The sequence below is a fragment of the Mariprofundus sp. EBB-1 genome, from assembly GCF_003665155.1.
In the GTDB taxonomy this organism is placed as follows: domain Bacteria; phylum Pseudomonadota; class Zetaproteobacteria; order Mariprofundales; family Mariprofundaceae; genus Mariprofundus.
Genome location: NZ_RCFQ01000008.1, coordinates 1 through 56,629 on the forward strand (window position 1 = coordinate 1; position 56,629 = coordinate 56,629).

64 protein-coding genes (1 of these 64 cut by a window edge) are annotated in these 56,629 nt (G+C 48.5%); 44 read left to right on the forward strand and 20 right to left on the reverse strand.

The features are described from left to right. Window positions 1–8: 8 nt before the first annotated feature. The 30 genes from rpsJ (at window position 9) to rplQ (ending at window position 14,210) form a co-directional block, all read left to right on the forward strand. A complete protein-coding gene (gene rpsJ / locus D8Y20_RS04735; RefSeq protein ID WP_121541985.1) occupies window positions 9–317 on the forward strand; it encodes a 30S ribosomal protein S10 in 309 nt (102 codons plus the stop codon). A 13-nt stretch (window positions 318–330) separates the two neighbouring features. Further along, window positions 331–963: a 50S ribosomal protein L3 gene (rplC, locus tag D8Y20_RS04740; RefSeq protein WP_121541898.1), complete on the forward strand. Its 633-nt coding sequence runs from the start codon at window positions 331–333 to the stop codon at window positions 961–963. Window position 964: 1 nt separating this feature from the next. Continuing rightward, window positions 965–1,588 (forward strand): 50S ribosomal protein L4, encoded by a 624-nt coding sequence (gene rplD / locus D8Y20_RS04745; protein WP_121541899.1) that lies wholly within the window; start codon window positions 965–967, stop codon window positions 1,586–1,588. Next, a complete protein-coding gene (gene rplW, locus D8Y20_RS04750) occupies window positions 1,585–1,884 on the forward strand; it encodes a 50S ribosomal protein L23 (protein WP_121541900.1) in 300 nt (99 codons plus the stop codon). Before rplD ends, rplW begins: the two co-directional genes overlap by 4 nt. 3 nt (window positions 1,885–1,887) lie before the next feature. Then, on the forward strand, window positions 1,888–2,718 hold the full coding sequence (gene rplB, locus D8Y20_RS04755; protein WP_121541901.1) for a 50S ribosomal protein L2: 831 nt from the start codon (window positions 1,888–1,890) through the stop codon (window positions 2,716–2,718). Between the two features lie 8 nt (window positions 2,719–2,726). Beyond that, window positions 2,727–3,005, forward strand: a complete 279-nt coding sequence (gene rpsS / locus D8Y20_RS04760; protein ID WP_121541902.1) for a 30S ribosomal protein S19 — start codon at window positions 2,727–2,729, stop codon at window positions 3,003–3,005. A 5-nt stretch (window positions 3,006–3,010) separates the two neighbouring features. Next, entirely contained in the window at window positions 3,011–3,352 is a 342-nt protein-coding gene (rplV, locus tag D8Y20_RS04765; protein WP_121541903.1) for a 50S ribosomal protein L22, read from the forward strand. Between the two features lie 12 nt (window positions 3,353–3,364). Beyond that, entirely contained in the window at window positions 3,365–4,015 is a 651-nt protein-coding gene (gene rpsC / locus D8Y20_RS04770) for a 30S ribosomal protein S3 (protein ID WP_121541904.1), read from the forward strand. Window positions 4,016–4,030: 15 nt separating this feature from the next. Continuing rightward, window positions 4,031–4,453 carry a 50S ribosomal protein L16 gene (gene rplP / locus D8Y20_RS04775; RefSeq protein ID WP_121541905.1) on the forward strand — a complete coding sequence of 141 codons (423 nt, stop codon included), beginning with the start codon at window positions 4,031–4,033 and terminating at the stop codon, window positions 4,451–4,453. Further along, window positions 4,450–4,647, forward strand: a complete 198-nt coding sequence (rpmC, locus tag D8Y20_RS04780; protein WP_121541906.1) for a 50S ribosomal protein L29 — start codon at window positions 4,450–4,452, stop codon at window positions 4,645–4,647. The genes rplP and rpmC overlap by 4 nt, the downstream gene beginning before the upstream one ends. Window positions 4,648–4,660: 13 nt before the next feature. Next, window positions 4,661–4,927: a 30S ribosomal protein S17 gene (rpsQ, locus tag D8Y20_RS04785; RefSeq protein WP_121541907.1), complete on the forward strand. Its 267-nt coding sequence runs from the start codon at window positions 4,661–4,663 to the stop codon at window positions 4,925–4,927. 12 nt (window positions 4,928–4,939) lie between these two features. Further along, entirely contained in the window at window positions 4,940–5,308 is a 369-nt protein-coding gene (gene rplN / locus D8Y20_RS04790) for a 50S ribosomal protein L14 (RefSeq protein ID WP_121541908.1), read from the forward strand. A gap of 24 nt (window positions 5,309–5,332) precedes the next feature. Then, window positions 5,333–5,662, forward strand: coding sequence for a 50S ribosomal protein L24 (gene rplX / locus D8Y20_RS04795; protein ID WP_121541909.1), 330 nt, complete (start codon window positions 5,333–5,335; stop codon window positions 5,660–5,662). A gap of 11 nt (window positions 5,663–5,673) precedes the next feature. After that, a complete protein-coding gene (gene rplE, locus D8Y20_RS04800; protein WP_121541910.1) occupies window positions 5,674–6,213 on the forward strand; it encodes a 50S ribosomal protein L5 in 540 nt (179 codons plus the stop codon). A gap of 13 nt (window positions 6,214–6,226) precedes the next feature. After that, window positions 6,227–6,412, forward strand: coding sequence for a type Z 30S ribosomal protein S14 (locus D8Y20_RS04805; protein ID WP_018288158.1), 186 nt, complete (start codon window positions 6,227–6,229; stop codon window positions 6,410–6,412). Between the two features lie 10 nt (window positions 6,413–6,422). Further along, on the forward strand, window positions 6,423–6,821 hold the full coding sequence (gene rpsH, locus D8Y20_RS04810) for a 30S ribosomal protein S8 (RefSeq protein ID WP_201265539.1): 399 nt from the start codon (window positions 6,423–6,425) through the stop codon (window positions 6,819–6,821). Between the two features lie 8 nt (window positions 6,822–6,829). Further along, window positions 6,830–7,363, forward strand: a complete 534-nt coding sequence (gene rplF / locus D8Y20_RS04815; protein ID WP_121541912.1) for a 50S ribosomal protein L6 — start codon at window positions 6,830–6,832, stop codon at window positions 7,361–7,363. Window positions 7,364–7,430: 67 nt separating this feature from the next. Beyond that, entirely contained in the window at window positions 7,431–7,784 is a 354-nt protein-coding gene (gene rplR, locus D8Y20_RS04820; RefSeq protein WP_121541913.1) for a 50S ribosomal protein L18, read from the forward strand. Window positions 7,785–7,794: 10 nt separating this feature from the next. After that, window positions 7,795–8,274 (forward strand): 30S ribosomal protein S5, encoded by a 480-nt coding sequence (gene rpsE, locus D8Y20_RS04825; protein ID WP_121541914.1) that lies wholly within the window; start codon window positions 7,795–7,797, stop codon window positions 8,272–8,274. Between the two features lie 26 nt (window positions 8,275–8,300). Next, entirely contained in the window at window positions 8,301–8,492 is a 192-nt protein-coding gene (gene rpmD / locus D8Y20_RS04830) for a 50S ribosomal protein L30 (RefSeq protein WP_018284026.1), read from the forward strand. A 2-nt stretch (window positions 8,493–8,494) separates the two neighbouring features. Continuing rightward, window positions 8,495–8,947, forward strand: coding sequence for a 50S ribosomal protein L15 (gene rplO / locus D8Y20_RS04835; RefSeq protein ID WP_121541915.1), 453 nt, complete (start codon window positions 8,495–8,497; stop codon window positions 8,945–8,947). Window positions 8,948–8,950: 3 nt separating this feature from the next. Then, window positions 8,951–10,288 carry a preprotein translocase subunit SecY gene (gene secY, locus D8Y20_RS04840; RefSeq protein ID WP_121541916.1) on the forward strand — a complete coding sequence of 446 codons (1,338 nt, stop codon included), beginning with the start codon at window positions 8,951–8,953 and terminating at the stop codon, window positions 10,286–10,288. Beyond that, window positions 10,288–10,923 (forward strand): adenylate kinase, encoded by a 636-nt coding sequence (locus tag D8Y20_RS04845; RefSeq protein WP_121541917.1) that lies wholly within the window; start codon window positions 10,288–10,290, stop codon window positions 10,921–10,923. The genes secY and D8Y20_RS04845 overlap by 1 nt, the downstream gene beginning before the upstream one ends. A gap of 38 nt (window positions 10,924–10,961) precedes the next feature. Then, a complete protein-coding gene (infA, locus tag D8Y20_RS04850; protein ID WP_121541918.1) occupies window positions 10,962–11,180 on the forward strand; it encodes a translation initiation factor IF-1 in 219 nt (72 codons plus the stop codon). 53 nt (window positions 11,181–11,233) lie between these two features. After that, window positions 11,234–11,347, forward strand: coding sequence for a 50S ribosomal protein L36 (gene rpmJ, locus D8Y20_RS04855; protein ID WP_100266064.1), 114 nt, complete (start codon window positions 11,234–11,236; stop codon window positions 11,345–11,347). A gap of 11 nt (window positions 11,348–11,358) precedes the next feature. Beyond that, on the forward strand, window positions 11,359–11,727 hold the full coding sequence (gene rpsM, locus D8Y20_RS04860; RefSeq protein WP_121541919.1) for a 30S ribosomal protein S13: 369 nt from the start codon (window positions 11,359–11,361) through the stop codon (window positions 11,725–11,727). 11 nt (window positions 11,728–11,738) lie between these two features. After that, on the forward strand, window positions 11,739–12,143 hold the full coding sequence (rpsK, locus tag D8Y20_RS04865) for a 30S ribosomal protein S11 (protein WP_121541920.1): 405 nt from the start codon (window positions 11,739–11,741) through the stop codon (window positions 12,141–12,143). 11 nt (window positions 12,144–12,154) lie between these two features. Beyond that, a complete protein-coding gene (gene rpsD, locus D8Y20_RS04870; RefSeq protein WP_121541921.1) occupies window positions 12,155–12,784 on the forward strand; it encodes a 30S ribosomal protein S4 in 630 nt (209 codons plus the stop codon). A gap of 17 nt (window positions 12,785–12,801) precedes the next feature. After that, the gene (locus D8Y20_RS04875) at window positions 12,802–13,779 is read left to right on the forward strand and encodes a DNA-directed RNA polymerase subunit alpha (RefSeq protein WP_121541922.1); all 978 of its coding nucleotides are present in this window, start codon (window positions 12,802–12,804) and stop codon (window positions 13,777–13,779) included. A 44-nt stretch (window positions 13,780–13,823) separates the two neighbouring features. Beyond that, window positions 13,824–14,210, forward strand: coding sequence for a 50S ribosomal protein L17 (rplQ, locus tag D8Y20_RS04880; protein WP_121541923.1), 387 nt, complete (start codon window positions 13,824–13,826; stop codon window positions 14,208–14,210). A 431-nt stretch (window positions 14,211–14,641) separates the two neighbouring features. Here rplQ and D8Y20_RS04885 read toward each other — a convergent pair whose 3' ends face one another. Both D8Y20_RS04885 and D8Y20_RS04890 read right to left on the reverse strand, forming a co-directional pair. Beyond that, window positions 14,642–15,196, reverse strand: coding sequence for a septation protein A (locus D8Y20_RS04885; protein WP_121541986.1), 555 nt, complete (start codon window positions 15,194–15,196; stop codon window positions 14,642–14,644). A gap of 202 nt (window positions 15,197–15,398) precedes the next feature. After that, window positions 15,399–16,514, reverse strand: coding sequence for a mechanosensitive ion channel family protein (locus tag D8Y20_RS04890; RefSeq protein WP_201265531.1), 1,116 nt, complete (start codon window positions 16,512–16,514; stop codon window positions 15,399–15,401). Between the two features lie 161 nt (window positions 16,515–16,675). Between D8Y20_RS04890 and D8Y20_RS04895 the strand changes: the two genes are divergently transcribed. Further along, entirely contained in the window at window positions 16,676–16,966 is a 291-nt protein-coding gene (locus D8Y20_RS04895) for a hypothetical protein (protein ID WP_121541924.1), read from the forward strand. Window positions 16,967–17,121: 155 nt separating this feature from the next. Here the strand turns inward: D8Y20_RS04895 and rodA are convergent, their stop codons facing one another. The 7 genes from rodA to D8Y20_RS04930 form a co-directional block, all read right to left on the reverse strand. Further along, window positions 17,122–18,228: a rod shape-determining protein RodA gene (gene rodA / locus D8Y20_RS04900; RefSeq protein WP_121541925.1), complete on the reverse strand. Its 1,107-nt coding sequence runs from the start codon at window positions 18,226–18,228 to the stop codon at window positions 17,122–17,124. Next, window positions 18,225–20,081, reverse strand: a complete 1,857-nt coding sequence (gene mrdA, locus D8Y20_RS04905) for a penicillin-binding protein 2 (RefSeq protein WP_121541926.1) — start codon at window positions 20,079–20,081, stop codon at window positions 18,225–18,227. The genes rodA and mrdA overlap by 4 nt, the downstream gene beginning before the upstream one ends. Then, on the reverse strand, window positions 20,062–20,448 hold the full coding sequence (locus D8Y20_RS04910) for a hypothetical protein (RefSeq protein WP_236075257.1): 387 nt from the start codon (window positions 20,446–20,448) through the stop codon (window positions 20,062–20,064). Before D8Y20_RS04910 ends, mrdA begins: the two co-directional genes overlap by 20 nt. A gap of 20 nt (window positions 20,449–20,468) precedes the next feature. Further along, window positions 20,469–21,269 (reverse strand): rod shape-determining protein MreC, encoded by an 801-nt coding sequence (gene mreC, locus D8Y20_RS04915; protein ID WP_121541928.1) that lies wholly within the window; start codon window positions 21,267–21,269, stop codon window positions 20,469–20,471. Window positions 21,270–21,326: 57 nt separating this feature from the next. Continuing rightward, window positions 21,327–22,364, reverse strand: coding sequence for a rod shape-determining protein (locus D8Y20_RS04920; RefSeq protein WP_121541929.1), 1,038 nt, complete (start codon window positions 22,362–22,364; stop codon window positions 21,327–21,329). Between the two features lie 114 nt (window positions 22,365–22,478). Continuing rightward, the gene (gene xth / locus D8Y20_RS04925) at window positions 22,479–23,246 is read right to left on the reverse strand and encodes an exodeoxyribonuclease III (RefSeq protein WP_121541930.1); all 768 of its coding nucleotides are present in this window, start codon (window positions 23,244–23,246) and stop codon (window positions 22,479–22,481) included. A 207-nt stretch (window positions 23,247–23,453) separates the two neighbouring features. Next, the gene (locus tag D8Y20_RS04930; protein ID WP_121541931.1) at window positions 23,454–23,657 is read right to left on the reverse strand and encodes a cold-shock protein; all 204 of its coding nucleotides are present in this window, start codon (window positions 23,655–23,657) and stop codon (window positions 23,454–23,456) included. A 283-nt stretch (window positions 23,658–23,940) separates the two neighbouring features. Between D8Y20_RS04930 and purL the strand changes: the two genes are divergently transcribed. The 8 genes from purL (at window position 23,941) to D8Y20_RS04970 (ending at window position 35,875) form a co-directional block, all read left to right on the forward strand. Further along, window positions 23,941–27,852 (forward strand): phosphoribosylformylglycinamidine synthase, encoded by a 3,912-nt coding sequence (purL, locus tag D8Y20_RS04935; protein ID WP_121541932.1) that lies wholly within the window; start codon window positions 23,941–23,943, stop codon window positions 27,850–27,852. Window positions 27,853–27,899: 47 nt separating this feature from the next. Continuing rightward, a complete protein-coding gene (locus tag D8Y20_RS04940; RefSeq protein WP_121541933.1) occupies window positions 27,900–29,546 on the forward strand; it encodes a CTP synthase in 1,647 nt (548 codons plus the stop codon). After that, window positions 29,543–30,382 carry a 3-deoxy-8-phosphooctulonate synthase gene (gene kdsA, locus D8Y20_RS04945; protein ID WP_201265532.1) on the forward strand — a complete coding sequence of 280 codons (840 nt, stop codon included), beginning with the start codon at window positions 29,543–29,545 and terminating at the stop codon, window positions 30,380–30,382. The genes D8Y20_RS04940 and kdsA overlap by 4 nt, the downstream gene beginning before the upstream one ends. Before the next feature lie 190 nt (window positions 30,383–30,572). Beyond that, window positions 30,573–31,853 (forward strand): phosphopyruvate hydratase, encoded by a 1,281-nt coding sequence (gene eno, locus D8Y20_RS04950; RefSeq protein ID WP_121541934.1) that lies wholly within the window; start codon window positions 30,573–30,575, stop codon window positions 31,851–31,853. A gap of 22 nt (window positions 31,854–31,875) precedes the next feature. Continuing rightward, entirely contained in the window at window positions 31,876–32,190 is a 315-nt protein-coding gene (locus D8Y20_RS04955) for a septum formation initiator family protein (RefSeq protein ID WP_201265533.1), read from the forward strand. 2 nt (window positions 32,191–32,192) lie between these two features. Then, window positions 32,193–33,581, forward strand: coding sequence for a glutamate--tRNA ligase (gltX, locus tag D8Y20_RS04960; RefSeq protein WP_121541935.1), 1,389 nt, complete (start codon window positions 32,193–32,195; stop codon window positions 33,579–33,581). 4 nt (window positions 33,582–33,585) lie between these two features. Next, entirely contained in the window at window positions 33,586–34,971 is a 1,386-nt protein-coding gene (gene cysS, locus D8Y20_RS04965; RefSeq protein WP_121541936.1) for a cysteine--tRNA ligase, read from the forward strand. A 184-nt stretch (window positions 34,972–35,155) separates the two neighbouring features. Continuing rightward, a complete protein-coding gene (locus tag D8Y20_RS04970) occupies window positions 35,156–35,875 on the forward strand; it encodes a phosphoadenylyl-sulfate reductase (protein WP_121541937.1) in 720 nt (239 codons plus the stop codon). Window positions 35,876–35,929: 54 nt separating this feature from the next. Here D8Y20_RS04970 and D8Y20_RS04975 read toward each other — a convergent pair whose 3' ends face one another. From D8Y20_RS04975 to leuS, 5 genes are all read right to left on the reverse strand, one after another. Next, a complete protein-coding gene (locus D8Y20_RS04975) occupies window positions 35,930–36,142 on the reverse strand; it encodes an acetyltransferase (protein ID WP_121541938.1) in 213 nt (70 codons plus the stop codon). A 120-nt stretch (window positions 36,143–36,262) separates the two neighbouring features. After that, entirely contained in the window at window positions 36,263–37,561 is a 1,299-nt protein-coding gene (bioA, locus tag D8Y20_RS04980; RefSeq protein WP_236075258.1) for an adenosylmethionine--8-amino-7-oxononanoate transaminase, read from the reverse strand. Next, complete coding sequence (holA, locus tag D8Y20_RS04985; RefSeq protein WP_121541939.1) at window positions 37,558–38,547, reverse strand: DNA polymerase III subunit delta; 990 nt, start codon at window positions 38,545–38,547, stop codon at window positions 37,558–37,560. The genes bioA and holA overlap by 4 nt, the downstream gene beginning before the upstream one ends. 9 nt (window positions 38,548–38,556) lie before the next feature. After that, window positions 38,557–39,045, reverse strand: a complete 489-nt coding sequence (gene lptE / locus D8Y20_RS04990; RefSeq protein ID WP_121541940.1) for an LPS assembly lipoprotein LptE — start codon at window positions 39,043–39,045, stop codon at window positions 38,557–38,559. 23 nt (window positions 39,046–39,068) lie between these two features. Beyond that, the gene (gene leuS, locus D8Y20_RS04995) at window positions 39,069–41,522 is read right to left on the reverse strand and encodes a leucine--tRNA ligase (RefSeq protein WP_121541991.1); all 2,454 of its coding nucleotides are present in this window, start codon (window positions 41,520–41,522) and stop codon (window positions 39,069–39,071) included. Window positions 41,523–41,678: 156 nt separating this feature from the next. On the opposite strand from leuS, the gene D8Y20_RS05000 reads away from it, so the two are divergent. Both D8Y20_RS05000 and D8Y20_RS05005 read left to right on the forward strand, forming a co-directional pair. Beyond that, window positions 41,679–42,908, forward strand: a complete 1,230-nt coding sequence (locus D8Y20_RS05000; RefSeq protein ID WP_121541941.1) for an OmpP1/FadL family transporter — start codon at window positions 41,679–41,681, stop codon at window positions 42,906–42,908. Beyond that, on the forward strand, window positions 42,905–44,674 hold the full coding sequence (locus D8Y20_RS05005) for a hybrid sensor histidine kinase/response regulator (protein ID WP_121541942.1): 1,770 nt from the start codon (window positions 42,905–42,907) through the stop codon (window positions 44,672–44,674). The genes D8Y20_RS05000 and D8Y20_RS05005 overlap by 4 nt, the downstream gene beginning before the upstream one ends. Window positions 44,675–44,694: 20 nt before the next feature. Here the strand turns inward: D8Y20_RS05005 and D8Y20_RS05010 are convergent, their stop codons facing one another. Beyond that, window positions 44,695–45,318, reverse strand: a complete 624-nt coding sequence (locus D8Y20_RS05010) for a response regulator transcription factor (RefSeq protein WP_121541943.1) — start codon at window positions 45,316–45,318, stop codon at window positions 44,695–44,697. Window positions 45,319–45,486: 168 nt separating this feature from the next. On the opposite strand from D8Y20_RS05010, the gene D8Y20_RS05015 reads away from it, so the two are divergent. The 3 genes from D8Y20_RS05015 (at window position 45,487) to D8Y20_RS05025 (ending at window position 52,183) form a co-directional block, all read left to right on the forward strand. Then, on the forward strand, window positions 45,487–50,949 hold the full coding sequence (locus D8Y20_RS05015) for an Ig-like domain-containing protein (protein WP_161957577.1): 5,463 nt from the start codon (window positions 45,487–45,489) through the stop codon (window positions 50,947–50,949). A 110-nt stretch (window positions 50,950–51,059) separates the two neighbouring features. Continuing rightward, window positions 51,060–51,776 carry a hypothetical protein gene (locus D8Y20_RS13970; RefSeq protein ID WP_121541945.1) on the forward strand — a complete coding sequence of 239 codons (717 nt, stop codon included), beginning with the start codon at window positions 51,060–51,062 and terminating at the stop codon, window positions 51,774–51,776. Between the two features lie 38 nt (window positions 51,777–51,814). Next, entirely contained in the window at window positions 51,815–52,183 is a 369-nt protein-coding gene (locus tag D8Y20_RS05025) for a hypothetical protein (protein WP_121541946.1), read from the forward strand. Between the two features lie 170 nt (window positions 52,184–52,353). Here the strand turns inward: D8Y20_RS05025 and D8Y20_RS05030 are convergent, their stop codons facing one another. The 5 genes from D8Y20_RS05030 to D8Y20_RS05050 form a co-directional block, all read right to left on the reverse strand. Beyond that, complete coding sequence (locus D8Y20_RS05030; RefSeq protein ID WP_201265534.1) at window positions 52,354–53,175, reverse strand: RNA polymerase factor sigma-32; 822 nt, start codon at window positions 53,173–53,175, stop codon at window positions 52,354–52,356. A 478-nt stretch (window positions 53,176–53,653) separates the two neighbouring features. Beyond that, window positions 53,654–55,657 carry an NAD-dependent DNA ligase LigA gene (gene ligA, locus D8Y20_RS05035; protein WP_121541947.1) on the reverse strand — a complete coding sequence of 668 codons (2,004 nt, stop codon included), beginning with the start codon at window positions 55,655–55,657 and terminating at the stop codon, window positions 53,654–53,656. Continuing rightward, the gene (locus D8Y20_RS05040; RefSeq protein WP_236075260.1) at window positions 55,638–56,258 is read right to left on the reverse strand and encodes a peroxiredoxin; all 621 of its coding nucleotides are present in this window, start codon (window positions 56,256–56,258) and stop codon (window positions 55,638–55,640) included. Before D8Y20_RS05040 ends, ligA begins: the two co-directional genes overlap by 20 nt. Continuing rightward, window positions 56,255–56,506 (reverse strand): glutaredoxin family protein, encoded by a 252-nt coding sequence (locus D8Y20_RS05045; protein WP_121541948.1) that lies wholly within the window; start codon window positions 56,504–56,506, stop codon window positions 56,255–56,257. The genes D8Y20_RS05040 and D8Y20_RS05045 overlap by 4 nt, the downstream gene beginning before the upstream one ends. A gap of 21 nt (window positions 56,507–56,527) precedes the next feature. Next, window positions 56,528–56,629, reverse strand: partial view of a DegQ family serine endoprotease gene (locus D8Y20_RS05050; protein WP_121541949.1) — the end only. The gene runs 1,314 nt beyond the window's last position; 102 of the gene's 1,416 nt are visible here — the last part of the coding sequence; its start codon lies off the right edge, out of view; its stop codon occupies window positions 56,528–56,530.

Consider the following 56,629-nt stretch of genomic DNA (forward strand, 5'->3'; position numbering starts at 1 on the left):
CTGTATACGTGTCAACTCAAAGTATTCGTATTCGCCTGAAAGCCTTCGATCACCGCATTCTTGATAAGAGCGCGGCAGATATTGTGGCTACAGCAAAACGCACTGGTGCAGAAGTTCGTGGACCTATTCCGATTCCTACCCGGATTCGTAAGTTCTGCGTAATCAAATCACCACATAAATATAAGGATTCTCGTGAGCAATTTGAGATCCGTACGCATAAACGTCTGTTGGACATTGATAAACCAACGCCACAGACCGTTGACGCACTAATGAAACTTGATTTGCCATCCGGTGTGGATGTCGAGATCAAGCTATAATCGGGAGACAATCATGAGTGTTGGATTAATCGCCCGGAAAGCGGGCATGACTCAGATTTTTACAGAAGACGGTTCTGCTGTCGCTGTAACAGTTCTGAATGTTGAACCGTGTACGGTTATTGCACGTCGCAATGCTGACGTAGATGGTTATAACGCTGTTCAAGTTGGATATGGTAAAGCTAAACGTGTTACTTCACGTGCTTTGCAGGGTCACTTTGCCAAGCAGGGTCAGGAAGTAACTGGCGGACTTAAAGAGTTTCGCGTTGCTGCAGATGCTGATTATGAGTTGGGACAGTCGCTTACTGCTTCAATATTTGCAGTCGGCCAGAAACTTGATATTGCTGGTACCTCTAAAGGTCGTGGTTTCGCCGGTGTTATGAAACGTTATGACTTTGCCGGTGGCCGTGCTACACATGGTGCTGAAAAAGTTCATCGTCAGATGGGTTCTACAGGTCAGTGTCAGTGGCCGGGCCGTGTATTCCCAGGCAAGAAAATGCCGGGTCATTATGGCGACAAGCGCATTACAACTCAGAATATCGAAGTTGTGCGTGTTGATGAAGAGCAGAATCGCATTCTTGTTCGCGGAGCAGTTCCTGGTTCACGTAACGGACTAGTTGAATTGCATCCTGCCGTGAAGGGAGCGTAATATGTCAACTATCTCTGTTGTAGATCAAGCAAATAAAGAAGTAAGTACACGTGATTTGAACCCAGCTGTATTTGGTCTGGAATCTGATGACGGCTTTGTGCATCGTGTATATGCAGCACTGGCATCAGCTCAGCGTGCAGGTACATCTAAAGTAAAAGATTGTTCAGAAGTATCTGGTGGTGGTAAAAAGCCATTCAAGCAGAAAGGTACTGGCCGTGCGCGTCAGGGTACTACCCGTGCTGCACAGATGCGTCATGGTGGTACACATCATGGACCGCAGGCAAACACTTCTTTTGAGTCTCGTATCAATAAGAAAGAACGCCGCCGTGCAATGTGTCTGGTGCTGTCTGATTGTCTTCGTGCAGGCAAAGTTACTGTAGTAAACAAAATCGAATTGGCTGAAACTAAGACCAAGGGTTTTGTCGAAGTGATGACATCACTTGAAGCAAGCACTGCCCTGATTGTATTGGGTGAAGAGAATAATAATCTTGAACTGTCTAGTCGTAACGTGCCAAACACTAAAGTTGTGTTGGATGGCCAGGTTACAATCCACGATCTGTTGAAAAGCAAGCGTGTGATTTTAACTGAAGCTGCGGTAGATAAGCTCGAGGAGCGTCTATCATGAGTGCAAACATTAATAATTTTGACATTCTGCGTGAACCAGTTGTAACTGAGAAAAGCTATGCAGGTACAGGCGATGCTAATCAGTACACGTTCCGTATTGCTCGTGACGCATCCAAGACTCAGGTCAAAGCTGCTGTTGAAGCAATTTTTGAAGTAGAAGTGGATAAAGTTCAGGTAATCAATATGCCAAGCAAACCAAAACGTCGCGGTCAGCATGCTGGCACACGTTCAGGTTATCGTAAGGCTGTAGTTCGTTTGGCTGAAGGGCATTCGCTCGAAATAGCTGAAGAGGTATAAACGATGGCATTGAAGGCATTAAAACCAACAACTAACGGCAATCGTGGTCGTATCGGTGTTGTAACTGAAGAGTTGCACAAAGGTGAACCTGAAAAAAGTTTGACCAAAGGTCTGACCAGTTCGGGTGGACGCAACAATAATGGACGTGTTACATCCTCCCATCGTGGCGGCGGACACAAGCGTCTTTACCGCATGGTTGATTTCAAGCGTGACAATTTCGGTATTGAAGGTAAGGTGTCGCGCGTTGAGTATGATCCGAACCGCACAGCGCACATCGCATTGGTTGTTTTCAGCAATGGTGAAAAGCGTTATATCCTGGCTCCCCAGGGTTTACGTGCTGGTGATATTGTGAGTAGTGGCCCGGATGCGGAAATCCGTCCAGGTAACACGCTTCCTTTGTCCAGCATTCGTGTTGGTACACAGGTTCACAATGTTGAAATGAAGCCTGCTAAGGGCGGCCAAATGGCTCGCAGTGCTGGCGCTTCCATTCAATTGATGGGTAAAGAGAATGGTAAAGCGATTCTCAAAATGCCTTCCGGCGAATTTCGTCGTGTTGATCTACGTTGTCTTGCCACTATTGGTGTGATGGGTAACTCTGATCATTCTAACCGTAAGGTTGGTAAAGCAGGTCGTTCACGCTGGTTGGGTGTACGTCCAAACGTTCGTGGTGTTGCCATGAACCCAGTGGATCATCCACATGGTGGTGGTGAAGGCCGTACATCAGGTGGTCGTCATCCGGTAACACCTTGGGGTGTACCAACCAAGGGTCATAAGACCCGTGCTAAGAACAAGGCGTCGAATCGTGATATTATTCGCCGTCGCAATCAGAAGTGAGGTAGGACATGGCTCGTTCATTAAAAAAAGGTCCTTACATTGAGGCATCCCTGCAAAAGAAGGTTGATGCAGCTCTAGGTGCTGAAAAGAAAAGCGTGATCAAAACATGGTCTCGCCGCTCAACAATTTCCCCTGAATTCGTGGGAATGAACTTTGCGGTTCACAACGGTCACAAGTTTATTCCTGTGTTCGTTAGTGAGAATATGGTTGGTCACAAGTTAGGTGAATTTTCGCCTACCCGTACCTATTATGGTCACGGTGCAGATAAAAAGGCTAGGAAGAGGTAAGAAGCATGTCTGAAGAAGTTCGTGCGCTGCATAAAAACAGCCGCATCAGCCCGCAAAAGGCTCGCTTGATGGCTACTGCCATCCGTGGTCTTAATGTTGAACGTGCTTTGGCCGTATTGGCCTTGTCACCAAAGAAATCGGCACGCCTGTTTGAAAAGGTGTTGAAATCAGCGATCGCCAATGCCGAGCAGAACCATGGCTTGGATGTGGATTCATTGTTTGTATCCACAGCTACAGCTAATGCCGGTATGACATTGAAGCGTTACCGTCCGAAAGGTATGGGCCGTATGCGTCAACGTTTTCACCGTCACTCTCACCTGGCAGTTTCTGTCAGTGAACGCGGTTAAAGGGGATCTGAGATGGGACAAAAAGTAAATCCAATTGGCTTCCGTGTCGGCATTACCCGTGGTTGGGAATCTGTCTGGTACGCAAGTGACAAGAACTTTGGTGAGCAGCTGCGTGAAGATATCAAGTTGCGTCGTTATGTTAAGGCCCGCCTTAAGCATGCCGGTGTTTCTCGTATTATCATCGAGCGCCCTGCTGACAAGATTAAAGTAACAGTTCATACCTCACGCCCTGGTGTTGTGATCGGTAAGAAAGGTGCTGAAATTGATGCAGTACGCCGCGAATTGGTTCAACAGTTCGGTCGTGAAGTTCAAGTGTTTATTGTTGAAGTTCGTCGCCCTGAAGCAGAAGCGCAATTGATTGCAGAAAATGTTGCCTTTCAGCTGGAACGTCGTGTGGCTTTCCGTCGCGCTATGAAGCGTGCAGTCCAAAGCGCTATGCGTATGGGTGTGAAAGGTGTTCGTATCAACTGTGCCGGTCGTTTGGGTGGTGCTGAAATTGCTCGTACTGAATGGTACCGTGAAGGTCGCGTTCCATTGCATACATTGCGTGCAGATGTTGATTATGGTTTTGCTGAAGCCAATACCACCTACGGTATTATTGGTATTAAAGTTTGGGTATTCAATGGCATTAAGCTTGGCAATACTGAAACTGATAACGCATAAAGAGGATTAGTTACCATGTTGCAACCTAAAAAAATCCGCTGGCGTAAGCATCATAAAGAGCTTCAACGCATTCGTGGCAAAAGTCCACGTGGCGCTAGCTTGAACTTCGGCCAGTATGGTCTGAAGGCTATGGAACCAGCTCGTATTACTGCGCGTCAGATTGAAGCGGCACGTATTACTATTAACCGTCACATGAAACGTCAGGGTCGTGTTTGGATTCGTGTGTTTCCAGATCTGCCTGTTTCCAAGAAACCTGCCGAAGTTCGTATGGGTAAAGGTAAAGGAAATCCAGAGTATTGGGTTGCTGCAGTGAAAGCTGGCCGTATCCTTTTTGAAATGGATGGTGTTGACGAAGAAACAGCGCACGGCGCATTGGAACTTGCGGCTTCAAAATTGCCGATTCGTACTAAGATCGTCGAACGCGGAGTAGGACGATGAGCGATACAAAGAATGCAAAAGATCTACGTTCGATGAATGAGTCGGACTTGAAAGAGCGTATGGACGAGTTGGGTGCAGAGCATATGAAACTGCGTTTCCAGAGAGCTACCATGCAGTTAAACAATACGGCCCGTGTTGGCCAGGTACGTCGCGAGATTGCACGTATTAAAACCATTCTGGCTGAGCGCAGCTAAGGAGCTATACGAAATGTCCGAAGCATCAAGTAACAAGCGCACCCTGGAAGGTGTAGTAGTTAGTAATAAAGCTGAGCAGACTGTCATTGTGCAGGTTGAACGTAAGTTTTTACACCCACGTTACCGCAAGACGATCCGTTCACATAAAAAATATATGGCACATGACGCTGAAAACACCTGCAACATCGGTGACACTGTACGCATCATCGAGTCAGCTCCCATTTCACGCCGTAAGCGTTTTGTGTTGGAAACTGTCTTGACTCGTGCTGAACAGCTGTAAGGGGGTTTTGCTATGATTCAAACAGAAACCGTACTGCAGGTTGCAGATAACTCAGGCGCGAAACGCGTTAAATGCATCAAGGTGATTGGCGGCTCTAAGCGTCGTTATGCAAGCGTTGGTGATGTTATTGTAGTGGCTGTAAAAGAAGCCATGCCAAATGGTAAAGTAAAGAAAGGCGAAGTTCAGCGTGCTGTTGTTGTTCGCACTGCTAAAGAGTTTCGTCGTACTGACGGTTCATCGATTCGTTTTGATGAAAACGCAGCAGTATTACTTTCCAAACAGAATGAACCACTTGGTACACGTATTTTTGGCCCAGTGACCCGCGAACTTCGCAGCAAGGGATATATGAAAATTGTCTCCCTGGCTCCAGAAGTATTGTAAGCGGATAAGTGAGGCGATAGAGAGATGACTGATATGGTGAAAACCAGACTACGCAGAGATGATGAAGTGGTAGTGATTGCAGGGCGTGACAAAGGCGCTCGCGGTAAAGTGATTCGTGTAATGAAATCAGACGGTAGCGTTCTGGTATCTAAAGTGAACATGATTAAACGTCACACACGTCAAACCCAGAACAGCAGCGGTGGCATTATTGAAAAAGAAGCTGCATTGGATGTTTCTAATGTGCAGTACTTTTGTTCCAAATGTAAAGCCGGTGTACGTCTTGGCGTGAAAACGCTTGAAGATGGCCGTAAAGTCCGCACCTGCCGCGCTTGCGGTGAAGTGCTGGATAGCTAGGAGATTCAACGATGGCTCGTTTGAAAGAGATATATAAAGACACCATAGCACCAGCTATGAAAGAAGAGTTTGCTTATACCAATCCAATGCAGATTCCAGCAATTACTAAGATTGTTGTGAATATGGGTTGTGGTGAAGCTTCTCAGAACTCTAAGTTGATTGAAGGCGCATTGACTGACATGACCGCAATCACTGGTCAGAAACCAGTGGTTACACGTGCACGCAAGTCTATTGCAAACTTCAAACTACGTGATGGTATGCCTGTAGGTTGTCGTGTTACATTGCGCGGCGATCAGATGTGGGAATTCCTTGACCGTCTGGTGAATGTGGCATTGCCGCGTATCCGTGACTTTAAAGGTGTTTCACCTAAAGCATTCGATGGCCGTGGTAATTACACTATGGGCATTAAGGAACAGATTATCTTTCCTGAAATCGAATATGATAAAGTGGACAAAGTACGCGGTATGGATATCACTATTTGTACCAGTGCCAATACCAATGATGAAGGACGTGCGTTGTTGAAGAAATTCAGCATGCCGTTCCGCACTTAAGAGGGCTATAAGCATGGCTTCGAAAAGAATGATTGCAAAATGCAATCGCAAACCAAAATTCAAAGTTCGCGCTTATACGCGTTGCCAACTGTGTGGTCGCCCACATTCAGTGTATCGTAAGCTTGGCATGTGCCGTATCTGCCTGCGTAAGCACGCCCTTGCCGGAGAAATTCCTGGCATGGTCAAGTCGAGCTGGTGAGAGGAATTATATTATGATGATGGATCGTATAGCCGATATGTTGACGCGTATTCGCAACGCACAACAAGCTGGAATTGAACGCATTGAAATGCCAGCAAGTAATACACTTTTGTCTATGGCAGAAGTATTTAAAGAAGAAGGTTACATTGGCGCAGTAAAGGCCTATAACCATAAAGGTCATCGTTTTCTTCGCATGACGCTTCGTTATGATGATGAAGGCAAGGCAATTATTCAGGAGATCACTCGTGTGTCCAAGTCCGGACGTCGTGTATATGCACCTGCTGATGAAGTTCCTCGTGTTAAGAATGGTTATGGTATTGCATTGATCAGTACATCGAAGGGAATTATGACTGACAAGAACGCTCGTGCTGCACATGTTGGCGGCGAAGTTCTTTGTACGGTCTTTTGAGGTAAGATATGTCACGCGTTGGTAAAGAAACTATTACTATCCCCACAGGTGTTGAAGTATCTGTGCATAGTGACTCCGTCACTGTTAAGGGTGCTAAGGGTGAGCTAAGTTCACCACTGTTCAAAGATATTACTGTTGAGCAGGAAGGCGCTACATTATCTGTACTGTGTGCAGACCTTGAAACCAAAAAAACGAAGTCTTTTTATGGTTTGGCCCGTATGTTGATTGCTAATAATATTATTGGTGTCACTACTGGTTTTGAGAAGAAGCTTGAGTTGCGTGGTGTTGGTTATCGTGCTCAGTCTCAGGGCTCAAGCCTGAACCTGTCGCTTGGTTTTTCTCATCCGGTTGTCTATGCATTACCGGATGGTGTTGCTGCAGCGGTAGATAAAAGCATCATTACTGTAAGCGGTATTGATAAGCAGAAAGTTGGCCAAGTGGCTGCAGAAATTCGTGCTTTCCGTCCGCCAGAGCCTTATAAAGGCAAAGGTGTGCGCTATGTTGGTGAATACGTAGCATCGAAGGAAGGTAAGAAAGCGTAAGCTTTCTTTGCATTACAGATTTATTGTCCTGGTTCTGATGAATTCAGGATCAGCAGGAGATAGGTAAATGGCTCTAAAACGTTATGAAAACAATGGTGCTGTGCGTCGTGCTCGTAAAGTGCGTTCGCGTGTAAAAGCAAGTGGTCGCTTGCGTTTAAGCATTTTTCGCTCAGCGCGCCATGTGTATGCTCAAGTGATTGATGATGCCAATGGCACAACCTTGGCAGCAGCGTCCAGCCTGGATGCAAGTGTTAAGGCTGGTGGTAACAAAACAGGTGCTGAAGCTGTTGGTAAACTGATCGCTGAACGTGCACTTGAAGCTGGTGTAAGTGTTGTTGCGTTTGACCGTGGTCGTTTCGCATATCATGGCCGTGTACAGGCATTAGCTGAAGGCGCTCGCGCTGCCGGCTTGAAGTTCTAGGAGATTATAGATGATCAACGCAGAAGAATTGGATCTGACAGAAAAACTGATCACCATTAACCGTATTGCTAAGACTACCTCTGGTGGTCGTCGTATGAGCTTTTCAGCTTTGATGGTTGTTGGCGATGGTAACGGCCATGTTGGTTTTGGTCATGCCAAAGCAAAAGAAGTACCTGAAGCTATTCGTAAAGCATGTGATATTGCTAAAAAGTCTTTGATTCACGTACCGCGTAAAGGCGATACCATCCATTATCAGGTTACTGGTATTCAGGATGCGAGCCGCATCATGATCAAACCTGCATCTGAAGGTACCGGCGTTATTGCCAACTCTGCAGTACGTGCTGTGCTTGATGCTGCTGGAATCAAAGATATTTTGACTAAATCACAGGGTTCTCGCAATGCTGTGAACACCGTTCGTGCTACATTTAATGGTTTGAAATCGCTGCAAAGCCCGGAGCAGATTGCTGCTCGTCGTGGCAAGTCTGCGTAAGCACCCAACAGAATTAGGAGTTAGAGATGGCTAGCAAAGATACTATTCGTGTCCGTCAGATTAAAAGCGGCATCGGATATGCCAAAGATCAAAGAGCTACATTGGTGGGTTTAGGTTTACGCCGTATGCACCAGGTTGTAGAGCTTGAAGATACCCCTTCAGTACGCGGCATGGTTAATAAAATTAAACACCTCGTACGTATTGAGTCTGGAGAGTAACAATGGATTTGAATGATTTGAAATCAGACGAAGGTTCTCGTTTTACGCGCAAGCGCAAAGGCCAGGGCATTGCTACGGGCAACGGTAAAACCGGTGGTCGTGGTCATAAAGGTCAAAAGTCTCGTTCAGGCGGCAAGGTTGCGCGTGGGTTTGAAGGCGGCCAGATGCCATTGATTCGTCGTGTTCCTAAACGTGGTTTTACTCCGTTGAAAGATAACGATTTTCAGGTTGTTAACCTGGATAAATTAAACGGTTTTGCTGATGGTTCAAATGTTGATGCCGCAGCGTTGTATGAAGCTGGCTATGTACGTAATGCAGTGGACACCATCAAGCTATTGGCTGGTGGCGAGCTTACTGCCAAAAAACTAACTGTTTCAGTTACAGCTGCCTCTGCAAGTGCAGTTGCTAAAGTTGAAGCTGCCGGTGGTAGCGTTAAACAATCGGCTAAGGCGTAAATAATGGCCAATCCGTCATCAGGCGCTATGGGCGGCTTTGGCAATATTGGGAAAATTCCTGAGCTGAAAAGTCGTATTCTGTTCACACTTGGAATGCTGGTTGTATTCCGCATTGGAGCACATATTCCAGTGCCGGGTATTGATGCAGGTATTCTGGCGCAGTTCTTTAGTCAGGCTCAGGGTTCATTACTGGGCATGTTTGATATGTTCTCCGGTGGAGCGCTATCCAGGCTGACTATTTTTGCACTGGGTATCATGCCATATATTTCGGCTTCTATTATCATTCAGTTGATGACTGTTGTTTCGCCTAAGCTTGAGCAGTTAAAGAAAGAAGGTGAATCCGGTCGTCGTAAGATTACCGAGTACACCCGTTACGGCACGCTGTTTTTGGCAACCTTCCAGGCTATCGGTATTTCTATTGGGCTGGAACAGTTTACGGTTGCAGGACAATCGGTTGTGATCGATCCGGGCCTTGCGTTCAGAGCGATGACGGTTGTTACACTTGTATCAGGTACTATGTTCCTGATGTGGGTTGGCGAACAGATCACCGAACGTGGCATTGGTAACGGTATCTCATTGATCATTTTTGCGGGTATTGCCGCTGGTCTTCCTGCTGCTGTTGGTGGCACCCTGGAATTGGCACGTACTGGGGAATATTCACCATTTACTGTGTTATTACTGTTTGCGATGACATTGCTGGTAACTGCCTTGGTGGTTTGGTTTGAACGTGCACAACGTCGCATCCCAATCCAATATGCTAAACGTCAGGTTGGTAATCGTTTGTATGGTGGTAAGTCCTCCTTCCTGCCGCTGAAAGTGAATACTGCAGGCGTAATTCCTCCGATTTTCGCGTCTTCTTTGATTCTGTTGCCTGCTACATTTGCACAGTTTACCAAGAACTCCGAAGGCTTTTCATGGTTGGGTGATCTCTCTGCGATTCTTTCACCAGGCGCATGGTTGTATATGCTGATCTTTACTGCACTTGTGGTGTTCTTCTGCTTCTTCTATACAGCGATCGTATTCAATCCTAAGGATACTGCGGATAACCTGAAGAAAAATGGCGGGTTCATTCCGGGTATTCGTCCCGGGAAGAAGACTGCTGACTATGTGGATAATGTGCTCACGCGTATCACTGTTGTAGGTGCTGCATATGTGAGTCTGGTTTGTCTTCTACCTGAGTGGTTAATTTCAGAGTTGTCTGTGCCGTTCTATTTTGGTGGTACATCACTATTGATTGTTGTGGTTGTGACCATGGATACCATGGGACAGATTCAGTCGCATCTTATGAGCCATCAGTATGAAGGCTTGATGAAAAAAGCACGTCTCAAAACAGGTAAGTGATGAATATTATTCTGTTTGGACCTCCTGGCGTTGGTAAAGGCACACAGGGTGAGAAGGTTGCATCTGAAAAGAATCTGGATCATCTGGCGATGGGTGACATCTTGCGTGCAGCTGTGCGTGAAGAGACTCAGGCCGGCCTGAAAGCCAAAACGTACATGGATGCTGGAAAGTTAGTTCCAGATGATGTTGTGGTTGCCATGATTGAAGACAAAATCGTTGATAGTGATGCTTCAGGTTTTTTACTGGATGGTTTCCCACGCAACGTTGCACAGGCTGAGGCATTGGCTTCAATGCTGGCTAAACACAGTTTGAAAATTGATCGCACTATCTTCATGGATGCACCTGAAGAGAACTTGATTAAACGTCTTTGTGGGCGATTGATTTGTAGGGCTTGCGGTTTTGGATTTCATAGGCAGTATTCGCCGCCCCTAAAATCAGGGTGCTGCGATCGCTGTGGTGGTGAGTTGTATCAACGCGAAGATGATCGCGAAGATGTAATTGCCAATCGCTTGCGTGTGTATCAGGAACAGACCAGACCGTTGCTAGATTATTATCAGCACCAGGAAGGGTTCTTTAAGCTTGATGCCGGTGGCGAAATGGATGCAGTGTATGCTGCATTAAATAAGATTGTTTAAGATTGATTTGTTAAACATATAGGTGGTAGAGACACAGCATGGCAAAAGAAGATATTATTGAAATGTCAGGGGAAGTTGTTGAAAAGCTTCCAAATGCTATGTTTAAAGTTAAGTTGGAAAATGAGCATGAACTATTGTGCACAATTTCCGGAAAAATGCGTAAATATTATATTCGCATATTGCCTGGTGACAAAGTGACGGTGGAAATTTCACCTTACGATTTGTCGCGTGGTCGTATCAGTTACCGCGAGAAATAGTTACCACAAAAATAATCGGTTCCCGATTTAGTTGATTGTAGGAGGTGCCAGGCGTGAAAGTCCGTGCATCAGTTAAAAAAATGTGTAATAAATGTCGTGTAATTCGTCGTAAAGGCGTTGTTCGTATTATCTGCGAAAATGCACGTCATAAACAGCGTCAGGGTTAAGGAGGCTTCAAGTGGCTCGTATTGCCGGTGTAAATATTCCGACTCATAAACGCGTTGAAATTGCGTTGACTTATATCTTTGGTATTGGTTTGACCAGTTCAAAGCAGATTCTAACCAAGGCAGGCATCAGTGCAGAAATGCGCGTGAAAGATCTGACCGATGGTGATGTTGATAAAATTCGTAGCGTTATTGATACGGACTTCAATGTCGAAGGTGACCTTCGTCGTGAAGTAACTATGAATATCAAACGTTTGACCGATCTGGGTTGTTACCGTGGTTTGCGCCATCGTAAAGGTCTACCTGTTCGTGGTCAGCGCAGTAAAACAAATGCTCGCACTGCTAAAGGCCCTCGCCGTACAGTTGCTGGCAAGAAGAAGTAGGGGAATAAAGCATGGCTGCACCTAAAAAATCTGTTAAAGCTGCCAGTAACAAGAAGCGCGTTCGCAAGAACATTGCCAACGCTGTTGTTCATATCAAAGCTAGCTTTAACAATACAATTATTACATTTACTGATGATGCGGGTAACGCAATTTGCTGGGCAACCAGTGGCGCTTCCGGTTTCAAAGGATCACGTAAGAGCACTCCATTTGCAGCGCAGGTTGCGGCTGAAGAAGCTGCTCGCAAAGCAATCGATCATGGTGTGAAGAACTGTTCTGTATTGGTTCGTGGTCCTGGTAGCGGTCGTGAGTCTGCATTGCGTGCAATTGCCGCAGTTGGCCTTAACGTAACTACAATTCGTGATGTTACCCCGATCCCACATAATGGATGCCGGCCGCCTAAGCGCCGCCGCGTTTAGGAGTTTATTAGATGGCACGTTATTTGGAAGCCAAATGTCGCTTATGCCGACGTGAAGGCGAAAAACTTTATATCAAGGGCAGCAAATGTCACTCGGACAAATGTCCGATTGAACGTCGTCCTTACGCACCTGGTATGCACGGCCAAAACCGTCGCACCAAGGTATCAGACTACGGTCTGCAGTTGCGCGAAAAACAGAAAGTAAAACGTATCTACGGTTTGCAGGAAAAACAGTTCCTGAGCTACTTCAAAGAAGCTGACCGTTTGGATGGTATTACTGGTTTGAACTTGTTGCAGTTGATTGAATCTCGCTTGGACAATGTGATTTATCGCATGGGTCTGGCATCTTCACGTACTGAAGCACGTCAAATTGTTCGCCATAAGCTGGTTAAGGTAAATGGTAAAATTGCCAATATCCCTTCACTAAGCGTTAAACCAGGCAACCGTTTGGAGCTTGTTGACGCAGCTAAAGAACATCTGCGCATCAACGCTGCTGCTGAAGCATCAGGTAACCGTGGTACTGCTGAATGGATGGATGTAGATCTTCCAACTCGTCAGGGTACATATCGTGAGCTTCCAGCTCGTGATCAGCTGGATCAGAACATCCGTGAACAGCTGATTGTCGAACTATATTCTAAGTAATCATTGAGGATCCTTTCATGCAATTGATTAATCCGCGTAATATCAGCGTTGAAGAGAAAGTCCCAGGCCGATCTGCAAAGATCGTATTTGAACCACTAGAACGTGGTTATGGAACTACTATTGGTAACAGTCTGCGTCGTATGCTGCTGTCATCACTGCCGGGAGCAGCTGTAACATCTGTTACTTTTGATGGTGTTGCGCATGAATATGATACTATCAAGGGCGTACGTGAAGATGTCATGGACATCCTCCTTACACTGAAAGAACTTGATATTCGCATGGAAGGTGATGACGCTTCTACCATCACTTTAGATGTTAAAGGTACTTCCATTGTTACTGCCGGTGATATTCAGTGTCCGGCTGGTTTGATGATTCTGAACCCTGAGTTGGTTCTGGCGCATCTGAACAATGATGGCGCTCTTAAAGTTGAAGCTACTGTAGAAAAGGGTCGTGGTTATGATGCGGCAAGTGAACGTGAAATTGAAGAACGCGCAGTTGGTTCTCTATTGGTTGATGCGTCATTCTCTCCTATTCGCCGTGTAGCTACCCGTGTTGATTCTGCTCGTGTTGGTCAACGTACCAACTACGACAAACTCATCATGGAAATTGAAACAAATGGTTCATTGACTCCGCAAGAAGCAATCAACGCAGCGGCTGCTATTTTTGAACAGCAGTTAGCAGTATTTGTTGATTTCTCGGCAGTGCATGAAGCTGTTGTTGAAGAAGATACCGATGATGGTCTGGAAACATTGCTTGCGCAGCCTATCGAACACCTTGACCTGTCAGTACGTTCTATGAACTGCCTGAAGTCTGATGATGTGTTCCGTGTTGGTGATCTGGTACAGCGTAACGAGCAGGAAATGTTGCGTACACCGAACTTCGGACGTAAATCATTGAATGAGATCAAAGAAGTGTTGGAAAACATGGGACTTGAGCTCGGCATGGAACTGACCAACTGGCCACCGCAAGATGATGCGGAAGCGCTGGAAGCTTAAGTTTCAACATAAATTGATCTAAGATTTAAAAGAGGAAAAGACAGATGAGACATCGTAAACATCGTGGTTCCCTAGGCCTGGTATCTGGCCATCGTCGCGCACTATTGGCAAACCTTGCAACAGCATTGTTGACCCATGGTCGCATCGAAACAACTGAAACAAAAGCTAAAGTATTGCGTCCATACGTAGAAAAATTGATCACTTTGGGTAAACGTGGTGACTTGCATGCCCGCCGTCAGGCGCTTGCTAAGCTTCGTTATCGTCCAATCGTGGATCACTTGTTCGGTGATGTAGCAACAGCTTGTTCTGATCGTGTTGGTGGATTCACCCGCATCATCAAAACTGGTTACCGTGCCGGTGATGCTGCTCCAATGGCAATCATCGAGTTGGTTGATCAGGTTGGTTCTGTAGCTGAAGAAGAAGCTGCTTAACTAAATATCTAAACATTTAAAGGCTCCGCTTCGGCGGGGCCTTTTTTTTGCTTTAATTTCCCCTCTATAGGAATCACCTAATGAGTAGTATTCATTCTTGTTATATTAAAGTTTTTTCTGCTGTGTTTGACCTTTTCGGTATGTCATGCAGATCAATCGCGTCTGAACCCATTGATTTATTGCGAGCGTAACCGGATCTACTTAGATCGATTTTATGGGGGCACACAGAAGCATTGAAGATAAACCACATCGCGTTGTTTAGGCAATTGTGGATTAGGTGCATAGCGAATTTGCTACCTTGATAAGAGCTTTCAGGTGGTTTGCTCAGTCTCTTTTATGATGTCATGCAGTACAAACAAATGTTGTTTGTTGATGGGATGACAAGACTAGCTTAACGAAACCGTTTATAGATATATCAAGGGCAAGCTTATTTATGATTCTGGCTTGTCCGTATCGCTGGCTTCTTTGAGGTAGGGCATGAGATAAATGCTTTGCATGATGATAAATGCGAAGGTGAGCCCCATCAGACCAAACAGTTTGAAATTCACCCAGGTGTCGGTATCGAATGAGAAGGCGACGTAAATGTTGAGTGCGCCAAGTGCAACGAAGAACAGCGCCCATGCGATATTGAGCTTCGTCCATACCTGTGAAGGCAGGGTAATGGTTGATCCCATCATACGTTCAATAATCGTTTTCTCACCGATAAATTGGGAACCAACGAAAATCACTGCAAATAACCAGTTGATGGCTGTTGGCTTCCACTTGATAAAATTCTCATCTTGCAGATAGAGCGTTAAGCCACCAAAGATGGCGACCAATACCAGTGTAATGACATGCGATTTTTCAAAGCTGCCTTTCATCAATCGATGAGCAATGGTTTGAACAGCGCAGGCTGCGATCAGCACAGCTGTGGCAGCATAAATATCCACCATCTTATAGACGACAAAGAATAGTACTACGGGAAGGAAATCAAACATCATTTTCATAATCAGCATACGACCACAAGTGTTGCCAGTTGCCAAGTTATGATGGGGTTGCGTAATTGCTGCAGGAAATGTTCCGACGCGCCTCTTCGTTGCCTAATTGTTGAATTGTTATCCTCTGTACAACATTGATCTATTACCCTGTTACCTCATGATAGCCAGCTAAAAGATATATTTTCTTCGGGTGCCCAGGTTGGATACCGGCTTATGAGGCGTTAATAGCGCCACTATCGATATGCAGGGTGCGGGTAGGGAATGCAAACTCCAAATTCATCTCTTCAAGCAGATCCATGATTAGTAAATTCACTTCCTGACGCACTTGCAGGTAATCTGCCCACACTTTGCTGCTGGAGAAATAGTAGAGGAAAATAGATAGCGATGATGCATCAAACTCATCAAATTTTACCAGTTTGTAACTTTGATCCACTCCCGGGTGATTGCGCAGAATCTCTTCAATCCCGGCGATGGCAGCCCTCATTTGCGCTGGTGTGGTATCGTAGGTCAAGCCAAGGCGCATGCTGATACGGCGCTCACTACGGCCATCAATGTTATCAATGACCATATTGGCCAGTGCCGAGTTGGGTACATTGACCAACGTACGTTCAAAGGTGCGAATACGGGTGGAACGGAAGCCTACCTCTTGTACAACGCCTTCAAACTCGGCCGTTTTAATCCAGTCGCCAACCATGAAGGGGCGATCAACGAGAATCATGATAGAGCCGAAAATATTAGAGATAGTGTCTTTTGCGGCCATGGCGATGGCGATGCCACCAATGCCAAGTGAAGCAATCAGGCCTGAAATCGAGTAGCCCATGTTTTGTGCAATAACCAGTACAGCGGTCAATACAAGAAATACTTTGAGTGTTTTGGCGATGAAGGGTACGAGTTGGTCATCCAGAGATGATTCGGTTTCTTTGGCCCGTTCAGTAAAATATGCAGACAGTCCTTCGAGTAAGCGCCATAAAAACCATACACCAATAAAGATGCTGACGATGCGACCGGCACTATCGAATAGCTCGATGATAGGAAAAGTTTCGGCAGGTGGATTAAGCAGGTGTACCGAAATCAATGTGCCAATGACAAAGATTAACATGCTTCCGGGCCGTTCAGCGGCTTCAAGCAAGACATTATCGAGCTGAGTTTCTGTGCGGGAAGTGATCTTTTGTGCAATATTATGAAACAGTTTGACGATATAGCGCTGTGCAACAATGGTTATAAACAGCGCTGTGATGGCTAACAGCCAGTGCGCCAGAGTAATATCAAGCCAGGTCATTTCAAACCAGCTCGTTTCAATCAAGTTATTCGGCCAAAGTGTGTTCATCATTTCTCCTACAAACACGCAGGATGATAACGACTACTCCAGCCTGCGCTAGTGTGTACTACAGGCAAGGGGGACTGGCAGGGACTGGCAGTTGTTATTGACGATTGTGAGGAGCCTTTCTATGCTGGTGATGTGTTTCATGGAAGGGAAGGAGTAAGGCTATGGCCGAATCGGCAATGCAGGCAATGATTGAAGACAATGATGCGTTAGCTCGATTGATCGGGCGACGCGTACGTTATTTGGATGAAGAGTACGAAGTCACCGATTTGTTGCCCGAAGAAGGGCTGATGATCCTTTCATCAGATGATGGCTGTGATGTACAGGAAGATAGTTATGGGCGTGCGCACAGGCTGGTTCCAAAACGTCAAAACCTGAAATTTCGGGATGCTGAAGGTAATCCGTCCAGCATCTGGGATGAACTTAGTTTTCTTGATGGGCCGCTACTGCGCTAGTTTTTCATACAAAAGTATCACCACGAAGGCAGAGAGCTAATGCAGCATGGCTATTGCAACCGCAGTATCCTGTTTCTTTCGGTGTTGTATTGAATACCTATTACAGGTTTCTGATTCTTCTTCGATTACCCTTCTAGCTGTGTCTCTGTAGTTAGCTATGCCAGCGGACTGCCGGGGCGCTGCCAGGGAATTTTCTCATATGATTCAATGGCTACACGCATAACAAGGCCGAGAGCTGCAAGCATGGTTACCAGTGCTGAACCGCCATAGCTGATAAAGGGTAGCGGCAAACCAACAACAGGAAAGATGCCGGATACCATGCCGATATTCACGGTGATGTAGAGGGTGAATATTGAGGCAATACCAATGCACAACATCGAGGCAAAGCGACTGTGGGCGCGTTGGGCAATTAACAGAATGCGTGAAATTAAGGTGGCATAGAGACCAAGCAACAGGATGACAGCAATTAGCCCACCCTCCTCAGCCAGTACAGAGAAAATGAAGTCGGTATGTTGCTCGGGGAGAAAGTGTAAACGTGCTTGTGTGCCCTGTAGAAATCCTTTGCCAAACAGGCCACCGGAACCGATCGCAATACTTGATTGAATGACATGGTAACCAGCTCCTAATGGATCTGATTGGGGATCTAGCAGGGTAAGTACGCGTTGCTTCTGATAATCATGCATGAAATGCCAGAGCACGGGCAGTGAAGCTATGCCAAGTACGAGAGCTGCTGCGAATATGCGCCATGGCAGACCTGCGGCAATGAGCAGTGCGACGGTCGCGAATAACAGTACCAGCGTCGTGCCAAGGTCCGGTTGGGAGAGGATCAGTGCTGCTGGTACGGCAACCAGTAGTAAGGGGGTGCCAATATTGACAAATCCTCTGGCTTCGCGCGTAGCAAACCAGCTTGCCAACACAAACATCATCGCCCACTTCATAATTTCTGATGGTTGAAGATTGGTGAATCCGATATCCAGCCAGCGCCGTGCGCCCATGTGCACATCTCCAATGAGTGGAATCAGCATCAGCAGTAAGAGGCCGATGCTATACATTGGCCAGCTCACCAACCCTAAGAACCTCAACGGTACAAAGCAGAGGATAAGAAAGCCTGTCATCCCTGCGCCCCAGAATATCAATTGCTTTTGCCACAGGCCCATATCGCCCTGATATACGGCGGCATAAAGTACGCATAGCCCTAAAGCAGCCAGACTTAACAGGCTTGCAAGCAGAATCCAATCGAGAGAGCAGAGTGCACGTTTCATGAGTCTGATCCTGGTTTACGGATTAGAGGTTTGTTGTTTACCTGTGCATCAGATGCGCGGGCTTGTTTTGTAGCCATGGCCTGAATGACTGCTGCTGCAACAGGGGCTGCATCGCTACCGCCGTGGCCACCATGTTCAACAAATACAGCAATGGCAATTTGAGGATTCTCATAAGGAGCATAGCCCATGAACCAGGCGTGATCTTTATGATGCCGTAGGATATCTTTATCGATTGATTTATTTTTAGAAAGCTTAATGACCTGTGCTGTGCCCGTCTTTCCTGCCGATGTCCAAACTGCTTTGTTGAGGGCCCTGTGGGCGGTTCCTTTATTGCTCAATACTACATCACGCATGGCGGAGCGGATCATCTGAAGATGTTCAGGTTTCACCTTGACCTGATGCAAGACCTCTGCCGGTATGTGTGCCAATACCTGCGGTTTAAGAATAGAGCCTCCATTGGCAATGGCGGCAGCCAGGCGTGCGATCTGCAAAGGTGTGGTTGTTAAGGCGCCCTGCCCGATGCCGGTGATCATGGTTTCACCGCGAAACCATTTCTTGCGCCGGCTCTGGGTGTTTTTGATGGCGGCCATCATATAAGGGCTTTGAGCCGGAATAATGCCACGTGATTCGGGAGCCAGATCAATTTGTGTTTTTTCACCCAGGCCCCACGCTTGAGCTGTATCACTGATGATGCCCATGCCAAGCTGGTCTGCCAGTTGATAAAAATAGACGTCACAAGATTCTACCAGTGCCTTATGTAAGTTGACGCTGTCATGACCACGTCGTTTCCAGCAATGCAATTTGCGGTCTGAGAACTCAATATAACCGGGGCAAAATGATGATCCTTCTGCCAGATGGGAGCCGTGATCAAGACCAGCCAGGCCGGTCACCAATTTGAACGTCGAAGCTGGAGGGTAGGCTGCCTGTGTGGCACGGTTTAGTAGCGGTTTTTCAGGATTATTCAGCCAGGATTGCCATTGCGCTGATTCAAGCCCGGTAATGAACCGGTTGGTGTCGTAACCGGGCTTGCTTAGCAAGGCAATAACGCCGCCGGAGTGAACATCCATAACGACCACGGCACCGGTGCGCTCCCCAAGCGCATCGGAAGCAGCTTGTTGGATATCGGTATCCAGAGCCAGTTGAATGGTTTCTCCCATGATGGGTGGTTTACTGTTGATGACCGCAATGCGGCGTCCAAGGGCATCAACCTCTTCACGCTGGTGACCCAGGTGTCCATGTAACGAGGTCTCAAATGATTTTTCTATGCCGGTGCGTCCAATGAATTCAGATGGTAAGAATCCATCATCCACATCCCCTGCGTTGGCCAGTGAAAGATAGCCAATGATATGTGAGGTGAGTTCTGCAAAGGGATATTGGCGATAACTGCCAGCTTCTACGTTGATGCCGGGGTAGTGGTGTAGTCGGGCTGAGAGAGGTGATACATCCGACCATTTTAGCTTGTCATCCAGTAAAACGGATCGATCCGGACGGGTGTGCTTAATACGTTTGTGTAGCAGACGGACTTTATCATCTGTCCAGTGCAGGGCTTGAGCAAGTGTATGCAGCGTTGCATCAAGGTCTTTGACCCTTTCCGGAATCAATGTAACTCTGTAATCAATGTGATTAATAGCCAGACCTTTGCCCTGGGCATCAATGATTTCACCTCTGACTGGTAAGAGGGGAATGATGTTCAGGCGATTTTGATCTGCCTGCAATTGATATTTTTCATGTTCAAACCATTGCAGTTGCATGATTTGAAACAGCAGCAGGCCCAGGAAAACAGGCGTGGCTGCAAAAAAACAAACCATGCGCACATTAAAGCGCTGACGGGTTTCAAGCTGCTTGTTGAGCATATTGCCTCGTCAATAGATGCCAAACAGGTACGCACAGACATAGCGTTAGCAATGATGCCTGAATATCCCATCCCAGTGCTGGCAAAACTGCTATTGCAGCGAGCATCAGTACGATGCGTTGAGGGAGACCGGCTCCAAGATGGTGGTCCAGGTAAATCATCGCCAATGGAATGATTGCCAAAACAAGTGCCATGGTGCCAAATGACCAATACAGAATTAAATCATGGATCAGGGCGCAGGGTAGTACCCAGAGCCAGTTGTTTCGGTGTGCAAGCAGGCTGGCGAGCAGCAGTGCCAATGCCCAGTCCGGTTGACTCATAGTGGTGGAAAAAGCCAGATTGAAACTGATCCCTATAAGGGCAAGCAAGGGAATGACCGTGATAATGATCATGGTGAGGTAAATGTTTGAATGGAGTGCAGTTGTGATGCAACAGCTAGCCAGCTGTCATGTTGCCAGTGTGCAATGGGTTTGGCAGATACGTTGGCAAACAGTTGGCCTGGAATAGGTTGAACATTGGTAATGACGGCAACGGCAATGCCCGCAGGGAATAGGCCACCGGCACCACTGGTATAAAACACCTGGCCTTTTTGTGGGGCAATATCAAGAGGGATGAAATTAATCGACAAGCTGTCACCCTGGCCGCGAGCGAGCGCTGCAAGCTGGGTACCGGGGATTGTGACAGGTACCGCCAGCGAAGCATCAAAGAGGGTTCTTACGGTGGCGTGATTTGGTGAAATAGTATCAACTACGCCAACTAAACCTTCACTGGACACGATAACATCATCTTTTGAGACGTCGGGGACCTGTAAAATCAAACGCTGGCTCATTGGCTCCGGGCTGCGTCCACGTACTTTGGCCGCATGCCAGCGATAGCCAATAATATCTGAAATCTCCAGGATGCTTCTGAGCTGTCGATTCTCTTCACGCAGGCTATTCACTTCCTGAATGACAGCAGCTTGATCCTGTGCTTTCTTTTCAAGTGTCAGATATTGCTGTTGCAATTTTTGTCGCTCAATGAACCAGAGGTCAACCGATTGCCACCATTGTACCGGTGCATGCAGCACCTCTAAAGCTGGCCACATGCTTAACATCGCTGATGAGCCTGCAAAGAAGCGGGAGATGCCAAAAAGTGCGATCAGTAATACCGCGATGAGCCATAGTTTATGGCTTCGTTCTGTAAAGATCATGCGTGATGGCTGGGGAAATAGACCATGGATGATATATTGATTATGTCATCCATATGTTTACTCCTCGAAAAGAACGCCTCGCATGCGATCCAGCTCTTCCAATACGCGGCCACTACCCAACACTACGCAATCCAGTGGATTCTCAGCAATGGTGACAGGTAGCCCTGTTTCTTCACGCAGCAATTGATCAAGGCCAACCAGCATCGCTCCACCACCGGTTAGCATAATGCCTTTATCGACGATATCTGCAGCCAGTTCAGGCGGAGTTCTTTCCAGACAGACCTTTACGCCTTCAATAATAGCATTCACAGATTCAGTTAATGCCTCAAGAATTTCAGAGTCATCCAGCAGAAGTACTTTGGGCACGCCGTTAATCAGGTCGCGACCTTTGACTTCCATTTCACGACGTGTTTCCTGTGGGAATGCACTGCCTAAATTGATTTTAATTTTTTCTGCCGTAGGAGAGCCCACCAACAGACTGTATTTGCGGCGCAAATGATTGATGATGGCTTCATCCATTTTATCGCCACCGACACGTACCGAGCGGGAATAAACAATACCACCGTAAGAGATGACAGCGATTTCACTGGTGCCTCCACCAATATCCACGACCATGGATCCGGATGCTTCAGTGACCGGTAAATTGGCACCAACAGCCGCAGCCATCGGTTCCTCGATAAGATACACCTCACGTGCGCCAGCGGATAATGCAGATTCACGAATGGCTCTGCGTTCAACCGGGGTGGAGCCATAAGGCACACAAATCACAATACGTGGATGGATGCCCCATGTACGGTCATGCACCTTGCGGATAAATTGTTTGAGCATCTCTTCGGTCACTACAAAGTCAGCGATCACACCGTCTTTAAGCGGGCGGATGGCCTGAATGCTATCGGGTGTACGGCCCAGCATGCGTTTGGCATCTGTGCCTACTGCCAAGACACGGCGATGGTTTCTACCTCCGCCTGTATGGATGGCGACAACAGACGGTTCGTTAAGCACGATGCCTTCTCCGCGCACATAAATCAGCGTATTGGCAGTACCAAGGTCAATGGAAATATCACGGGAAAAAAACCCAAATAAACGTTGCAGCATAAACACTCCGCTACTCAAAAACTAAGTGGCGAGGATAGTGTTAGAAGAGAGATAGGTAAAGGCGCAGTCAAATGCTTGAAAACATTGGGGAATAGTTTTTTTGGAGGCGTTTTTTCAGCGTTCTTGGCTGAAATCGACCCAAACAGGAGCATGGTCACTGGGTCTTTCCAGCGCTCTGTATGTGCTCGCGACACCGGCTTGAGTAGGGATCATGGATGGCGTGGCGAGCAGGTGATCGATGCGAATGCCCCAATGCCTGCGGAATGCGTTCATACGGTAGTCCCACCAGCTATGCATGGGCTGATCAGGATGCAGTTGCCTGACAGTGTCTGTGAGCCCGAGCTTGAGCAGTGACTGAAACCATTCGCGTTCCGCATCAGAGCACATGATTTTTCCAGACCAACGATCAGGATCGTGAATATCCAGGTCTGTTGGTGCAATATTATAATCACCGAGCACTATTAGATGTTGATGTCTGGTCAGTTCTGTTTTGAGGAAGTTCCGGAAAGCAATCAGCCAGTGAAATTTATAGTCGTACTTTTCTGATCCTACCTCCTGACCATTGGGGATATAGATGTTGATGATGCGCACACCATCAATGGTGGCCGCAAGCAAACGGCGTTGGGGGTCAGAAAAGTCCGGGATATCCATAACTTCATCGGAGGCTGGTGATCGGCTTAACAGCGCAACGCCATTATATGTTTTCTGTCCGGAAAAAGTGACGTGATAACCGGCGGCCTCGATAGCCTCATAGGGGAAATTACTGTCCACTGTCTTGGTTTCCTGTAGGGCCAGCACATCAGGTTTCTCTTCTTCAAGAAACATTAGCACATGCGGTAAGCGAACAGTTAATGAATTTACATTCCACGTTACAATTTTCATGCGGGGATCATGACGCAGGCATGGTCATGGCTCAAGAATCAATGTGGTATGTGATTTCACATGGGCATTGACGTGTCGTGTTACCCGGTGATGGATGCTGCTGGTGCGCGTGCGATTTGAATGTGTGGAAGTTGATCTGGAATGCAGGCCAAAAAAAACCCCGCCTGTTACAGGCGAGGCTAGGAATAGGTTCCTGGTTGTGTTGTCTTACAGACCGATTACGTTACGAGCCTGTGGGCCTTTCTGACCATCTTCGATTTCAAATTCAACTTTCTGACCTTCAGCCAAAGACTTGAAGCCTTCGTTCTGAATTGCTGAGAAATGAACGAATACGTCATCTCCGCCGTCATCCTGTGCGATAAATCCAAAACCTTTAGTGTCGTTGAACCATTTAACTGTTCCTGTAGCCATTATACTGGTACCTCATTTTTGTTTTAGCAGCATGTTGAATGAAGATTGTTACTGAGAAAACCGAGAAGAAGCTTCTGGATTGGTCAACAAACACTTACAACAACCATGTCTTGCACGACGCACTGTAGGGGGGCGTTAAACAGAATGCTAGTAAAAACAATTTTGGATATTTGCGGATTATGGTTATTCATGATTTGAAATCATCACAACTGTCAACTTGGGTGTATGGGGCCTTTTCCTATTTTATGCTTGGTTTCCGGCGCCTATATCTTAGAGTGCGGAGATGACTACAATCACCCCCTCCACTCAGATCATTACTTTAAAAGGGCAGGATGCTTTGCCTGGTTTTCGACGTGACAAATTGCTTAAGGCATTTGCGGCAAAGGGCATTGCTGTGATTGATGTGCAAGCGAATTTTATTCATATGGCTGAAGTAACTGAGGACTGGCAAGTAGCGCATACTGAGCAGTTGAGTGTGTTGCTTGGGCATTCCCCTGAGCTGTTTAGTGATCATCAGTCTGATAACTTGACGCTTGTTGTTCCTCGTGTTGGTACGATCAGCCCCTGGTCATCCAAGGCTACTGATATTGCTGGCTTGTGCGGTTTGTCTGAGTTGCTTCGTATTGAGCGTGGCATTGCTTATCATATTACAGGCCTTAACCATGAACAGCATGTGGCTGCGGCAGCTCTATTACATGATCGCATGACAGAATCCGTGTTGAATGATGTGGATGCGTTGGTTCAGTTGTTTGCCCATCATGAAGCAGCACCTTTAGCCACAATCGATATGCTTGGTAGTGGTCGCACAGCTTTAGAAGCCGCTAACCGTGAGTTGGGGCTGGCGTTGGCTGAAGATGAAATCGACTATCTGTTGGAAAATTTCACAGCTCTTAAGCGCAATCCATCAGATGCAGAACTGATGATGTTTGCTCAGGCCAACTCTGAACATTGCAGGCATAAAATTTTTAATGCTGATTGGGTGATTGATGGAGAAGAACAGGATCGTTCCCTGTTTGCGATGATCCGCAATACGCATAAATTGAATCCGGAAGGCACGCTGGTGGCGTATAGTGATAACTCATCGGTCATTGAGGGCGGTGCATCGCAACGCTTTTATCCGGATGACGATGCGCACTATCGCGCTCATGATGATCAGATGCATATTCTGATGAAGGTTGAAACGCATAATCATCCAACAGCTATTTCTCCCTTTGCAGGTGCGGCGACAGGTTCCGGTGGTGAAATTCGCGATGAGGGTGCAACAGGCATTGGCTCCAAACCAAAGGCTGGTTTGTGTGGCTTTTCCGTTTCCAATTTGCGTATTCCTGAGTTTGAACAGCCATGGGAAATCGATTATGGCAAGCCTGATCGCATAGTATCCGCGCTCGATATTATGATGGATGGGCCTATCGGAGCTGCGGCATTCAATAATGAATTTGGCCGTCCGAACCTGTGCGGTTATTTCCGTACGTATGAACAGGATATATCTAAGGATGCAGATGCCTCAGAGCTACGCGGTTATCACAAGCCGATTATGATAGCCGGTGGCGTAGGCAATATCGATGCGCGTCATGTGCATAAAAACGACGTGCCTGAAGGCAGTTTAATTATTCAACTCGGTGGCCCGGCCATGCTGATCGGCCTTGGTGGCGGTGCTGCTTCAAGCATGGATACCGGTTCTAATGCAGAGTCGCTTGATTTTGATTCAGTGCAGCGTGGCAACCCGGAGATGGAACGCCGTTGCCAGGAAGTATTGGACCGCTGTTGGCAGATGGGCGATGCCAATCCGATTCTGTTTATTCATGATATTGGAGCCGGTGGCCTATCCAACGCAGTGCCCGAATTGGTCGATGATGCAGGGCGCGGTGGCTGGATTGATTTGCGTGCAGTTCACAATATGGAGCCGGGCATGAGCCCGATGCAGATCTGGTGTAATGAAGCTCAAGAGCGATATATGCTGGCGATTGCGCCGGAATCACGCGCGCTGTTTACCGCGCTTTGTGAGCGCGAACGTTGCCTGTTTGCGGTGCTTGGGCATGCCACAGAAAAACGTGACCTGGTGGTGAATGATCCACAGCTTAATGATCAGCCGGTAAATCTCTCTCTCGACATGCTGCTTGGTAAAGCGCCGAAGCTGACGCGTGATGTAACGCATAAGGCAGCAACATCTGTAGCGCTTAATGTGGCTGCGATTGATCTGAAAGAAGCTGCTGAGCGTGTGTTGCGACTGCCTGCCGTAGCCAGTAAAGAGTTCCTGATCACGATTGGTGACCGCTCTATCACAGGTATGGTGGCACGTGATCAAATGGTTGGCCCCTGGCAGGTGCCGGTTGCCGATGTGGCAGTGACCACACGTGATTATAGCGGTTATGCAGGCGAAGCGATGAGTATGGGAGAACGTACGCCGATTGCTGTGCTGGATGCTGCGGCATCAGGGCGCATGGCGGTGGGTGAAGCGCTGACCAATGTGGCGGCGGCTCCGATTGCAAAAATCGGTGATATCAAACTCTCTGCCAACTGGATGGCGGCTTGTGGTCACGAAGGTGAAGATGCGCGTCTGTATGATACGGTGAAAGCTGTGGGTATGGAGCTGTGCCCGGCACTGGGCATCTCTATTCCGGTTGGTAAAGATTCGTTGTCGATGAAATCGGTTTGGCAGATTGAAGATGACAATGGCGACAGCCAAACACGCGAAATGATTTCACCACTCTCCTTGATTGTATCTGCCTTTGCGCCCGTGACGGATGTGCGCCAGACCCTGACGCCTGAATTGCAACTGGGGCAGGGTGATAGCGATCTGATCCTGCTGGATCTGGGCGATGGTAAAAACCGTTTGGGTGGTTCTGCCCTTGCTCAGGTGTATGGCAAGACTGCACAGGATGTACCTGATGTGGATGATGCCGCTTTATTGAAAGCATTCTTTTCAACGATCCAGCAGTTGAACAATGAAGGGCTGCTTTTGGCGTACCATGACCGTTCTGATGGAGGTCTGTTTGCCACGCTGGCTGAAATGAGTTTTGCAGCGCGATGTGGTCTGAAAGTACATCTGGAAGCGCTGGGTAAGGATGTGATTTCAGCCCTGTTTAATGAAGAACTTGGTGCCGTGATTCAAATCAGACGATCTGAGCGCGAAACGGTGTTGTCCAGGTTGAGCAATGCTGGTCTGGCTCATGTTGCCCATATTATTGCCCACCCGGAAGCAAGCACTTCATTTGTGTTGAAACATGAACAACAGACGCTGTTTGAAGCCGACGTACAGTCGCTGCAGCAGATTTGGGCAGAAACCAGTTTCAGAATGCAGTCCTTACGCGATAACCCAGACTGTGCCAAAGAGGCTTTTGAAGCCATTGCCGACAAACAGCATAGCGGTTTGTTCGTTGATCTCTCTTTTGATCCGGCTGAAGATATTTGCGCAGATTTCGCCAATAATCCACGGCCAAAAGTGGCTGTATTGCGTGAGCAGGGCGTGAATGGGCAGGTTGAGATGGCTGCTGCATTTGATCGTGCCGGTTTTGATTGTACCGACGTGCATATGTCCGATGTGATTGCAGGGCGCATCAACCTGGAAGATTTTCAGGGTCTTGTGGCTTGTGGCGGCTTCTCCTTCGGTGATGTGTTGGGAGCCGGTCGCGGTTGGGCAAATTCAGTACTTTATAATGAAAGAGCCCGTGATCAGTTTAATCATTTCTTCCATCGTTCCGATACATTCGCCTTGGGTGTCTGCAACGGATGTCAGATGATGTCCGGTTTGAAGTCCATGATTCCGGGGGCAGAGCACTGGCCGAATTTTGAACGTAACCGTTCTGAACAATTCGAAGCACGATTGTTGCAGGTTGAAGTGCTGGAGTCGCCATCGATTTTCCTTGCTGGCATGGCCGGTTCCAAGTTGCCGCTGGTTGTGGCGCATGGTGAAGGGCGTGTCTCGTTCGACAGTGATGAGCAGGCTGGCCAGGCAGTTAGTGCATTGCGTTATCTTGGCGCTGATGGGGACGCTGCCACAAGCTATCCGCATAACCCTAACGGCTCGCCGGATGGTTTGACCGGATTCACTACAGCGGATGGCCGTTTTACGATCATGATGCCGCATCCGGAACGCCTGTTCCGTAGCAGTCAGTTCTCCTGGAGTCCTGAAGCGTGGGGCGAGAATGGCCCGTGGCTGCGCATGTTCCGCAACGCACGCAAGTGGGTTGGGTGAAATATGGTGGCTACTGAAGAGCGCTTCTGATAACTTGCGACCCCGTTATGGATACTAATTCTAGTAAGAAAACACGATTTATTTTTGTTACCGGCGGGGTGGTCTCTTCGCTCGGAAAAGGCATTGCTGCGGCAAGCCTTGCGGCGCTATTTGAAGCGCGTGGTCTGCGTGTCACCATGCAGAAACTCGATCCCTATATTAATGTGGATCCCGGTACGATGAGCCCGTTCCAGCATGGTGAAGTGTATGTCACCGATGACGGGGCGGAAACCGACCTGGATCTGGGCCACTATGAGCGTTTTACGCATGCGACTATGTCCAAGCGTTCCAATTTCACGACAGGCCGTATTTATGAATCGGTGATTCGTCGTGAGCGCCGTGGCGATTATCTGGGCGCAACCGTGCAGGTGATTCCACATATTACAGACGCGATCAAAAGTGCGATCCTGTCGCTGAGATCAGATGACGTGGATATTGCGCTGGTTGAGATTGGCGGCACGGTTGGTGACATTGAGTCACAGCCATTTTTGGAAGCGATTCGTCAGCTGCGTTTTGATTTGGGCCGGAAGAACACCGCCTATATTCATCTGACGCTATTGCCTTACATCGCTTCAGCGGGTGAAATTAAGTCCAAGCCTACACAGCATTCGGTTAAACAGCTGCGTGAAATCGGCATTCAGCCTGATGTGTTGCTGTGCCGTTCTGAGCATTCGATTCCCAAGGGTCAGAAAGATAAAATTGCCCTGTTCTGTAATGTGGATAGGGGTGCTGTGATTGATGCACTGGATATGGATACCATTTATGGTGTACCACTGGGTTTGCACGAGCGTGGTTTAGGTTCGGCAGTATTAAAACATTTCGACATGGAAGATAAGGAACCGGATCTATCGGTATGGGAAGATATTTGCCGTAGAATTCGTGAACCGAAACAGGAAGTGCGTATTGCCATGGTTGGCAAATATGTCGAGCTGGCGGATGCCTATAAATCTGTGAATGAGTCGTTGATTCATGGTGGTATGGCGCATGAAGTGCGTGTGAATATTGAATATATTGATGCCGAGTCACTTGAAAAAAACGGTGTTGACTGTCTGGCTGATATGGATGGTATTTTGGTGCCTGGTGGTTTTGGTCAGCGTGGTACCGAAGGTAAAATTGCCGCTATTCGTTACGCCCGTGAAAACAAAGTACCATTTTTGGGGATCTGTCTGGGTATGCAGCTGGCTGTTGTTGAATTTGCGCGCAATGTTGCAGGCCTTGAAGGTGCGGTCAGTAGTGAATTCGATGAACGTGCCAAACATCCGGTGATTGCTCTGATGACAGAATGGGAGCAGGAAGGAGCGCGTGTTCAGCGTAGTTCTGATAGTGATCTGGGTGGCACGATGAGGCTCGGTGGCTATGCTTGTAGTGTGATTGAAGGCACGCATACCTTTGATGCCTATCAGCAGGAAGAGATCCGTGAACGTCATCGTCACCGTTATGAGTTTAACAACACCTACCGTGAGCAGTTAGAAGCAGCCGGATTGGTGGTGGCGGGTACTTTGCCGGATAATTCATTGGTGGAAGTGGTTGAAGTGAAAGACCATCCGTGGTTTGTGGCCTGTCAGTTTCATCCTGAGTTTTTATCACGCCCGTATGCGCCGCACCCGCTATTTGCTGCGTTTGTTGGTGCTAGCAAGGCTGCGTCAGATCAATGACGCGATCTGACGTGATACAAGCAACTGCAACGGTTGGAGATCTGCGCATCTCCAATGACCTGCCTTTGGTACTGTTGGCTGGACCATGTGTGATTGAAGGTGAAGATTTTACGCTGAAAACAGCAGAGCGCATTGCCGCGATTGCTGATGCTTGTGGCGTGCCGTTGGTATTTAAATCAAGCTTTGATAAAGCCAACCGCACCAGTAAAGATGGCTTTCGTGGCCCGGGCCTTGATGAAGGTTTGCGTATCCTGCAACGGGTGAAAGATGAGTTGGGTTTGCCTGTGGTTACCGATGTGCATGAAACGTATCAGGTGAAAGCGGTATCTGAAGTCGCTGATATTTTGCAAACGCCGGCGTTTTTGTGTCGGCAAACTGATTTTATTGAAGCGGTGGCATCTGCCGGTAAACCTGTAAATATCAAAAAGGGACAGTTTCTTGCGCCCTGGGATATGAAGCATGTGCTGGAAAAAGCGCAAGCCACTGGCAATGCAAATATTATGTTATGCGAGCGCGGTGCAAGTTTCGGTTATAATAATCTGGTGTCAGATATGCGGTCTTTACTGGTGATGCGCGAATTTGGAGCGCCGCTGGTGTATGACGCAACTCACTCTGTGCAGCAACCGGGTGGTTTGGGTGGCGCAACAGGAGGCAATCGTGAATTTGTACCGGGATTGTCACGGGCAGCCGTAGCAACGGGTGTGGCCGCACTGTTTATGGAAGTACATCCTGATCCGGATCAGGCCAAGTCGGATGGGCCGAATTCGTTGGCGCTGGCTGATCTGGCTGAAGTGCTGACAAGCTTGAAACAGATTGATGATGTTGTGAAGTCGTAACTTTTGATTTGAGTGGTTTGATGTTAAAAAGTAAATAAACTGAATAAAAAAACTGGTTTTCGTGACGCTTTCCCACATTTAATAGACGTGTAATGTTCCTTTGCGTACATTTCGCGCCGTTTGTGAACATTTGATCCATAAATATTAGAACGTATCATCGTCGACAATGGGGTCGACCAGGAGAAACACATTGAGTGAAATTGTAAATGTACATGCTAGAGAAATTTTTGATTCGCGCGGCAACCCGACTGTAGAAGTTGATGTAAAACTATCCAGCGGAGCATTTGCCCGTGCCGCAGTTCCAAGCGGAGCATCCACAGGTTCCCGTGAAGCGGTTGAGTTGCGTGATGGCGACTCCCGTTTGGGTGGTAAAGGTGTAAGAAAGGCCGTTGCCTTCGTAAATAGTGAGATTGATAGCGCTGTAAAGGGTATGGATGCTGCAGATCAACAGAGTCTTGATGATAAGCTGATCGCACTGGACGGTACGCCGAACAAGGCGCGTTTGGGCGCTAATGCGATTCTTGGTGCTTCTCTGGCAGTGGCCAAAGCACAAGCGGCTGAACAGAACCAATCACTATTCCGTTATTTGGGTGGTGCAGATGCAAACCTGCTGCCAGTACCATGCATGAACGTCATCAACGGTGGTTCGCATGCAGACAATAGCATTGATTTTCAGGAGTATATGATTGCGCCAGCCGGTGCATCGAGCTTTGCTGAATCGCTGGATATGGGTGCGGAAGTATTTCATGCGCTGAAATCTGTATTGAAAGCCGCTGGTCATGTGACTGCTGTCGGTGATGAAGGTGGTTTTGCGCCAAATTTGGGTTCCAATGAAGAAGGTATTACTGTCATTCTGGAAGCGATTGAAAAAACCGGTCTTAAAGCTGGTTCTGATGTTGTGATCTGTTCCGATATGGCTGCTTCTGAATTTTATCATGATGGTCAGTATGTATTAGCCGGTGAAGGTAATCGCAAGCTGGACTCAGCTGGTCTGGTTGATCTGATCGCTTCATTGTGTCGTCAGTATCCATTGGTCTCCGTGGAAGATGGTCTGGATGAAAATGATTGGGATGGCTGGAAGCTGCTCACTGAAAAGCTAGGTGATCGCGTGCAGTTGGTTGGTGATGATCTGTTTGTAACCAACCCTGCTATTCTGAAAGAAGGCATTGATAAAAACATTGCTAATGCGCTCTTGGTGAAAGTGAATCAAATAGGCACCTTGTCTGAAACTATTGCCGCTGTGAATATGGCGCATGATGCTGGTTACCGTTGTATGATGAGTCATCGAAGCGGTGAAACTGAAGATGCTACGATTGCTGATTTGGCTGTCTCCATGGCAACCGGTCAGATTAAATCCGGCTCAGCTTCCCGTTCAGATCGTATGGCCAAATATAATCAGTTGCTGCGTATTGAAGAAGAACTTGGCAGTGCTGCACGTTTCGCTGGTCTTGCTACGTTTTCCAGAGGCTGATACCCACTGAGTGAGCATTAACGTGGGAAAACGTTTAGGCCAATGGTTGTTTTGGATTGCTGGCGTGATCGGGCTAAGTTATATGCTCTGGAATCTAATTTTTTCCGATCATGGTTATCTGGTATATCAGAAGGAATCTGTTCAATTAGAACAACTAAAGGCCGAACTGTCGGCCCTGAAGCTTGAACGTGAACGCTTAGCCAAAGAGGTGCTACGCTTCAGAGATGATCCGCGCGCACTTGAAGAGCTGGTGCATCGGGAGCTTGGTTATGTTCATCCGGATGAATATATGGTGATTATGAAGGATAAACCGGCGGTTAAAGGAAGGGGTAAATAGTCATGAGTAAGGTAATCACCCGGTTTGCACCATCTCCGACAGGACTATTGCATTTGGGGAATGTGCGCACTGCATTGCTCAACTGGTTATACGCGAGAAAACACGGTGGTCGTTTTTTGCTGCGTTTTGAGGATACCGATCAGGATCGTTCTCAGCAGCAATATATTGATGCCATTCAGTCCGATCTTAACTGGTTGGGTTTGAATTGGGATGGTGATGTACTGTTTCAATCGAAACATGCAGATAACCATCGCAAGGCGCTGGATCAGCTCGCAGAGAAAGGTATGGCTTATCGCTGCTTTTGCAGTGAAACCCAATTAAACTTGGATCGTAAACTGGCTGCATCGCGCGGCTTACCTCCGCGTTATGCTGGGCGTTGTCGTCAGCTTAGTGATGAAGAATCACTTGCCCGCGCACAGTCGGAGCCTTTTGTCTGGCGCTTACGTATCCATGCTGATGATGGTGAGGTTGTTGTTTCCGATCTATTGCATGGTGATATCCGTTTTGCACAGCGTGATCTTGATGATCCGGTTGTTGTGCGTTCCGAAGGTTCGTTTACCTTTTTGCTTCCTAACGCTATTGATGATGCACTAGATGGTATTACCCATGCTGTGCGTGGTGATGATCATTTGACCAATTCGGCCTATCAGGTTTGGCTGCTACAGCAGCTAGGTTATACGCCTCCACATTACCTGCATCATGGTCTGTTGCTGGGATCCGATGGTGCCAAACTTTCCAAACGTAGTGGCAGTCACAGTGTGGTTGAGTTGCGTGAAGAAGGCCTCTTGCCGGGAGCGCTGGTGCAAGCCATGGGGCGTTTGGGTCACCCGAACATGCCGGAACAGGCGCACACTGCGATGGCTTTAGCTGATTATTTTGAGGCTGAACATGTGTCCACCAGCTCCGTGAAATGGCTGGATGAAGATATGTGGCGTTGGCATACGCGGCTGCTGCATGAGCTCGATAGCGAGTTGTTAATCCCATTGCTTCTGCTGCATGTGCCGGATGCAGGGCATGACAGGCTGGTAAGCTTTGCCTCCTTGATCGAGAAAAATCTTGAACGTGTTGAAGATGCTGTACTGTTTCAGCGTCTGCTGGATGTCGAAGCTGCTCTGGAACCTGAAGCGTTATCGGTGTTATGCGAAGCAGGCACAGCCTTTTATCAACAGGCATTGGATGCCTGGCAACCTGATTCGGAATGGAAGAGTTGGACGGCGGCAGTGAAAGAGAAGACCGGCTGCAAAGGTAAAGCGCTGTTTATGCCCTTGCGTGTGGCATTAAGTGGTGCTCTGCATGGCCCTGATATGTCCTCTGTTGTCACATTCTTAGGTAGTGAAGGTGTTATCGCCAGAATCGAACATGCGTGTCAGCTAGCTACTCAGGAGGCGTAATCCTATGAGTCTTTCTGTTTATAACTCCCTGCATCGTCGCAAGGAACTGTTTGAACCTCTCGAACCTAATCGTGTGGGTATGTATGTGTGTGGTGTGACGGTGTATGACTATTGTCATGTTGGCCATGCGCGTGTGATGGTGGTGTTTGATGTTATTCATCGCTGGCTCACTGAACTTGGTTTTGATGTGAACTATGTGCGCAATTTCACCGACGTAGATGATAAGATTATTAAACGGGCCAGTGAACGTGGTATTGATATTCATCAACTTACCAATGAGATGATTGCTGCCTTTCAGGAAGATATTGGTTCTCTGGGCTGTTTGCCACCGAGTCATGAACCCCGTGCTACTGCCCATATGCCGGATATGGTGAAGATGATTGGCGAGCTTGTAGCACGAAAGCACGCCTATGTTTCTTCATCCGGGGATGTGTTGTATGCGGTGCGCAGTTTTGATCACTATGGTCAGCTGTCGGGTAAAAATATCGATGACCTGGAATCGGGCTCACGTGTGGATGTGGATGATAGCAAACGTGACCCGCTCGATTTCGTGTTGTGGAAAATGGCCAAGCCGGGTGAGCCTGCATGGGATTCACCGTGGGGCCAGGGCAGACCGGGTTGGCATATTGAATGTTCAGCCATGAGTTGCTCGCATCTGGGTAACACCTTTGATATTCATGGTGGCGGTATGGATTTGAAATTCCCGCATCATGAAAATGAAATTGCTCAGGCCTGTGCATCCAATGATGGCAGTTTTGCCCGTTACTGGTTGCATAATGGCTTTGTAAATATCAATGCTGAGAAGATGTCCAAGTCATTGGGTAACTTTTTTACCATTCGGGAAGTCACCAAAAACTATCACCCGGAAGTATTGCGCATGTTTATCCTGGGCACCCATTATCGTTCACCATTGGATTTCTCTGATAGTGCCTTGGATGCTGCCAAAGCCGGATTGGATCGACTGTATGAAACGCTACGGCGATTCAAGGGTGAGACGTTAGATGGAAGATGTGAGATGTCTGAGTCACTCATTCCACCTGCTTTCACCAACGCCATGAATGATGATTTCAATACTACGGAAGCGCTGGCGTCACTCTTCGATACCAATCGTGCTTTGAACAAGGCTTTAAATGAGAGGGCTGATGTCAGTGATCTTGCTGCCCAATTCAAGGCGATGCTTAATCTCTTGGCTATTGGTCAGCATGATGCCGAAGCCTGGTTTAAGGGTGGGGATGTTGATGTGGCGCGTATTGAAGCATTGATTGCTGAACGCGGCGAATCGAAAAAAGCCCGTGATTTTGCCCGTGCTGATGCCATTCGAGATGCATTGATTGCCGAGGGTATTGTACTTGAAGATAGCCCGAGCGGCACAACCTGGAAAAAGGTCTGATAGACGAAGGTCCGAGACTTTTACCGCAAAGTACGCAGAGTTACGCAAAGTAAAGCAAAGCTGGCCGAGGAAGAAGAGAGTCACAGCAATGATTATTACGCCGGTATTTCTCCTTTGTAACTCTTGGGTGATTGCGCTTGCGTAAGAGAGAGTGCCCTGGGCAGTTCTGTGGTGAAAGATTTAAATGGTTGTAAATGTAGAGGTAGTGAAGATGCAAGCAAAAGTGGCTGAAACAATTGCTCTGTTAGAGCAGGCAAATAATGAATATGGCTCTAGTCTGGTGTTCGCATGCAGTTTTGGTGCTGAAGATGTTGTGATGATTGATCTGATCAGCAAACATGCTCCCTCTATTCAGGTCGTCACGCTCGATACCGGTCGTTTGCCACAGGCAACCTATAATGTAATGGATGCGTGCCGTGAGAAATATCATTTAGAGCTCAAGGTCTATTGTCCGGATGCAGCAGAAGTCGAAGCGATGGTCTGCGAGTCGGGTCTTAATCTGTTTTATCAATCGGTAGAGAAACGCAAACAGTGTTGTGAGATACGCAAGATTCATCCGCTCAAGCGGGCGCTGTCGGGTAAACAGGCGTGGATCACAGGCGTGCGTCGCGAGCAGGCTGACTCGCGTCTGGATATGACTGCAGTGGAAGATGATGCTCATTTTGGTTTGAAGAAGTTCAATCCTCTGATTGAATGGACAGAATCAGAGGTGTGGGACTATATCCGTAGCAACGATGTGCCCTACAATGCGCTGCACGATCAACATTATCCATCCATTGGTTGTGAGCCATGTTCCCGATCTATTACTGTCGGGGAAGATCCAAGATCCGGACGTTGGTGGTGGGAGCGTGAGGATGGTGTGGCCGAATGTGGTCTGCATGCCAGCCCATTGAAAAAGCCGTAGAAAACAAAAAAGCTGACGTGAAAACGCCAGCTTTTTTTGATGTTTCTAATGCTATTAGAAATGCATTCTGTAATGTGGGTCCAACCAGCATTTTGGTAGTGCTTCTCCGGATGCAAATGTTACATCGGATTTTTCAACAGGTTCTGGGTCACCGACTTCTTCACCGGCCTGGAATTGCACGGTAACAAATGATGAATTTGGATCTGTGAGTTGACTTAGTTCAACGACCTGCGCGAGATCGCCATTATCTGCTTTTCTCAAGAACATATCAGCCTCCTTATTGTTGATGTGACGTGCTGAGTTTATCCAATATACGCTTCATGAACGGTTTTATCCAGTTTCAAGTTGGCTGCCCGAGGTGAATACTCTTTTTGCTTGTGAAAGTATTTAAGCGTTAGCGCAGACCTGAGTGATGGCAGAAGTAATGCGGCGAAGCTCTGTTTCGGAGATGATAAAAGGAGGCATGGTGTATAGCAGCTTGCCAAATGGGCGCAGCCAAACACCCTGCTCAATCAGCTCTTTTTGTACCTGTTCTACATCGATTCTCTGATGCATTTCGATGACGCCGATTGCGCCTTTGATGCGCACATCGGCAACCGCATCAAAGCCTTTACAGGCACTTAACTCGGCATTTAATTGTGCTTCTATAGTTGATACATCTTGTTTCCAATCCGAAGCGAGCAGTAACTCTAAACTGGCCAGAGCTACTGCACAGGCTAATGGGTTGGCCATAAATGTCGGGCCATGCATCAAAACACCGGAACCATCGCGATGAATGCCATCACATACCCGTGCTGAGCAGAGCGTAGCAGCCAGACTCATATAGCCACCGGTCAGTGCTTTGCCGACGCACATGATATCCGGATCGATACCGGCATGTTCACAGGCAAACATGGCACCTGTACGGCCAAACCCCGTGGCGATTTCATCTACAATGAGCAATAGATCATATTGATCACAGAGTTTCCGCATCTGCCGCAAAAATTCAGGTGCATAAAAACGCATGCCGCCTGCGCCTTGTACAATGGGTTCGAGAATGACTGCGGCTAGTTGATGGTGGTGCGTGTTGATAGTCGAGGCAAAGGATTCAATATGAGAATCATGCCACTCTGCATCGGATGTGGCGTTTGGGGCATCGACAAACAGTTGCTGAGCCAGGATGCTGGAGAAGAGATGGTGCATGCCGGAATCAGGGTCGCAGACGCTCATCGCACCAAAGGTGTCGCCATGATACCCCGAGCGAATGGTTAGCAGTCTGCTTTTTTCCGGTTTGCCTGTTGCTTGCCAGAATTGCAGTGCCATCTTCATGGCAACTTCTACCGAGACAGAACCGGAATCGGAAAAAAACACATGATTCATATTGGCAGGTGTGATTTCGAGTAGTTTTTCAGCCAGTCTTGCAGCGGGTCTGTGTGTTAAACCGCCAAACATCACATGCGACATATCTTTTATCTGTGTCTGAATGGCTGCATTGAGTTCAGGCACATTATAACCGTGAATAGCACTCCACCAGGATGACATGCCATCGATCACGCGCCGTCCATCCTCAAATTCCAGGTACACACCCTCGGCGCGTTTAACGGGATAGACAGGGATCGGTGACTTCATGCTGGCATAGGGGTGCCAGACATGCTGACGTTCAAATGTTATCCAGTTCATGGATGGTTCGGATTCAGGACTGCTCATGCAGCCATCAAACGCTGCTGGTCAATGAGATCCAAAGTAAGGTTTTCAATCACAACGGTCTTATCTTCAACCGAGGCACCTTTCACCAGTTTTTCAGCGTGCACGATGCGTTGCATGGCTGCCGTCAATTCAGAGCCACGCCAGCAGGCGGCTTCTTTAGCGACTTTCTGACGCGCATCACCAAATATTTTTGCAGCTTGTATTGGGTTTCTATCGCGCTGCGCTTGAAACCAGGCGTACATGAGTATCTGCTGCATACGTGTGCCGATCCAGGATATCATCTGCACTTCTGCCACTTGCTGATCATGTAATAAACGTGATGCCAGACCGATCGCTTCTGGTTGACGCATGGCAACCGCATGGCACCAGTCTTCGAGTACTCCGGGAGCCCGCTCTCCGAGCAATTCACCGATCACATCCAGTCCCAGCACTTTGCCATCACCACCATCGTACCAGCGTAGCCGCTCTATCATCTGGCGAGCGGCCAGCCGCATGCCGTTGAGTTGCTCTGACATCCATAGCAGTGCATCGGGCGTGATATCGAGCTTGGTTTTTTTAAGTTCATGCTCCAACCAACGTTGAAACCCAGATTCATCGGGTAATAAAAATTCACATTGCGGCAGGGATGAGCGTGCCTTCAATTTTTTATGCACCGCTTTTTTCCAGTCCACGCCGGGTGCGCAGATGATCAAGCGGTGTTCACTGGAGAGGTTATCCAATAATTTCAGCAGGTGGGCAGATTGTTTCGGATTAGCCGATTGGGCATTACGAATCAGAGCATAACAACGGGATGGCCCGAATAGCCCCAGGTTCTTGGAGTCCTCTTCAATGCGTGCAAGCTCGGATATATCAACGCGGATACGATGCGCATCAGCACCGGCCGCTAGCAGCGCATCAGCGGCCTCGTACAAGGCATCATGATCTTCACCAAACAGGTAATAGAGGTGATGTTCTACAGGTAACAGGCGATCAGGATTTAGACGCATGGATGATGTTCAAAAGCCGGAGCGTATGCGGCCTACCGCATCAGATAGCCACTGCTTGTGCAGATCTTGTAACAGGCGCTCACGCGATGCTTCAATACTGGTCGGGCCACCGGCTACATAGACATCTCCCTGGCTTGAAATGGCACCACTTTGCCAGATTGTTTTACCTTCTTTCACTAACATCAGAGAACCTGTGTAAATCATACGATACTGTGTTGCAATGCCTGATGCATCATAGGTGGAGGGGGTAAATCTCAGTGGCGAGATGTTGATATGTAACATGGCATGCGTTGTTAGATCATCAATATCCTTGGCATCAATAATAGTATAACGATCTGATTGTAAGTGCTGACGCAGTTGAGACAATAACGCTGCATCGGCGTTGCCAACCAGGCTGATTGCTTTCACATCAGCAGGAATGGCACCGCCTGTACCATTGCCATGACCTACCAGATGATAACCACAGCTTCCCAATGACAAGGTCAGTAACAGTGCCATTAACGGGAGCCAAAGTAGTTTTCTCACGCTGGTTTTACCACGATGTTCAGCAAACGCCCCGGTACAAGAATTACTTTCACCACCTGCATGCCATCCAACCATTTGGCGATGGCGCTATCTGTTTGTGCAGCCGCCATGGCATCATCCTGCGATGCATCTTTAGCGATGGTGATTTCTCCTCGACGTTTACCCTGCACCTGTACACCGATGGTGATTTCATCCTGTACCAGGGCTGCTTCATCCACTTCCGGCCAGGCGCTGATCACAGCGACTTCTTCCATGCCAAGCTTCTCACCCAACTCGCATGCAAAATGTGGCACGAATGGAGCCAGCATCGTTGCCAGAGCCTGTAGTCCTTCACGATAAGCTGCCGCACCTGTTTCACCCTTTGGTTCATAAGCCTGCAAGCTATTGGATAGTTCCATCAGGGCTGCAATGGCAACATTGAAGGCAAACCCCTGCTCAAAGGCGTGGGTGACTTTTTTGATGGTGGCGTGAATGGAGAGGCGAATCGCTTTGACCGCTGCTGCATCGTCACTTCCTTCGTTGTTATCCAGCTTCTCCAGCAAGCGCCATACGCGTTTCAGGAATCGATATGAACCTTCTACGGCCGCATCGTTCCATTCCAGTTCTTTTTCCGGCGGAGCAGCAAAGAGGGTGAACAGGCGTGCTGTATCAGCACCAAACCGTTCAATGATCGCTTTCGGATCAACAGTGTTGCCTTTGGATTTGGACATCTTGGTGCCGTCTTTAAGGACCATGCCCTGTGTGAGCAGGTTTTTGAATGGTTCATCACCACCTTGCTCTGATGTGAATAGTCCGGCATCACGCATCAGCTTGTGATAAAAACGCGCGTAAAGCAAATGCAGCACTGCATGTTCCACACCACCAATGTACTGATCCACGGGTGCCCAGCGTGCTACGGCATCGGCATTGACCATCGCATCCGCATCACGTGGGCTGGTGTAGCGGTTCATATACCATGATGATTCCATGAAGGTATCAAAGGTGTCCAACTCACGCACAGCAGCCTTACCACACGTTGGACAGTCTGCATGTTTAAATGCTTCGCAATCGGTTAGCGGCGAGGCTCCACCTGTCGGTTGCAGATGTGTTGGCAGCTCAACCGGCAGCTGATCTTCCGGTACTGCGACTGCACCACAATCATCACAGTGAATCACCGGAATTGGGGCACCCCAATAACGCTGACGCGATACCAACCAGTCACGCAGCCGATACTGGGTACGTTCTTCACCCTTATCATGTGCAGCTAGCCATGCAGTGATATCCTGTTTGGCTTGCACTGATGGTGTACCATCAAACTCACCCGAGTTCATCAGGATGCCGCTTTCAGTAAATGCAGCCTCTTCGATATCCCAGATGCCATCGTTTTGTTGGATGACTTGCTTGATAGCCAGATCGTATTTTTTAGCAAAATCGAAATCGCGGGCATCATGGGCTGGTACGCTCATTACCGCACCGGTGCCATAGCCCATCAATACAAAATTGGCGACCCAAACAGGCACACGTTCACCTGTGATTGGGTGGATGGCATGAATGCCTGTCGCCATGCCTTTCTTTTCCATTGTTTCAACATCGGCTTCTTTGGTGGAAATCTTACTGCATTCATCCAGAAATGCAGCGAGTTGCGGGTTCGACTCAGCCGCTTTCCTGGCCAATGGATGTGCCGCAGCCACAGCCATATAGGTCACGCCCATCAGGGTGTCGGGGCGGGTAGTGAAAATATCGAGTGTCTCATCGCTATTTTCCAGGCCGAATGAGACTTCGGCACCGCTGGATTTACCAATCCAGTTGCGCTGCATGCCGACAACCTTTTCGGGCCAGCCGGTCAATGTATCCAGATCTGCAAGCAGCTCTTCGGCATAATCGGTGATACGGATAAACCACTGTTTTAAATTTTTGCGTTGAACCGCTGTATCACAACGCCAGCACACACCATCCACGACCTGTTCGTTGGCAAGCACGGTGTGGCAAGGATCACACCAGTTGACCTCTGCATTGGCTTGATAGGCTAGACCTTTCTCCATCAACTTGGTAAACATCCACTGTTCCCAGCGATAATAATCGGGGTGACAAGTGGCAATTTCACGGCTCCAGTCATAAGAGAGACCTAAACCTTTAAGCTGCACACGCATTTGATCGATATTGGCGTAAGTCCATTCAGCTGGCGGACGGTTGTGTTTAATGGCGGCATTTTCAGCCGGCAGACCAAAGGCATCCCAGCCGATCGGGTGCAGTACATTAAAGCCCTGCATGCGTTTGTAACGCGCTACGGCATCACCCAGACAATAGTTGCGTACATGGCCCATATGCAGATTGCCGGATGGGTAGGGGAACATCACCAGACAATAGTACGATTCACGCGCATCATCTTCCACAACAGCATCAATGCCTGTTGCTTCCCAACGCTGCTGCCATTTGGCTTCAATTTCCTGTGCTAAATAATGCTCTGACACCGATAGTACCTCTTCATTCAATCTGCTGCGGATGATGATGGCATCACTGCTGACTTGCAATATCATAAATCTCCGTAATTATTGCTGTGAAGCCCTGTAGAGGGGCGGCATTCATTGGGTGTTTTTGGGTTAAGTTTTGAATAAAGGGGGAGGGCCATGCACTTTAGTGCTCTTTTTTGTCTGTGTTTTCTACTGGCATGTGAAGTCTCATATGCAGCAAGTGGGGTGCAGGGTGGTAAGGCAAACGGTATGGGCACAGCCTTTGTAGCTGTTGCAGATGATGCTTCGGCCATCGCATATAATCCTGCCGGGATCACGCAGCTCAGTGGTGCGCAGGTTTATGGTGGCATTATGGGGGTTGTTCCTACGACCAATTACACATCACCCTCAGGCATTCGGCAGCATATGGAAAAACAGATATTTGCTGCCCCGAATCTATATTTTACTTCAGACACGCCTGTTAATAAGCTCTATTATGGTATCGGTCTGTACTCCCCGTTTGGTCTGGGTGGTACGAAATGGAGCACAACAGGGCTTACCCGTTACATTTCGACCGAAAGCCTGACTTCCACGTTTGCGATTAATCCTACTGTTGCCTATCAAGTGAACGAGTCGCTTTCCATCGCGGCAGGCTTTAACTACATGTACGCACAGCTTAAATCTGCCACCAATACCAATCAGACATTTCTTGGCGCTGCCGATGGTGTGATGTCGATGAAAGGAGATGGTGGCGGATTTGGTTACAATGCAGGGATACTTTTCAAAGCTTCCGAGCATATTAACATTGGCGTGGCTTATCGTTCTGAAATCAAGGTGAAGTTCAAGGGGGATCTTCAACTATCTGGTATAGCCCCTGCGATTCAGACATTGTTTGGCGGGCCTACATACAGCAGTAGTTTTAGTACAGAAACTGTGTTCCCATCTGTGCTTAATATCGGTCTGGCCTACACCAGTGATGGCGGCTCACAGTTTTCCATTGAAGTGCAAAGAAATGGCTGGTCCTCGATAGACCGGAATGTCTTGCTGCTGAGCCAACCCGTTCCAGCTGCCGGTCTTGGCAATACAATTACACCTTTGCAGTGGAAGGATGTGTGGCAGATTAAGGCTGGCATGAACTATAAACTGTCGGAGGCATCAGAATTTCGTCTTGGATATAGCTACAATGGAGCATCTGAACCTGAATCTACCGTTTCGCCGTCGGCCCCACTTTCTGAGGCTCATTTAATCGGCATCGGTTATGGCTATAAAGCCGGCAATTATTTTGTCGATCTGTCCTACTTTGGAGGGATCCTGGTTAAACGCACGGTGAATAACGCCATACTCAGCGGCAGTTACAAAGGTCAAATTCACCATGTTGGCCTGAGTCTCGGATACAATATTCAATGAGTCATCGCAGGGAAGTAAAAGCAGGAGGGCCCTATGAGCAACAAATATATCATGAGCGATTGCGGATGTTTTGTGATCAGATCTGCGCATCGAGTCAGGCATACTTTTTCTGGGTAGCAGCCCTGTTGGCGATATTGTGGTTTGCAGAGTCCGATACGATCGGCATGGTGGTATGGACTCTGGCAGCGATAGCTGCTGAAATTGTAAAAGTTCGTGTTTTGAAGTCATTCCTGAAGCTGGATGATGTACAGGGTCTCTCTGGCTGGGAGTGGCGCATCGCCGGAGCCATGTTCTCCGAGGGGCTTATTGTCAGTGCCGGAGTGGCGTTGCTGCTGGATGTCCATGCGGAATATGCACTATTTTCAGCCCTGTTCCTGATTTGTGCTACAGCTTACACCTCGGCTATGTATCATATCGCAAGCCTGCGAACCTATTATGCTTGGGCAACTTCATTGCTCACACCCTGGGCTTTGAAACTATTGATGAGTGATAATGAATATTACTGGATACTGTCAGGCATCATGGTGATTGGCAGTATTAGCTATATTCCTGTGGCTGCTAAAGTGTTGCACAAATATATGATAGAAGCCCTGAGGTTGCGTCATGAAAATCTGGATCTGCTTGCTATTGCAGAGAAAGAGAAAAACAGTGCGGACAAAGCCAATGCTGACAAAACTCGTTTTTTGGCTTCAGCCAGCCATGATCTCAGGCAACCCATGCAGGCGATGGCATTATATCTTGAGGTGCTTGCTCACCGTTTAAAACAAGCTGAATACCATGATATTGTTGAATCATTGCAGGCCTCCCACGCTTCTATGGGGCGCATTATGGACTCGCTACTGGATATCTCGAAACTGGATGCAGGTGTTGTGGAGGTGAATCTGGAACCGATCCATCTTGATATGATGATAGACCAGATGGTGGGAGATTATTCCCTTAGTGCTCAAAAGAAACATATCAGGTTACGCATGCGTTTGAATGGCGCTGTTGTTCAGTCCGATCTCGTCATGCTTGAGTGCGTACTGAATAATCTAATCAGTAATGCTATTCGCTACACAGAGAGCGAGGGGACGATTCTGGTGGCTAGCCGACGGCGGCAGGGCAAAGTGGTGGTGGAAGTATGGGATACAGGCATCGGCATTCCACAAGATCAACTGGAGAATATTTTCACTGAATTCTATCAATTGGATAATCCTGAGCGAGACAGGCAGAAGGGGCTTGGGCTTGGGTTGTCCATTGTGCGCAGGATGGTGCAGCTGTTGCCGGATCACGACATTGAGCTGACTTCAAGAATGGGCCGTGGCAGCTGTTTTCGTATCAGCCTGCCTGAGGTCGAGCTTAAAGCCGTTACGAGCCCTTGCTATGACCAAGAGACTGAACAGTTCGATGGCATGTGCATATTAATGCTTGAGGATGATCCGGTTGTCCGAAGGGCTGCCGTAATCCTTATGCAAGAATGGGCTTGTGAGGTAGCAGACGTTGGCAGCATCTCTGAAGCGCTTACTATCGTGGAACAAGGCTGGACTCCGGATGTCATGATTGCAGATTACAGATTACAGGGAAACACAACAGGCTTGCAGGCGGTGAAGGAGGTTAGGGCGCAGTTGGAGCAGCATGTGCCTGCCCTGATTATCACCGGGGAAACCGGGGTGGAAACTATTCTGGAGATAGCGAATGCTGATATCATGCTGTTGCATAAGCCTGTAGTGCCCGGTGAACTAAAGTCGATTCTGAATCAATTCAGCAAGAAAATATCAAACCTCTGACGTGTCGGTGATTCCTCAGCTTATGCAGCTGAAGCGATCAGTTGTTTACGACTATGCATGCCCTTGATCTTGAGGATGGCTGAAACATGCACCTTGACGGTGCTTTCCGAGATGTTTAACTGCCAGGCGATTTCCTTGTTGGCTAATCCATTGATAATGAGCTTTAGTACCTCTTGTTGCCTCTGGGTAAAATGTTCACTGCCCTGTTCTGCCTGACTTGTTGTACGGTTGTTGAATATATTCATTGAGGGCAGCAATTTGGGTGGAATATAGGTGCCTCCAGAAAGGATGAGCTGTATGGCAGATAGGATGACAGAGGTGCTGGTTCTTTTAGGTATGTAACCCAGGGCACCTGCCTCCAGTGCCAGCTTCATGAGCTTGGTATCCTCAAAGGCGGAGAGCATGGCGACAGGCATGTCAGGGTATTGGCGAGTGATATGTTTCAGCAAACCAATGCCATCTCCATCAGGCAGTTCATAGTCGAGCAGAACCAGATCAATATTCTTGTGTGAGCTTTCGATAATCGTGCTGGCAGCATCGATCGAACCGGCCTCTGACATGGCGATATCTTCACCAAGTGCTGTCAGCGCCGCCGACATACCCGATCTGAATAAGGCGTGATCATCAATGAGAAGTATGTGCATGGTGTGATTTATAGATTGCGAACCGTCATTACACAAGAGAAAAGGTGTAGGTCGAGTAGTAGGTCTAAGGTCTAGGTTAATCCTGTCTGCCCCCCGAATAGTCTTCGCCCACTGTTGCTGTAGTTGTCGCCTTGGTTTTCACCGGGCGCGATGCATGAAGAGATGTTCATGATACTGTCTAAAATGAAGAACCGGATGCAATTCCCGAAACTGTTTGCAATGACCATGTTCATGCTTGCTCTTTCAGGCTGTAGTAATGGAGGAGGGACTGCTGTTCCACCTTCCACGACGACTGGGATAACGGGAGCTGCCAATCTCGGCGTTGCTATTGGCGCTACCGTAAAAGCATTTGACTGGTCTACGGGCGCGAAGGGAGCTGCACTGGCTCAGGGCGTTACGGATGCTCAGGGCAATTATAGTCTGGCCATTCCAAAGACGCAGACTGGTGCAGTACTGTTGGAACTCAGCGATCCTGCAGGCACAGCCACGTTTATTGATGAATTCACCGGGTTGATGTCTGCATTTCCCGCCGGTGTCACGTATCGCTCTATCATGATGAATCCTGCTGGTTCACCTGTTGCTATAACCGCATTGAGTGAATTGGTGACCATGGCTGCAATCAAAAAAATCGCTGCCGGTGCCACCGCTGCCCAGGCTGTTGCTGCGGCATCCGTGGAAGTCGGTGCTGCCTTTCTCAACGGGGCTGATCCGTTACTCACCTTACCGTGGGATTTTCGCAGTCCAGTTGCCGGTGCCAGTCTTCAATCCCAGCAGTATGCCGCTGTGCTGGCAGGTATTCAGCGCCTGGCAACCATTTCAAATGTCAGTGCGCTTGCCATTGTTCAGGGCTACGAGGCTTTGATGTATAATGCCACCGGTGTAGCCGGTGTACTGCCTCAGGCAGAAATTGCTAAGTTGAATCAGGAGATTACAAGCTTTCAGACTACTCCGCCAGCTGGATTGAATGCGGCTGCATTTGTGACGCCGCCTACAGGTTCGGGCACCCTCACGCTGGTAGCGATAGGCCAACAGGTTAGCGCCATTGAAAATCAGCCGGTGAGCATCACCCTGAGCGCCTCCGACCCTGCCGCAAATCCACTGACCTATTCTGTCACTACGCAACCATTGCATGGCACGCTCTCCGGTGTGATGCCGAACCTGACCTTCACGCCCACTTCCGCTTACTTTGGCGCGGATAGTTTTATCTTTCAGGTTAGCAATGGAGTCACCGTCGCATCGGCTACGGTCACCCTGAATATTCAGCAGGTGTTCGGTGCCACACCAGTCGCATCCGATGGCGTGGCAAGCACACTCGAAGATACCGCTGTGACCGGCACGCTGACCGCCGTAGACCCGGATAATGAAGCACTGACATACGCCATTGCTACTGCCCCTGCTGCTGCGGGTGGCACGGTGAGTATCAGCAAAGCCGGTGGCTTTGTGTTCACCCCGGCGCTGAATTTCAATGGCACGACAACATTCACATTCACTGCATCCGATCCGCATCCCAACACCTCCAATATCGCTACTGTGACCATTACCGTGCAGCCGGTGAATGATGCGCCCGTAGCGAACCAATTGAATAAAGGCGCGACTGAAGATGTTGCAGCACCGATTACGCTGGCTGGAACGGATATCGATACCGCATTGTTAAACTACCTGGTGGTGACGCCTCCGGTTCACGGTACTTTGAGCGGCATTGGCCAGGCACAGACGTACACGCCCAATGCCAATTACAATGGCCCGGACAGTTTTACCTATATGGTCAATGACGGCATGCTGAATTCAGCTGTGGTGACCGTGTCACTGAATATTGCGCCGGTGAACGATGCACCGGTTGCAAACGGTCAGACGCTGATTGTGCAGCCAGGCACCCCGATCGCCATCACCTTGAGCGGCAGCGATGTGGATGGCGATCCGCTGAGCTATATCGTGCAGAGCGCACCTTCCGCCGGCGGCACATTCTCAGGCATCACGCCGGGTGTGGCAGGGCCTGCAACATTCACCTTTAATCCACCTGCCTCGCAGGTGGCCGATGTCACATCGAGCTTCACCTTCGTTGCATCGGACGGCGCGCTTAGCTCGCCTGTGGCGACGGTGGCCTTTACCGTGCTGGGCTATGGCAGCAGCAGCGCCGACTCCGATAATGATGGCCTGATCGATATGGATGAGGTCAACATCCACAAAACCAATCCGGCACTTGCCGATACCGATGGCGATGGTTTTCCAGATGGGCAGGAAGTCGCCAGTTTCAACAATACGCCTCAGGGCATCTACATCTTCAATCCGCTGATTGCAGATATACCGGAACTGGATATTAACCTGCTCAGCTCGCCCTCCATCAGCATCAACATGACTGCAACCGATGGCACAACGAAAACCATCGCCAATACAACAGCTGTTACAAATACAGATATCGTCTCAACGGTTAATGAAACTGCGGATTCGGTGAAGCACACCATTGGAGGTGAGGCAGGCGCAAGTCTCGCTATTACAGTTTCCACAACAGAATCTGCAAGCCCAGCTCCCGGATTCTCTTCTACTCAATCTGTTACGGGAACCATTACCGCCACTGCCAAATGGGGTAAGGAAAATGAGCATGTATCAACGCAAAGCTTTGAAAGAACAACGGAAAATAGCCGGATGGCGGAACAGTCTGATGAATTTTCAAATTCTCACGATGTTGCTCAGAGTGGTGGGTTCCTCAATGTGGCTGCACAAGTTATCAACACCGGACACCTTTCTTATACGCTGAATAATCTCTACCTGACAGGTTATTATCTGGATCTGTCCAAAGCTGATCCGTTTGTGATGCTTGGCAACATGGCATTTGATGCAGCTATCGCCGGAGGTGGCTTCCCGGCATTTACACTGGGCCCGAATCAGTCAGCCGGTCCGATCAACTTCATCACTAATGAGATGCCGCTTCAGGATACGCTGAATGCCCTTCGCTATTCCAATGCAATAGTCGTCAAGCCGAGCATTTGGGAAATGATCGATGCCAATGGCATCCCTTATGCGCAAAATTACATGAATATTGATGCGCAGGATGCGACAGTGATCGTTGATTATGGCCCTGTATCTGGCAAGGGACGCTTGAAAAAACATATCACTACCAGAAACACCCCGGGAGCTTCTACACGTACGCTGCAATCCTTGCTGGTAGAGACTCTCGGTCTCACCGTCACCGAGTCATTCACTGTATCAACAGCAGGCGCATTCCTGGTTGGGGATACTGTCGTTGGCAGCACAAGTGGCGCGAGCGGCACGGTAAAGCAGGTTGTGAATGCAGTCGGCACAGACACGATCACCGTGGTTGTAAGCTCGGGCAACTTCAGCATCAATGAAACCTTGACCGGCTGGAGCGGAGCGGTTGTCGGGCCGGTAACCATGACTGCAGCAGCCGATTTAGTAGCTCTCAATAATGAAGTGAATCCTGCAACGGATCTTACCAATGTAGCTGCTGTTGCACCGGCTGTACATGGTTCAAACTGGATGATCCTGCATGCCCAGTTGCAAGCTGACGGAACACATATCACTACAGTTTACGCAACAGCAGAAGATTATGCTTATCGTTTAGGCTTGAATCCTGCTGCAGATATGACCAATTGGATCAATGCGCCGCAGAATCTTTCGGCGATTAACGTAGCCGCAGGCGATGTCGTACACATGTTATATGTTGCCGATTCGGATGGCGATGGCTCCAACGATTACGATGAGGCGCTCGCGGGGACAAATGCAGGTGTTGCAGACAGTGACGGCGACGGTTTGTCTGATGCCTATGAACTAAAAGGATGGGATATCACGGTTGGAGCATCTATTGTACATGTCACATCCAATCCACAGCAGAAGGATACCGATGGAGATGGACTCTGGGACGGTCAGGAAGCTGGATTCCTCCCGCTGGTTGCTCCTACGGCTGGAAGCGGAGTATATGGCGGCAAGGTAGATCCGGCGCTGGCCGCTGCCGATCCTGCATTGATAACCGACCCTAGAAAGCCTGATACAGACGGGGATCTGATTCCTGACGCTTTGGATCTTAAGAGGCTGACCAGCACACCGGTAGGATTGGTAACATTGACGTCCAGAACTGATTCGATTGGAAATGCGTATATTGCCTACACCTTGGGAACTGCAGCATCCGGAGTGGATTATAAGGCTGGAACAATAATTTATGCACATGTTTACAAGCAGTACTCAGCTACGGGTGTATTCTCAGAAGCGGCTGAAATCCCGACAGCTCCGAATTTACCGGCTACTCTGTTATGTGATGATGGCACACGCTGCTGGACCAGAATGTCACCAGTCATTCAAGCCCTTGGTGTTGGAGCAACAATAACGGATCCTTCGGCCGTTATCACGGCCACTGGTCCAGAGAGCGGTGTTCGTTATATGGTCTATTACAGGGTCTTTGATTCAGCGGCCCCGACTTTGCCGGGTGAGGTAGTTAAGTCCCCCTTACAGACTGTAGCTTACGCAGGTGGCACCGATACGATTACTATGACCGTAACATCGGTGGATGTGAACTACCTCGCTGGCCAGCCCTTCGATGTGACCCTGATTGGTCGATCATTTAAGGAGAATCCAAACTTTTCACATGATGTGAGTAATAGTCCCTGGGTTGAAAGTACTTCATATACACTACCACCTACAGCAGGGGCGTGGACTGGTGTGAAGAACCATATTACCACTGCGTGGACTGCCAAGGCAGCGGCTTATGATGTTACATACCCCGGCGCTGCTGGCGCTTACCTTGACCCGGCTAACCCGAGCAGAATTAACTTGAACATACCGGGCCCACTGCTGGCGCAAGCAGACCCGGCGGCGCCTCCGGCCTCTCAGGTGTATACCATCAGCCGCACTGTGCCGAGAATTGATGGCGCCTGCTACGGCTTTGAGATGAGTTCATTCGATAATTCGTACGACTCTTCAGCGGGTGTTGGAAGGTATGTGCAGGGCCATGGTTATCAGGATCTCCCCATTAGTGATGTTAGAGCCGGAGCCTGGCCCAACCCGAATTGGGATGTGGCGGGAACCACCAATCGGCCGCTTAGATTTTATGCAACAGCAAGTAATCGGACGGCAATTCAGCGTGGTATAAACGCAGGGAATCATGCTACCTACGGGGCGTTTGAATGGTATGGAGATTATTGGACTGCTAATGTTGCTAAGAACGCAACTTCTGGCAATTCTGTAAGCTATAACAAAGAGTATACGGTAGGTGTGGACCGCGCCAAGTATCTGGAGTTTGCACCTGAGTCGGTTGTGCTTTGTTACAGTGCGATTGATGATCGCTGGAATATTCAGAGACAGTCCGACCGGATGCAAGCTCACACGGTTGCTCTGACGAACTTCTCGGTTCTTAGTCCAGTATTTTGGTCAGATCCGCCTGTAACATTTACCGGAGTGGCTGCGAAACCTGATCCGGCGCTGCCTATGGCCTATGTTTCACCCCAAACCCCGCTGAAAGCACAGGTGGCAACTACTTATACCTCCAGCCCACTGGTCTATATTTTACAGACTTGGGATGATTTTGGTGTGAACCAGTACAATGGGGCTGTTGGTTCAAAAACAGATTATGTCGTGTCTGTGGGAAAAATTAATTCGGTGATTTCAGTGACGCGGCAGTAAGGGAAAGGGGACGCTTCCCTTTAGCGGTTTCGATAACTTCTGAGTGCTATGAAGTGTAGACCGGTTGCAGGGTTTGATATGAATGAAGGACGTGAAAAAAGAATAGAAATATGTTGATGCTTGCAACGGGTTTGATGTTGAGCCTTTCGGGTTGTGGCGATGGCAGTACTTCTGCGACAACAACACCTGCCGCAAACACAGCGCCGGTTGCCAATGCAGGTGCAGACAGACGGGCTGTTGCCGGAGTGCTGGTGAATTTGAGCGGGGCAGCCAGTTCGGATGCAGAGGGTAATGCGCTGACGTATCTGTGGTACATGCAGTCCATTCCTGTTGGCAGTGGCGCGACGCTGTTCAATCCGACTACTGTAGCGCCCTCATTTGCACCCGGCATTTTGGGCTCCTATGTGATGCAGTTGATCGTCAATGATGGTCAGCTCGATAGCGTGGCCAGTACGGTAACGATTACGGTGTCATGTGATCCGGCCGTTTCGACCTGCGTGACGATAGGCGTTTATACGATTAGTAATGGCCTGTATGTCGATACCAATAAAGATCTGCTTTATACGGTGGGTAAGCCATGTGAAACATGGGCCAGAACAGCACAACCCGATTTCCACAACACGGTAAGCCATCTGCATTATAATGCACAGGATGCCAGTACCTATATTGGCACAACGATGACGTGGTTTGAGTATGGTGCAGATCTTACTCAGGCATCGATTGATGCAACTTGTGCAGCTGGCGTTGGCGGTGTGCAAAAGACAGCGGATTTGAATGTCTATACGCCGGACAAGAATTTCTTCGTAAAAATCAAGTCAGTATTGTAGCAGGCTATGTTGAATCGTAAGTCAGATAGTGGATTGATATGGCACACCTGATCACTTGGGAAGATAACGGTCTATATCGAAAGTTTACAGGTGAAATTTCAGCCAATGAGTGTATGCAGGTGAAGCTGGAGTTAAGTGCGGATCTGCGCTTCGGACAAATAAAATACATTATCAATGATTATTCAGGAATATCCGGGCATTCGATCAAGGTGGAGCATGCGCGGGCCTTTGCTAAAGTGAATGCAATGATGGCGAACACCAAACATCAATTGAAAGTGGCGCTGGTTGTGCCTCATGATTCGCTGCTGCATTTTGCGCAACACTACTGCGCGCTGATGCAGGATCAGGTATTTGAGTGTGCCTGTTTTCACTGCGTTGAAGACGCCAGACAGTGGATTGAGGCTTAGTCTCAGTGAATTCCAATTATGATACTTGGTGTTTTTTTCGTTAGGGGCCAGTCGGACTGATGAACAACATACTAGGCAACGGTTCTTGCGTTGCTCTGCGTTCATCCAGTCGTGTGCGTCAAGAGAGGGGAGGCCAATGGGCTACCTCTGTAAGATCCACAGGCTCGTGATTAGTGCGCTACAGCTGCTTTGAGTTTTTTCATGGCGCGCGCTTCAAGTTGACGAATGCGTTCGATGGATACTCCGAATTCCTCTGATAAATCTTTCAGGGTGGCTGGATCTTCGGCGAGGTGACGGCGTTCAACAATTTGGCGGTCACGCAGAGCCAGCGTTTGCATTGCGGTGTGGAGAATCGACTTTTGATGGTCTTCCCAGTTGGATGCTACCGCAATCTCTTCAGGTGTGGCATCCGATGTCGGTAGGCCATGAACCATGGCATCGCCTTCATCACTCTCGGCATCGAGAGATACATCACGCTGCAGGAACGCATTGGCTGTTTCCTGGTATTCGTTGCCGTTAATGCCATATTCAGCAGCCACTTCATCAGCTTTGCGGCCATCAATAGCAGCAATGGCATTTTTGGCTTTCTGCAGGCCGGCGAAAATGCGGCGTTGTAGTTTATTGGTGCCCAGCTTCACGATGCTCCAGGAGCGTAAGATAAAATCGTGAATGGATGCACGCACCCACCAGGATGCATAGGTCATCAAGCGGAAGCCGCGTTCCGGGTCGAAGCGTTTTACCGCATGCATCAGCCCCATTGTACCTTCCTGAATCAGATCCATTTCAGGCAGACCAAAATGACGATATTCACGGGCAATAGCAGATACACCACTTAAATTGGCTACAACCAGCTGACGAGCCGCATCGCGGTCTTCATTGTCATGCCACAAACGCGCCAGACGCGCCTCTTCCTCGCGATCAAAGCTTGGTGCTTTGCGTACATCGCGGGAAAAAAGAGCCAAACTGTTCAGATCAAGCGTTGCATTAGCCAAGTGGATACCTCGAAATATTTTGTTGTGGTGCAAGTACCTTATATAAGGTTGGTCATGTTACGATTCAAGTCCGCCTTGGCAAGGGGGTGGATTGATTGCTCAAGGCAATCGCATAAAAGCATTTACCGCAAAGTACGCAAAGTTCACCCCAGGGTGCCTTCTCTTGTGCAAGCAGAATTCTCCTTGTCATCGAGTAAACCTTTATATTTTATTGTGTTGGGGTTTTCTGGCCTAAGCCGCACTATACGGTCAGGTGAATGTCTCTTCTATCACAAGGGCCGTCTTTGACTTACTTTGCGACAAGGTGACAACGCTTACACAAGATCAGGTGAATCCCCCAGGGGATACTCTCTTGAGTAAACTTAATTCACCTGATCGCGAAGCGAGAGAGTATCCCTTGGTGGAGCAAGCGCTCTGAGGTGAAAAAGATTGAATAAGCTGTAAAATATAAGGTGTTTTAAAGCGGTTGCGCTGATGACTACTGCCAATCCAGCCAGGCCAGTAGCTGATCTTCATTGGCAATCTCTATGCCCAGCTCTTGTGCTTTTTTCAGTTTGGAGCCGGCTTTTTCTCCGGCAATCAGAATATCAGTGTTTTTTGAGACCGATGATGCCGGTTTCACACCCAATGCGCGCAGCTGTTCCTGGGCCGATCTGCGTTGAATAGCACTAAAGCTGCCTGTTAATACAATAGTTTTTCCTGACAGCGGATGACTATTCAGCTGTATTTTAGGGGCCTGGGGGGAGACTCCTTTTTCCAGCAATCGTTCAATCACATTCAGGTTGTGCGCTTCGGAAAAAAAGCTGCGAATGCTTGCCGCTACTTCTGGGCCGACATCAGGCACAGCAAGCAGTGCGTCTTCATCGGCAAGCTTGATGGCATCAAGGCTGCCGAAATGCGTAGCCAGAGCTGCTGATGTGGCGGAGCCAACATGACGAATGCCAAGGGCGTGCAGGAAACGCGCTAATGTTTGGGTTTTGCTCTGTTCTACGGCGGTATACAGATTGCTTATTTTCTTTTCACCCATGCCCTGCCACGCACTTAGGGACTGGTAATCAAGCTCGTAGAGGTTGGCAATATCCGTTAATTTGCCTTCATCAACCAGCTTGGCGATGAGCTTGTCTCCCAATCCCTCAATATCCATTGCGCCGCGTGATACAAAATGGCGCAATCGCTCTTTCAATTGGGCTGAGCAGGAGAGGCCTCCGCTGCAACGCCATGCCACTTCACCTTCAACACGAAACAATGAGGCTGCACAAACCGGACAATGTTCAGGTAGCGCGGGGAAAACAGCGTTTTCATCGACATCGATGGCTTTCACTACTTCAGGTATGACATCGCCGGCCCGGCGTACAATTACCCTGGCGCCGGCATAGACCTGTTTCCGTTGTAATTCATCGATGTTATGTAGTGTTGCACGCGATACGGTGACGCCACCGACGGCTACCGGCTGCATATCGGCAACAGGTGTGATCACGCCTGTACGGCCAACTTGCCAGATGATGTCGTTCACTGTGGTGACGACTTCCTGGGCCGGAAATTTATGCGCAATAGCCCAGCGCGGCGAGCGTGCTACTGCCCCCAAGCGCTGCTGCATGTCGAAGTTGTTCAGTTTATATACTACGCCATCAATTTCGTATGGCATCGCTTCACGCTGCAGCATTAGCTGCTGGTAGCGGGCGAGTAATTCTTTACTGTTTTTTGCCATGGCGGTTTCCTGTACGGCAAAACCGAAGGTGTGTAATAGATCCAATAGTTCTGATTGACTTGCCGCCAGATCACGGCCTCCCGCACCCACTCCATAAGCGAAAAAATTTAAATTGCGTTTGGCAGTAATTTTAGCATCGAGTTGCCTGAGTGAGCCTGCAGCAGCATTGCGGGGGTTGGCAAAAGAAGCGGCGCCGTTGGCTTGTTGGAGGGTATTTAATGCATTGAAGGAGGTCTTGGACATATACACTTCGCCACGGACTTCCAAGAGATCCGGAACGGTCATCTCACCACTGTGCATCTGCCAGGGGATGTCGGCGATGGTACGGATATTGTCTGTAACATCTTCTCCGGAACGGCCATCGCCCCGTGTTGCGGCAATTGTAAGGTTACCCCGTTCGTAGCGCAAATTGACCGCTAAGCCATCTACTTTGGGTTCAATGATAAATAGTGTGTCTTGAGTGAACGCTTCACCCAGCCCATCAGCGATGCGTTGTTCAAAGGCTTCGACTTCACTTTCATCAAAGGCATTGGCCAGGGAGAGTAGGGCTTCCGTGTGCTCGCGTGCCCTGAAGGTATTTGAAGGAATAGCACCAACCGTTTGGGTTGGAGAATCGGCCGGGATGGGTTCTCCCAGTTCGGTTTCCAATGACTCAAGCTGGCGCAATAGTCGATCATACTCGGCGTCGGGAATGATCGGCGCATCGAGTGTGTAGTAACGATAGTTATGTTCTTTTAAGCAGACACGCAGCGCTTCAATGCGCTGTTTCAGCATTCATTACTCCATCTGTTGTATCCTCAGCTGTTGTTTCGGCAGTAGAAGATGTGCTTAGCATGGCCTCAATGGTTTTGGTTACCGGAGCATCCATCCATTCCATCGCACCAACCAGATGATACAAGATCTTGCCGTCACGTCCGATCAAAAATGATTCAGGGTAACGAAATACGCCATATTGACGTGAAACGGCGCCATCAGCATCGTGCAGTACCTGAAATGGCATTCTGTATTCATCTACGAAATTGGCCAGATCACTGCTGCGCTTATCCACTGATATGGCAATGATTTTCAAACCATCCGGAGCATATTTATCGTGTAGTGCGGCCATGGAGGGGATCTCCTTACGACAAGGTGGACACCATGTGGCCCAGAAGTTCAATAATATCACTTCGCCTTTAGGTAGTGAGTGCAGCGTTTGTTCCAAATCGGGTAGTTGGAAGTCACTGGCTACTGACCCTTTTTCCATAGACCCGGGGGCGTCGGGCAGCGTCATCCAGACTGCTGCACTAATGCCTGCGATTAAAGCTAAAATCATGAACCAGCGGGAAGCCATGTTTGTTTCTCTATTCAATGATTCGTCACTCAAACTGTCGCTCATTTGTTGATCTCCACCAATGTTGATTTCAATGCATCTTCTGTCACGCGATGTCTGAACAGCTCTTTACCATCCATTAACAATACCGGCACATCCATGCCATAGCGAATAAGTAGCGCTTTATCGTGATCTACATTCACGGTTTCCCATGAGCACAAACCTTGCTGCTCGAGCGAGGCCACGACCAGCTTGGCATCTTCGCATAAACAACAGTCCCTGCGACTTAACAGTTGGATGTGAGGTGTTGCCATAGTCAGAAGCTGTCGTTTTGACTATTTGTCTGCAGCTTTCGGCAGTTTAATTAAGGCAAACACCTGATCTCCACGGCGATCCAGCATCACACGCAATACTTCACCAGGGTTAAACTTACCAGC

Bases quoted from the DNA above. Each gene is read 5' to 3' on its own strand.
- rplC (WP_121541898.1), top strand. From the start codon at position 331: ATGAGTGTTGGATTAATCGCCCGGAAAGCGGGCATGACTCAGATTTTT.
- rplD (WP_121541899.1), top strand. From the start codon at position 965: ATGTCAACTATCTCTGTTGTAGATCAAGCAAATAAAGAAGTAAGTACA.
- rplW (WP_121541900.1), top strand. From the start codon at position 1,585: ATGAGTGCAAACATTAATAATTTTGACATTCTGCGTGAACCAGTTGTA.
- rplB (WP_121541901.1), top strand. From the start codon at position 1,888: ATGGCATTGAAGGCATTAAAACCAACAACTAACGGCAATCGTGGTCGT.
- rpsS (WP_121541902.1), top strand. From the start codon at position 2,727: ATGGCTCGTTCATTAAAAAAAGGTCCTTACATTGAGGCATCCCTGCAA.
- rplV (WP_121541903.1), top strand. From the start codon at position 3,011: ATGTCTGAAGAAGTTCGTGCGCTGCATAAAAACAGCCGCATCAGCCCG.
- rpsC (WP_121541904.1), top strand. From the start codon at position 3,365: ATGGGACAAAAAGTAAATCCAATTGGCTTCCGTGTCGGCATTACCCGT.
- rplP (WP_121541905.1), top strand. From the start codon at position 4,031: ATGTTGCAACCTAAAAAAATCCGCTGGCGTAAGCATCATAAAGAGCTT.
- rpmC (WP_121541906.1), top strand. From the start codon at position 4,450: ATGAGCGATACAAAGAATGCAAAAGATCTACGTTCGATGAATGAGTCG.
- rpsQ (WP_121541907.1), top strand. From the start codon at position 4,661: ATGTCCGAAGCATCAAGTAACAAGCGCACCCTGGAAGGTGTAGTAGTT.
- rplN (WP_121541908.1), top strand. From the start codon at position 4,940: ATGATTCAAACAGAAACCGTACTGCAGGTTGCAGATAACTCAGGCGCG.
- rplX (WP_121541909.1), top strand. From the start codon at position 5,333: ATGACTGATATGGTGAAAACCAGACTACGCAGAGATGATGAAGTGGTA.
- rplE (WP_121541910.1), top strand. From the start codon at position 5,674: ATGGCTCGTTTGAAAGAGATATATAAAGACACCATAGCACCAGCTATG.
- D8Y20_RS04805 (WP_018288158.1), top strand. From the start codon at position 6,227: ATGGCTTCGAAAAGAATGATTGCAAAATGCAATCGCAAACCAAAATTC.
- rplF (WP_121541912.1), top strand. From the start codon at position 6,830: ATGTCACGCGTTGGTAAAGAAACTATTACTATCCCCACAGGTGTTGAA.
- rplR (WP_121541913.1), top strand. From the start codon at position 7,431: ATGGCTCTAAAACGTTATGAAAACAATGGTGCTGTGCGTCGTGCTCGT.
- rpsE (WP_121541914.1), top strand. From the start codon at position 7,795: ATGATCAACGCAGAAGAATTGGATCTGACAGAAAAACTGATCACCATT.
- rpmD (WP_018284026.1), top strand. From the start codon at position 8,301: ATGGCTAGCAAAGATACTATTCGTGTCCGTCAGATTAAAAGCGGCATC.
- rplO (WP_121541915.1), top strand. From the start codon at position 8,495: ATGGATTTGAATGATTTGAAATCAGACGAAGGTTCTCGTTTTACGCGC.
- secY (WP_121541916.1), top strand. From the start codon at position 8,951: ATGGCCAATCCGTCATCAGGCGCTATGGGCGGCTTTGGCAATATTGGG.
- D8Y20_RS04845 (WP_121541917.1), top strand. From the start codon at position 10,288: ATGAATATTATTCTGTTTGGACCTCCTGGCGTTGGTAAAGGCACACAG.
- infA (WP_121541918.1), top strand. From the start codon at position 10,962: ATGGCAAAAGAAGATATTATTGAAATGTCAGGGGAAGTTGTTGAAAAG.
- rpsK (WP_121541920.1), top strand. From the start codon at position 11,739: ATGGCTGCACCTAAAAAATCTGTTAAAGCTGCCAGTAACAAGAAGCGC.
- rpsD (WP_121541921.1), top strand. From the start codon at position 12,155: ATGGCACGTTATTTGGAAGCCAAATGTCGCTTATGCCGACGTGAAGGC.
- D8Y20_RS04875 (WP_121541922.1), top strand. From the start codon at position 12,802: ATGCAATTGATTAATCCGCGTAATATCAGCGTTGAAGAGAAAGTCCCA.
- rplQ (WP_121541923.1), top strand. From the start codon at position 13,824: ATGAGACATCGTAAACATCGTGGTTCCCTAGGCCTGGTATCTGGCCAT.
- D8Y20_RS04885 (WP_121541986.1), bottom strand. From the start codon at position 15,196: ATGAAAATGATGTTTGATTTCCTTCCCGTAGTACTATTCTTTGTCGTC.
- D8Y20_RS04890 (WP_201265531.1), bottom strand. From the start codon at position 16,514: ATGAACACACTTTGGCCGAATAACTTGATTGAAACGAGCTGGTTTGAA.
- D8Y20_RS04895 (WP_121541924.1), top strand. From the start codon at position 16,676: ATGGCCGAATCGGCAATGCAGGCAATGATTGAAGACAATGATGCGTTA.
- rodA (WP_121541925.1), bottom strand. From the start codon at position 18,228: ATGAAACGTGCACTCTGCTCTCTCGATTGGATTCTGCTTGCAAGCCTG.
- mrdA (WP_121541926.1), bottom strand. From the start codon at position 20,081: ATGCTCAACAAGCAGCTTGAAACCCGTCAGCGCTTTAATGTGCGCATG.
- mreC (WP_121541928.1), bottom strand. From the start codon at position 21,269: ATGATCTTTACAGAACGAAGCCATAAACTATGGCTCATCGCGGTATTA.
- D8Y20_RS04920 (WP_121541929.1), bottom strand. From the start codon at position 22,364: ATGCTGCAACGTTTATTTGGGTTTTTTTCCCGTGATATTTCCATTGAC.
- xth (WP_121541930.1), bottom strand. From the start codon at position 23,246: ATGAAAATTGTAACGTGGAATGTAAATTCATTAACTGTTCGCTTACCG.
- D8Y20_RS04930 (WP_121541931.1), bottom strand. From the start codon at position 23,657: ATGGCTACAGGAACAGTTAAATGGTTCAACGACACTAAAGGTTTTGGA.
- purL (WP_121541932.1), top strand. From the start codon at position 23,941: ATGACTACAATCACCCCCTCCACTCAGATCATTACTTTAAAAGGGCAG.
- D8Y20_RS04940 (WP_121541933.1), top strand. From the start codon at position 27,900: ATGGATACTAATTCTAGTAAGAAAACACGATTTATTTTTGTTACCGGC.
- kdsA (WP_201265532.1), top strand. From the start codon at position 29,543: ATGACGCGATCTGACGTGATACAAGCAACTGCAACGGTTGGAGATCTG.
- gltX (WP_121541935.1), top strand. From the start codon at position 32,193: ATGAGTAAGGTAATCACCCGGTTTGCACCATCTCCGACAGGACTATTG.
- cysS (WP_121541936.1), top strand. From the start codon at position 33,586: ATGAGTCTTTCTGTTTATAACTCCCTGCATCGTCGCAAGGAACTGTTT.
- D8Y20_RS04970 (WP_121541937.1), top strand. From the start codon at position 35,156: ATGGTTGTAAATGTAGAGGTAGTGAAGATGCAAGCAAAAGTGGCTGAA.
- D8Y20_RS04975 (WP_121541938.1), bottom strand. From the start codon at position 36,142: ATGTTCTTGAGAAAAGCAGATAATGGCGATCTCGCGCAGGTCGTTGAA.
- bioA (WP_236075258.1), bottom strand. From the start codon at position 37,561: ATGAGCAGTCCTGAATCCGAACCATCCATGAACTGGATAACATTTGAA.
- holA (WP_121541939.1), bottom strand. From the start codon at position 38,547: ATGCGTCTAAATCCTGATCGCCTGTTACCTGTAGAACATCACCTCTAT.
- lptE (WP_121541940.1), bottom strand. From the start codon at position 39,045: ATGGCACTGTTACTGACCTTGTCATTGGGAAGCTGTGGTTATCATCTG.
- D8Y20_RS05000 (WP_121541941.1), top strand. From the start codon at position 41,679: ATGCACTTTAGTGCTCTTTTTTGTCTGTGTTTTCTACTGGCATGTGAA.
- D8Y20_RS05005 (WP_121541942.1), top strand. From the start codon at position 42,905: ATGAGTCATCGCAGGGAAGTAAAAGCAGGAGGGCCCTATGAGCAACAA.
- D8Y20_RS05010 (WP_121541943.1), bottom strand. From the start codon at position 45,318: ATGCACATACTTCTCATTGATGATCACGCCTTATTCAGATCGGGTATG.
- D8Y20_RS05015 (WP_161957577.1), top strand. From the start codon at position 45,487: ATGATACTGTCTAAAATGAAGAACCGGATGCAATTCCCGAAACTGTTT.
- D8Y20_RS13970 (WP_121541945.1), top strand. From the start codon at position 51,060: ATGTTGATGCTTGCAACGGGTTTGATGTTGAGCCTTTCGGGTTGTGGC.
- D8Y20_RS05025 (WP_121541946.1), top strand. From the start codon at position 51,815: ATGGCACACCTGATCACTTGGGAAGATAACGGTCTATATCGAAAGTTT.
- ligA (WP_121541947.1), bottom strand. From the start codon at position 55,657: ATGCTGAAACAGCGCATTGAAGCGCTGCGTGTCTGCTTAAAAGAACAT.
- D8Y20_RS05040 (WP_236075260.1), bottom strand. From the start codon at position 56,258: ATGAGCGACAGTTTGAGTGACGAATCATTGAATAGAGAAACAAACATG.
- D8Y20_RS05045 (WP_121541948.1), bottom strand. From the start codon at position 56,506: ATGGCAACACCTCACATCCAACTGTTAAGTCGCAGGGACTGTTGTTTA.